The organism is Lentilactobacillus parakefiri, assembly GCF_002157585.1.
GTDB lineage: Bacteria > Bacillota > Bacilli > Lactobacillales > Lactobacillaceae > Lentilactobacillus > Lentilactobacillus parakefiri.
In genome coordinates this window covers 1-57164 of sequence record NZ_BDGB01000079.1, presented here as the reverse complement: position 1 = coordinate 57164, position 57164 = coordinate 1, and the positions used below count along the sequence as shown (strand labels likewise).

Sequence of the window (57164 nt, the reverse complement as noted above, 5' to 3'; positions counted from 1 at the left end):
GTCCTTCATCTTTGGGTTCCAACGACGAGTTTGGTGACCGAAATGTACTCCGGCTTCCAGTAATTGTTTCATAGAAATAACAGCCATGATGTAGCCTCCATATTGTTTTTGTCCTCCCCAACGATCACTTGAATTAAGAACCATCCCTGGCAACTCTCAACCCATTACGTCAGGTGTGTATTTAAAACACCTTTAAAAGTATATAAGAAATGCCGCGGAAGCGCAAGCACAAATGCTTGAAACAAATTAATTTTTTGTCAAAATTGTTAAATTTCGATGAATCATGTTAGAATGATATTTCGTGGCGAGGAGGAATTTATACATGATTAAGGCCATCGTTTTCGATATTGATGATACTTTGTATGATACAAGGCCGTCATTTGTACAGGCTTTCGATGAAACATTCAACTTAAATTTACCAGAAAATCAGATGACTCAGATTTTTGCCAACTACACCCAACAGGAACAGCTGGCGATTGCAGAATCCAACTCAGACTCCGATCTGAAATTGTCTGATGAAGAAATCAATTTTCATTCATTACACCATACGTTTAAGAATTTTGATCTGCCAGGACTGACACAGGAGTCAGCAAAGGCCTTTGCTGATGCCTTTGAATACGCCAGCAATTCCATTCACCTTTTTGACGGACTGACAACTGTTTTTAATACTTTAACCACTAAATTCAAATTAGGCATCATCACTAACGGAACCAACGACGTTCAGCTAGCCAAAATTATGAAGTTAAAACTTCACCATTGGTTTAGCCGTGAGCAGATCATTACTTCAGAGGATGCCAAGGCAAAAAAACCGGATCCGCTCATTTTCACTTTGATGAACCGAAAATTCAACCTTCGGGGCAATGAAATGATGTATATTGGCAGCTCATATTTTGAGGACATCGTCCCTGCAAAAAAGGCCGGTTGGGAAACTGTTTGGTACAACAGCCATCAAAGCCCCATCGCTGATCCTCAAATCATTCCAGACCAGACAGTGAAAACCCCGGAAGAATTAAAGGATTTACTCATGGATTTAGCTGCTCAAATTGACTAATCGAAGGCAATAAAGAGGCTCCAACCAGAAATAATCTGATTGAAGCCTCTTTTGTTATATCAAGCCGGCTATATTAAAGTTCAACCAACTTGTCTGATTTACCAGTGTTAATTAATGATTTGTTTGCGTCCATGGCGAAGTATACCATATTACGAGCAGCACGTTTCGTGTAGAAGGAAATGTGTGGGCTTACCAAAACGTTTTCACGTTTCATTAAGTTCTTGAGTCTTTCATCGGGGATCTTGTCGAAACTGCCAAAATCAGTATTGAAAATACCAACTTCATTTTCATAAGTATCCAAGGCAGCACCGCCAACCTTACCTGAATCAAGGCCACGAACTAAAGCATCGGTGTCAATAAGGGCACCACGAGCTGGATTAAGGATGAAGACGCTATCTTTCATTTGGGCGATTGTCTTATCGTTAATCATATGTTCGTTTTCTTTAGTTGCAGGCGCATGTAATGAAATGACATCTGATTGCGCATAAAGTTCTTCAGGGGTATCAACATAAACCCCTTCTTTTTCAAGTTCTGGGTTATGATAAATATCATAAGCAATCACTTTAGCACCAAAGCCCTTGTAAATGCGCATTGCGGCACGGCCAATCCGGCCAGTTGCAAAGACACCAACGGTCATTTGGTTCAATTCGTCAGCAATATCTGGGGCCCAACGAAGGTCACCATTTGCTTGTTTACGGTCGAATGTGTTGGTCCGACGAAGTAATCTCATTAACTGAGTTACAGTAAATTCGGCAATTGCTTCTGGAGAATATGCAGGAACATTGGTAACTTGAATGCCATTACGCTTTGCGGCGTCGGCATCAATGTTATCGACACCAACGTTACGAAGTGATAGGTACTTAATACCAAAGCTGCCTAACTTATCTAAAACAGATGCAGTGTAAGGTTTTTGTTGGTATGTCACCACACCATCAGCACCTTTTGCTTGGTCAACAGTTGAGTCGTCAAGTAATTCACCGGTTGAAGCAACTTCAACGTCGGGATTTTCTTCACTCCACTTGTCTAAATAAGGTTTCTCATCGTCACGAATGCCATATGCAATAATTTTCACGAATATTACCTCCTAACAGAATACTTATCGTATAACACTTCTTGATAATAATTTTCACTGCTTTTCGTGGCTTGTTCAATAATTCACTGCAAATGAATACCAACTTTGGCTAAATACTGAATTTTTTTTGCGCGACTCAGCTGCTTAAAAGCGTACTCAGCGCTCAGAGCATCGTGTTTGCTATCAAACTGCTCCTTCCATAAAATCTTAACCGGCCGATGTGAACGGGTATACTTTGCGCCCACCCCTTTCACATGCTGTTGAAATCTTCTTTCAACGTCCGTGGAAAATCCGGTGTAAAGCGTATCATCAGCACACAGTAAAACATACATATAATAATTATCTATTTGTTCCATAAAGCATCTTCTTCACTTCGTCAGTGTAATCATCGCCGTCATAAGTGATGATGTCGCGATTGACATTTAAACCATTTGGCTTGCCATCCTTAATCGCCTCAACCAAAACCATGTTTGCATCTTCAGTTATTCGCGGCCTCACAAACTGAAGGCGCTTTGGTTCAAGTCGGTGATTTCTCAAAGCAGTCATCAAATCAGTCAGCCGATCTGGTCGATACACCATGAAAAGCTTGGCGTTCATTTTAAGTAAGCCCGCACTGGAACTGACAATCTCATTCAAGTTGGTGGCAATTTCATGTCTGGCAATGGCCAAATATTGATTAGGGTTCTTTTCGCTGGTTTGGTAATTGACAAAATATGGCGGGTTGCAGGCAACGATGTCGACAGAATCTTTTGAAATGTATTGACTCGCATTTTTTAAATCATCATTGACGACTGAAATTTGCTGAGTCAGGTCATTAAGCTCAATACTCCGACGCGCCATATCTGCCAGCCGAGTCTGAATTTCAACCATCGTGATGTGGGCGCCTGTTTTCTCACTTAAAAACAGCCCCACTGCACCGTTGCCAGCACACATATCCACAATTTGTTTGGTTTTGTGCTGGGTTGTCCGAACAAAGTCGGCTAAAAAAACGGCATCCAATGAAAATGAAAAAACAGTCTTACTTTGGATAATTTGAATCCCTTTGCTGTATAATTGATCAATTCGTTCGTCTTCATTTAAGTGTACTTGCATATCATCGAGTTCCTTCACAATTAAGTTTGCCAAATGCTTCTCTTTTAAGTTAATATTATTCTATCAGATATGAAAGAAGGAAATGAATTGTTTTATTCATTCATGAGAGTCCTTGTCCGAATCCTAGTGTTCATTATTAATGGCAATGCGCACTATGAACACAAAGACCGACTGCCAAAGGGGAACTACATCCTGGTTGGCCCCCATCGCACCTGGTTTGACCCGATCTATTTTGCGCTGGCTGGCAGTCCCAAGAAATTCAGTTTCATGGCTAAAAAAGAATTATTCAAAAATCCAGTCCTACGATGGATCTTGGTACATGCCAATGCCTTCTCGGTTGACCGTGATAATCCGGGGCCTTCTGCAATTAAGAAGCCAGTCCGAATTCTCAGGAAATCAGAGTTGTCCCTAATTCTATTTCCCTCAGGTACCCGACACTCGAACCAATTAAAAAGCGGAGCGGCTTTTATCGCCCAACTGTCAGGGGTTCCCTTGGTTCCAGCGGTCTATCAAGGCCCACTGACCTTTAAACAGCTGTTTACACGTAAACGGGTCACTATTTCGTTCGGGGAACCCATCACCATTGACCGTAAGCAAAAATTGACTGACGACTTTCAAAAACAAATTGAGATAGAAATGCAAAGTGCTTTCGATGCGTTAGATTATGCAGTCAATCCCGATTTTAAGTACGTTGATGTCTCCAAAAAATAAATGAATCGATAAAAAGTCCTCACCTTGAATTGGTGAGGACTTTTTATCCACTGAAACATTCTAATTTTTACCAGTTTGGTTTTGCATTGAATGCATCATTTGATTTAATTTCTTTTGGGAAGGTTTCTGACCCATTTGTATCATCAGTTGACGCAATTGATCTTCGCTGAATGGTGGGTTTTCCTTGAGATACTTTTCCATGTATCTGCGTGCCCCATAAAAACCACCAACCAAGCCCAAGATCAAGGCCAACACAACAATTAATATCCAAATCCAAGTTGCCAAGACAAGGCCTCCTTTATCATATCATTAAGTAATTCTACACAATTATGCAATGAAATTAAAGGGTTAATCGGAGAATTCCGATTTCATAGAAGAAAAAACGCCGTTAATCATCGCGAAGACCTTTATGACGTTGCACTTCCCTGACCTTTCCCGGCGTGACTTCTTTGCCATCTTTATCGTAAACTTTCATCATTTCAATTTGCTTCTTAAAGTTTTCACGGAAGTGAGCAACGTACTTTTTTCGCAAGTCTGCCTGTTCCAATTTTTCAACTTCAGACAAGCCTTCTTTTTTGGCTTTATGAGCCAATTCGTTAATTCTGGGGATAAGTTCTTTGAAAACATCATCGCCAATTTTTGACTGTAGTTCCTTTTTTTCTTGTTCGTTCATTAAAATTCCTCCATTTTTTCCATAATAACACAATTATTTCAATATATGCGAACGTGTGTTTTGAAAAGTTGACTGGGTTATGATATGATTTAGGTATTAAACAAAGACCTATGAGGTGTCAAAAATGTCAAAAACGACCAATGATCCCCAAAGTAAACAGTATCAAATCCTTCATTACATCTGGGAACGGGTGAATGATCAAGGTTACCCGCCAACGGTTCGAGAGATTGGCGAGGCAGTTCATCTATCATCAACATCAACTGTTCACGGCCACATCTCTCGGCTGGAGCGGAAAGGTTACATCGTCAAAGATCCTGCAAAGCCGCGGGCACTGGAAGTCACCAGCAGCGGTCTGGATGTTTTAGGGATGCAGCCACAGCAAAAGCAGATCCCAGTCCTTGGAACTGTCACTGCCGGCGAACCGATCCTGGCAGTTCAAGAGGCTACCGACTATTTTCCATTGCCGCCAGCACTATCACACAGTGACCAACCGCTGTTCATGCTGCAAATTCGTGGTGAAAGTATGATTAACGCTGGAATTCTCGATGGTGACTATGTGGTGGTTCGCAAACAGGAAACAGCTGACAATGGCGACATTGTCATTGCCATGACCGACGAAAATGAAGCGACCTGCAAACGGTTCTTCAAGGAAAGCGATCATTACCGGCTCCAACCAGAAAACGACACGATGGCGCCCATCATTTTGACAAAAGTTAGTATCTTGGGTAAAGTCGTCAGTTTGTATCGCAGCGATATTTCATAAATGATTGACGTTAAGGACTGTTTTGTAAACAGTCCTTTTAGTTTGCAATTGACGGTGTGCGTCCAGTGATTTGTCTCTGTGATGCTCTCACAACACCCGTGGCTTCTCTTAACCGCTAAGCCAGTTGATCCTGGTAAATTAACTGGTCATCCTTTCGGCCAACCAAAATGAATCGATTGTGGTCATCGGCAGAATCAAATGTAACATCTCCACCAACGTTTGGCAATCCATTTGCATACATCGCTTCATACTCAGGGACAGACAGCTTCGTTCGGTTGGCGAGGAGCTGATCAACCTGGTGGCCAAGTCTTTGTCGCTGCATGGCTTTCACAACTGTCCCGCTGTAAAATTCTCCCTGAGCACCGGAGCCGTAGCTAAACAACCCAATTCGATCGCCGGCATGAAGCATTGTTGAATTTGCTAACAATGAAAGGAGGCTGAGATAAAGCGATCCGGTGTAAAGATTACCTACGAGTGAATTGTATTTTTTGGAATAATCAAATTCCTTCAGCAGCTGTTGCGAGTGTTCATCAGTATCAATCACTGTTCGAAGCGCTTTTAGGCCCATTTTGGTAAACGGCAAGTGAAAAGCCATTGCGGAAAAATCAGTCAGTGTTCGCTGGTATTTGGCGCAGTAATCGTTGAATGTTTGATTAAAAAAATCAATATAGATATCAGTTGAGTAATGGCCGTCAACAATCGCGTCGCGTCTATAAAACGGCCGCCAGAAATCCATTATATTTTCTGAGTGAAAGGCACTCTGGTTGTCCAAAGCGAGAATTTGTGGGTCCTGACTCATCAGCATGGCAATTGCCCCGTCGCCCTGCGTGACCTCACCGGCAGTACCAATGCCATATCGAGCAATGTCTGCTGCTAGGACGAGAACTTTGCTTTCAGGATGTACTGAAATGTGATCAAAAGCCATCTGAACACCAGCTGTTCCACCATAGCAGGCTTGTTTGATTTCAAATGATCGGGCAGTATTAGAAATACCAAGTAATGATTGGACATAAATGGCGGCTGATTTTGAATTATCGACCCCCGTTTCGGTCCCAAAAATCACCATATCAATCGCTTGTTTGTCGTCGTCGGACAAAATTTTGACCGCAGCATTAGCCGCCATTGTGACAACGTCTTGGGTTGGTGGAATGACTGCCTGCTGTTCCTGACCGATCCCAATTAAATATTTATTAGGGTCTTCCCCTCGTGCCGCTGCCAAATCTACCATATCCAAATAGTAATCAGAAGTAAAGAAGCCGATTTTGTCGATTCCAATTGTCATAATAATCTCCTTTAAGAAAGAATGAGACTGAATATTTTAAGTACAATATCCAGTCTCATTATGTATGGCGCTGATTGTTAATGATTATTTATTCGTAAAATGAATTTGGTAAGTGTCATTGCCGTTCATCGACTGAATCACTAAGCCTTCCAGCAACGGGCCGGCATAGACAAATCCCTCATGTTGGTGGCCGGTTGAGATAAAGGTCCACTGAACAACTTGATTTCCGCTCAAAGCTGAGCCGAATACTCTGGCACCAGTTAACGTTCCAACTGAATTGTCTGAAAGAACAACCTGTTGGTTTCCTAGATTTCCATTGACATTAATAGTTAACATTAAAATTCTCCTAGTTATTTCCTTTGTACAACATAATAATATAGCATAATTGCAATGCAAATGCGAATTGGTTATAGTGAGTTTATACTTAAATTAAAATATGGAGATGATGATGATGAAAATTAATATCCATCGTTCCGCAACAAATAAAGTCTTTGCTGGTGTCATCGGCGGGTTGGCCGAGCACTTTCAATGGAATCCTACTTTGTCCAGGTTGGTGTTTGTCATTTTAGCATTCACCCCGTTCTTCCCCGGAATCATCGCATACCTGTTACTTTGGATTTTGATGAAGGACCCCGAATAATTAATGCCTTTTTAACGATTTTCGGCCTAGCCGGTAGATGACTGCCAGCCCACCAAAAAACAAGATGAAGAACAGTAAAAAGCATTCCAAAAAGAAGGTATCCGGCAGCATGTTAATCACCGGATCAGTATTCGGGTCAAATATCCAATCTTGATTGCGAAATAACACTTCGTGAAACGCGACGAACACTTGTTCAAAATTAACTAACATCAACGCAATAATCACTAACGACACTGTTGTGACCACCTTAATTGGCGTCATCAACAGCCAAGTTAGTGATTTTTTGTTGAGCCGGTGAAGTAAGTAAGCGCCAACGGGAACCAAAACCAGCCCGACAAAATTGTTAAACAGAATTAATCCCTTAACATCCCGAAAATGCTGGAGCCCTTTGGCAGAACTGAAGAAATAGTGCAGCTTTAAGGAAGAAATCCAGGGAAGCTGCAGATATTCGATAATTCTAACGTAGTCATGATGCATCTGGCTTGCAGTCAACCCAGTAGCCGCAGTTAATTTTAAGGGCTGAATATTAATCTCAAATAACCAAACGCTATTGACGGTTAAAAAAATGGCTAAGGCCAGACACGCCAATATCATCAGAGCACCGTACCCGATTTGCTTTCCAAGAATTTTTACCACTAAAACCGCCAATCATCAAGCGAGTCAATCTGATAAGTAGGCTGCACGCTTTCTTTTGCGACCTGCTGTTTCGTTGACAGTCCAGTATAAACCAACAGCGTATCCACGCCGGCATTAATACCGGCTTTAATATCAGTGTTGTAATTATCCCCGACCATCACCACCTCAGATGAATTGAGGCCAATTTTTTTAACGGCGCTCTCAATAATTCGCGCTTTGGGTTTACCAATCATGATCGGTTCCACCTGGGTCGCATATTCAACGAACTTCACAACAGAACCCGCTCCAGGCATCATCCCACGCTCCTTAGGAATGTTTGTATCAGGATTCGTACCAATAAATGTCGAGCCGCTTCTGATGGCTAAGACAGCCTCTGAAAGCTTTTCGTAGGTCAGGTCTGAATCCAGTCCGACAACAACATAATCAGGGCGATCGGATTCCAGTCGATAATCATTTGCTAAAATAACCTGCTTCAGGCCCATTTCCCCAACGATGTAAACGGATGGCGAATCGCCAGTCTGATGTTCATTCATGTAGTCAACCGTCGCCATTCCCGATGTATACACATTTTCCGGTTTGACATGAATATCATGGTTGTCCACAAGGTTTTTGACCACATCTCTTGGGAGTTGAGTAGAATTATTCGTCACAAACAAGAATGGGATTCCAGCCTCCTGGAGGCGCTCAATAAATCGTTTGGCTGCCGGGATCCGTTTTTTGCCGGCATAAACGGTCCCATCAAGATCAATAAAATAGCCTTTATACTTTGTCATTAAGTCAATCCTTTTAATTAGTTTTTACTCTCACGAATAATAAAGTGATGTTTTTTTGATTTCTCTTCAGCCTTAACAACCATATTGTGACGCTTTTCAATCGGTGGTTTGTGGGCAGTCACCTTTTTTCCTTCAAAGGCATGATTCCGGTGATTACGATGAGCACTCCGATTGCGGGAATTATGCGAACGGTTTGAGCGGTGGTTGCTCCGAGTATTTCGCGATTTTTTGATTACTGGTCGGGCCTCGAGATTATGAACGACAAAATAAGCAGCACCGAAGTTAACATCTTCTAAAATATAATCGTTGAGCGCCGAAATGAATGGGCCGGACGTTTCAGTTCGATCATCATTGAAGAATCCTCGTAACCGTAATTTTCCATATCCCCAGTCACCAACAATGTAATCATACTGACTAAAGGCGGGATTGTAGCGACGAACAAATTCATCAAAATCAAAACCGTCCGTGTGATTCGTATCTAATTCATATTGATGATCGTTAATTAAAAAGGCAGTTTCACTGACCCGGTTGATTCGGGCCAACGGTTTTCGATTCTCGTCTTGTTGTGCGACCAACTCATCTAAAGTTTTTCGATCCAAAGTATCCCTCCTCTCACTGAGTAAGCGGGTAGTGCTTGGCAAGATAATCGCCAAACACATCCCTCAAGTTTTCATCGTATAAAATTTCGTTGTGGCCGATAATTTCCAAAGTTGGGAAAAATGGGATAAATAAATAGTGATCAGGCATGGCAACTTGATAAGTTTTAGCTGGGGAAACCAACTCCTCGTGGAAAAACAACTGGCCGGCATCTTGATCATACCGTAGTCCGCCGTAATGTAACTGGCCGAAATATTTGCCACGAAACCCCATCCCCTTCTGCGGGAACTTAGTCAAAAAGTTTTTATTTTTTTCCATTTCCTTAATCAACCGCCAAAGGTTATAACCATCCAGAGTCACCCGCATGACGTGCATTGCATGAGGTAACATCTGATGCAGTTGATTCCGATCAACGATTCCTTTTGGAAGGTCACTCAGAAACAGACCTGAACTTAAAATGGCCGCTCTGGTATCCGCTTTTTCCATTATCGCATGCAAACCTTCATTTACCAACCGCGAATGGCCGATTAAATGAGTTGTCATCGGTGTCTTGATTCTGGCGAGCTTATTTCGGGCCAATAGCTTTTCGCCGTGTTCCTGGTATTCTTGAATTTCCGCGAGGTCTTCTGGGGTACCAGGTAAGTCGGCTGTTTTAATGACCTTGGCTTGACTAGCTATAATTTGATGAAAATCATCGATTGTTAGCGTGATCTCACCAATGTAGTGACCCCATTTTTCAGCCGCTGCCAGCAGAGAGTGATTCACCTTTTCACCGTGAAGCAGTAAATGGTGCGTATGAGAACCAATAATCACATCCAACTGTGGAAACTGGCGTGCCAACAAACGATCAGTTGGCAGCCCCAAATGCGATAACAGCACGCAGATATCGTATTTGCCGGCATTATCCGCAAGAATTTTGGGGAGCACCTTTTCCGGTTTGAGGGGCTCCCACCCCAATATCGGATAGGTGAGCAAATAGGGAGCTGTCAGCCCAATTAAAAGAACGCGTGTATGTTGCGGCGTGACCACAATTTTGCTTGGCCGTGCCCATTTAGGAATTGATTTGGTTTGATTATCCAAAATATTACCCAAAACGACATCAAAGTTCGCATCATTATACAGCTCATCCAATTGTTCATGACTATTGGTCAACCCTTCATTATTACCAATTGTGACGGCATCATAATGAATTTGGTTCAGTAACTCCACGTTAGCCTTACCGTTGGTTACCTCGGTTAATGGATGAACACGATCAACCGCGTCGCCCAAGTCGACAGTGATAACTGAAGAATGGGTTTGTTGCAACTCTTTTCGCCGAGTATTGATGAACTTTCGAATACGTGGCCAATTTTCAAAGTGGGAATGCAAATCATTTGTGTGTAAAATTGTTAGCTTCTCAGTCATCAAACCATCCAATCTTTTTTTAAATTAATGTCGTTTGGCAAAATCTTCAGCCTTTCCGGCGACCATTTCTTCAATTTCAGCTTGAGAAAATGGCGTTCCAAACGGTGGCTTTTTCTTCAAATAGTCAGTTTCGGGGGTATCCACACCAACGTTGATATTTTCTTTAATTGGGACCGCATAGTGATGAATGTGTCCATGTAAATTGATAATTTGTTTAACGATCCCCATCATCATGGGATAGTGGGTCATATAATACTGGCGATGATTCATTTTGATGAGAACACCAACATCATGGAACTCAAATTTTTGGTGGTTGCCAACGGGATGGTTATGCTGCTCCAGATATTTGAATAATGCTCGGGAATCATGGTTCCCTTTGATTAAAACAAGGCGACCATTCAATCGATCCAGCACCTCAAAAATCTTTTCCAGCGCAATCTTTTCCGGCCGCGTATGCAAAATAGCAATATCACCAAGATGATAAACAACATCGTTCTCGCCAACCCGACGATTCCAATTATTGATAATTGTTTCGTTCATGTCCTCAACAGTCAAAAACGGTCGAGGCGCAAACTCACTCACGCCCAGCAGACGTTCATGAAAGAAATGGGTATCGGCAGTAAAATATTGCATGAATAGGTCCTCTTTCGTCCATTAATTATACCTTTAATGATACCACCCAACCGTTGATTCGTAATAAAAAAGTATTCTAGAAGTCATGACCGCACCAATGAAAAAGGCCAAGGCGTCAATGCCCTGACCAATCATTAACCCTCAACTTCTTTAACCTTATCGGACAAGCTCTTGAAAATAAACAAACCAACTAACCAAACCACCGACCCAATTAAAGCAATCAGGGTGTCTGTCTTCAAGGTCAAAACAACGGCAACGAAGGCCATGAAAATTAACACGAAGTAGTCGCTGATTGGAAAAAGCGCCATCTTAAATTTGAGTGCCTTTTGTTTGCCATCTTTTCGCACCTGATTTCGATACTTGATATGGGCCAACACAATCATGCTCCAGACAAACAAAAAACAAGTTGTGGCAACACTGGAAATGAAAGAGAACACATTTCCAGGCATCATAATACTTAAGAGGACAATGATCGCAATGACCAAGGTCGAAAACAGAATCGCATTAAACGGAATTTGGCGAGTCGAAAGACGGCCGACTTTTCGGCTGAAGTTCGATTTACCATTGTAGGTTAATGAAAATAACATTCGACCGGTTGTAAATAACGAACTGTTACAGGCAGAAATTGCGGCCGTTAACACCACAAAATTGACAATTAAAGCCGCCGATTGAATGCCGACACCAGCAAAAACCTGCACGAAGGGACTAGAAGTCGGTGAAACATGCTGCCATGGGAAAATACTCATTAAGGCCAACAGCGAACCGATATAGAACAAAAGAACCCGGGTCGGCACTTCATTGATACTCTTGGGGATTGTCACCAATGGATCTTGAGTCTCAGAGGCCGTCATCCCAATCATTTCAATCCCAGCAAAGCTGAAGAGTACCATTTGAAAAGATAGAACAAACCCTTTCGCTCCGGTAGCAAAGAATCCCCCATTGACCACATTCATCAGCGAAGCGTGCCCGTAAGGTGTTTTAAACCGGATGACCACCAGAACGATTCCAATGACGATCAGCGCAATAATCGCAACGATCTTAACAATTGCCAGCCAGAACTCTGTTTCACCAAAAGCTGACACGGCAACAATATTGATGATGAACAAAATGAGTAACAATACAAGCCCTGTCAACCAAATCGGGATATTTGGAAACCAGAACTGAACATACAACCCTGAAGCAGTGACTTCTGCCATCGCGATAGCAATCCAACACATCCAATAGGTCCAACCGATGACAAAGCCCATTTTTTCGCCAAGGTATTTTTTGATGAAGAAAACAAACGAATTGCTTTCAACATCCGATACCAATAGTTCACCTAATGCCCGCATCAATAAGAAACAAGCCAGACCAGCGATTCCATAAGCCAAGATGATTGACGGACCTGCTAAATGGATCGACTGGCCGGCACCAAGGAACAACCCGGTCCCAATCGTTCCACCAAGGGCAATTAATTGAACATGCCGATTTTTGAGGCCCCGGGATAGTTGGTTGTCGTCTTCTTGATTTTCCACAATGTGCCTCCGTTTCTAAAAGATAAAGATTGACTTTTTTAAACAACAAGGCTGGGACAAAAGTACCAAAAACTTTTTGTCTCAGCCTCAATTACAACCCGCATTGCCAAAATCTCCAATGGGCTAATCCGCGAATTTTACGTTTAAGCAATTAATTGTGTTCGCCCAAAATCATTGGGTAATGACGAACCATTCAAGAATTACTTTTGTGTTTGACGTAACCTTTCAATGTCACGAACAATCATTAATTCTTCATCGGTTGGGATCAACCAAGTCTTAACTGTTGAACCGGCTGCTGATAAGTCACGTTCTTCGCCACGAATATTATTCTTTTCTGGGTCAACTTTGATACCGAAGTAACCCAACTTGTCAGTGACTTCTTGACGAATCATAATGTCATTTTCACCAATTCCAGCGGTGAAGATCAGCGCATCAATCCCACCCATTTCGGCAATATAACTACCAATGTAGCGGATAATTCGGTTCTTAAAGATCTCACGGGCTAACATTGCTCGATGATTGGTCTTCATAACACCCTCTATTTCACGCATATCGGCTGAAACGCCCGATACACCCACCAGGCCTGACTTGTGGTTCAAAATATCAACCATGTCGTCCATGTTCTTAATACCGGCTTTTTGCATAACATATTGTAATGCGGAAGGATCAACGTCTCCAGAACGAGTAGCCATGGTAATTCCAGCAACTGGTGAAAAGCCCATTGAAGTATCAAAAGATTTACCGTCTTTAATGGCATCAATTGAGGCACCGGCACCTAAGTGAAGGACGATCAATTTCAAATCTTTCAAAGGTTTGCCTAAAAGTTCGGCTGCTCTGGCTGAGACATAACGGTAACTGGTTCCATGAGCACCATACTTACGCACTTGATACTTTTGGTAATATTCGTAAGGCAAGCTGTACATATAGTTAACTTCTGGGAGGGTCGTGTGGAAAGAAGTATCAAATACGGCAACACTAATCGTATTGGGGAGGATCTTCTTAAATGCTTTAATACCAAGCAAAGCGGCGGGCTCATGAAGAGGGGCAAATTCAGTTAACGATTCAATTTTTTTGATCACCTCGTCATCGATCACAACGGAATCAGGGAAGAGTTCCCCGCCCGCAACGATCCGATGACCAACGCCGGTAATTTCACTATAGTCTTTGATGATGTTCAGGCTTAGTAATTTATCAAGGACCAATTGGATAGCTTGCTCATGATTATCGATATCTTGCGTATCTTTAAATTTCTTGCCATCACCATACTTAATTGAAACATCCGATGCGCCCAATCCAATTCGGTCAATAGCCCCACTTGAAAGAACGGTTTCCTCAGGCATTTGGAATAATTTATATTTTAAGGTCGAACTACCAGCGTTAATTGCAATTGATTTTTCCATAATAAATAATGCTCCTCTGTATTTTTTTAAAAGCTTGAAAAACGGTTTTATAATAAATCATGTTGTTCCCAGTCATCGATCTCGGTCAAGAATTTGGTAAAGGCCTGCTGGTCTTTAAATGACGGGAATTCTCCCAGCATGACTGGATCCACTTGATTAGCACCGCTGCCGGCATTTTGAAGAATTAAAATGGCCTTTTGCGCAGCAGCATTTGAAAAAAGTTCTTTGGGCAGATTAAGTAACCCCTGCAGGTAAACTTTACCCTGCATCCACTTGAGAAGCTGTTTGGCTTCATTAGTCTGGAAAAGTTGACTTGGAACTAGGAAGAAGCCAAAGCCACCTGGTTTAACGTGCTTCATGCTGAATTCAATGAGCAAGTGATGCACGTAAGAATGACCGGTCTTTGAATGAGTGGCAAATCCCTTGGCATTGTCATCAATCGGATAGTAACCAATTGGGAGATCACTGACGACTACATCCACCACCGGTGCCAAGACATTTTGGATCGTGTCTTCATGAAAGAGCTCAGCGTGAATCTTTTGCAGCTCAACCGAGTCGGCCGCCAATTCAAACATTGCGTCGTCATTTTCGATTCCCGAAATGGTCGGTGTAACCCCGATGCTGGTCTGAAGCTGGTGGTAAATCGCTGTCAACAGGTTAGCAGTTCCCATGGCTGGATCAAGAATGCTTAATTCTTTTTTCCCGTGGAAAATCCCCGAGATAATATAGCCAATGACGTTGGCAATCGTATCAGGTGTTAGTTGGTAATTTGCCTGAATCGTGTCAACTCGAATGGCCTTGAGGACAGCCATTTGAATCGCCTTCCGGAAGGTTTCGGCAGTGTAGTCATCTGCATCAAAATCTGCATAAATATTAGTCAGCTTTTTGGCATCAGCTGGAGCCATTTCGTCATCTTCATCATCGTCACTCTGGATAAAACCCAGCGTTTCAATTAATGAGTCAAGATATGATTGATCTTTAGCTTTTTGAATCAATTCAGTTGAACGATTCAAGCGATCAAAAAGCTGCTCGATTTTCCCTTGAGCCAGAACACTCAACCCCTTTATTCAATAGTTGAACACTTTTAAATAGTACCAGATAAGCTGTCAATAATTCAAGTTAGATTGTTATTTCACAACCACAAAAAGGCCACTATTCGTGACCACTTGTGCGTTTTGGGTGAACAACTTTTTTGTCTGGTTTTTCATGCACCCGTCGTCTCATTTGCCGTTCATACTCAGTAATGCGATAGATCGAACCCAACTCCTGCTTATAGGCAGCCAATTGAAACATCAAGCACGACATCAAAATGCCCACAAAGATAACGGCGACCACCGTTAAAGATCCACGCTTATATTTATCAATCTTTGAAGGCCAATTTTGAATAAGCTGAACACTTTTGGCCATTATCGAAAGTAACCTCAGTTCGAAGACACCCCCTACTCTTTGTCCAGTATACGTGTTGAACATTAATCAACGACGGAACGTGGCCCTGATACGCCCCCGTTAGTCGAATCATATCTTGATACTGTTCAATCCGATAAGTTTTTGAGGTGACCGGACTGTACAGCACGCACTTAAAGGATTGACACCGCCTCACTTCAAATCGATAGCGGTCCGATTCAAGTAAATTGAGATACGAATGGAAATTGATTACATTTTGATTCTGTCTGTTTCCGGCGTAGGCAATCATCGTCATGATCGTCCAAATGGCAAATACGCCGATCACCAGACTAACCAAGCCTTCGATCAATAAATATCCCGGTCGACCGTGCGTATTACTCACTGACAATTTCTGCTTCATATTTTTGCCTCTCGGTTATCATCACTTTTTCTGCAGATGTGATTTGTTCATTCATTTGATGACTTGTCTGAATGTAGAACAAACTAAAAGTGCAGATAATTGTCAGTCCGATTAATGAATCGATTGCCGTAAAAGCCGCTTTATTCTTTTCTTTCCACACGATAACCACTCCATCCCATCTGAACTTTTTGATAGTATTTTATTTTGCCATCCGAATCAAGCCAAATAATCTCAGTTGGTGATGCGAACCCATCGTCATAAGCAATCATATTTCGTTGTGATCTCACGTGAATCGAATCAGGTAGTGAAATTCGTTCTACGTTGACCTCATCAAAGTGCATTCTTTTCACATTCATCGGTGAGAAAATGACATCTTTATCCCGAATAGAAATCCGATAGGAAATGTTATTGGCCTTTGCATTTAACGTCATCCGGGTCCAAGCACTTTGAAAGGACCGCCAAAACATTGCCTCACTTGGATTTCCAGCTTGAACCATCTTAATGAACATCAAATTGATCATGATAACGCCCATCACCACTCCTAAATACACAATCAGCTCAACGACGGTAAACCCACGCCTATTTTTGGACTTCATTGTGTGCAATCTTCAAACCTTCATCTTTGGCTTGTTTGACTTGTTTGGCAGTTAAATAGCCACCCTTCGTCAAGTCTGGAAAACTGACTGATTTAGCATTCGGATGTTGACTAAAATAAGCATCAATTTGTGCTTGGACAACCTCGGTCATTGCTGATGAATGAACAGACTGGGCATGTTTTCTTTGATTGGATAAATTTGGAATAATGATTAGGATTAGCAGTGAAATAATGAAGAGAACTATGGTCATTTCAATTAAAGTAAATCCCTCTCTCATCTTTTTAACGCGCTTTTTCATTTTAATACATTCCTTTCACTGAATTATAAATGGGAATCAACAGTTGAAAATACGTTGAGACAATGGTGATCCCAATCACCACAAACATGGCTGGTTGGATAAACCCGATCAGTTTGTCAGTTGTCAAAATCATCTCATCAAACATCAACCGCGAATAAGCGGTCATCGAATTGGCCATTTCTGGTATGGTGTTACCGGAGCTCATAAACTTCACAATCTCGTTGGGAATAAAATTATGCCGGTCAACCAGTTTCTTTATGGATCCGCCAGCTAGCAAAGTCTCATGAAGCTTTTCCCCAAGTAGATGAATCAGTGAGCCTTCCTTAAATTCCGATAAGGTCGCATAAATTTCTTTAACACTCAACCCATTTTTTAAGAGGGTCGCCAAATTGCTTGCCAAATAGTAGGCAATGTATTTTCGAAACAACTTACCAACAAACGGCACTTTCACAATCATCTGGGCCCGAATAATCGCGTCCTGTCGACGCCAGTAAACCATGCAACCGATCGCCGCGACGACAATTGGAATTGGCATTAGTCGAATCACATACTGCCAATAAGAAAGCGGTTGTTGAGGTGTAGACGTCGGCATTAAATCCTGAATCTGCGGCAGGACATAGAGTTGAATCATCAAAATGAGCGTTCCCAGGATCAGACACAAAAACAATGGATAAACCAACATCGCTTTAATCTTTTTGAGTTGCTTAAGTCGCAAGCGATCAAAGTTGGCCAATTCATTTAAGATTTCGCTGAGCTGGCCGTGTTTTTCGGCAATTAACAATTGATGGTACGCTTGGGTTTCAATTAATAAGCGAACACTTTCCGAAAATTCCTGGCCAGACTCTAACGCGCCAATGATTGAATTGACGCCCCGAGCTAATTGCTTGTCAGTGTCAGCGATAAATTTCAAAGCTTCAGTCAGTGAAAAACCAATCGACAATAGATTTGCCAAAGAATCAAAGAAATCAGCCTGAATCACCACCGGCCATTTCTTAACCAAACTCGTATTGTTGAGCAGATTCCGGCGTAACGGATTTTGCTTTAACGGCTGTTTTGAGCCCATCCTGCCATTCACTCCAATCATATGCAGTCATACCTGCTAATTCTGAATAAGCATGCCCAATCAGCATTGCCCGCTGCTTGCCATCGACTGTCGGAATCAACCGCTGGTAAGCAACACCTGTCAACGCCTGCGCAATAAACTCATCGCTGATCCCCAGTTGTTTCAGCCGATCGATAACCCCTACTGGATCTTGAGCATGAACGGTTGTATATACCAAATGGCCACTCAGAGCCGCTTTAATTGCCGCTTCTGCCGTCATGGCGTCACGGATCTCACCCACAATAAAGACGTCCGGTCGATGACGTAAGCCGACTTTAATCAAATCTGAGTAATCCATCCCGGCATCATGATTGACCTGTAATTGTAAGAAGTGGGGTTCTCTGATTTCAATCGGGTCTTCTATCGTCATCACAAACTGGTCGGATACCGTCTGATTGACCAGGTTATAAATCGTTGTTGTCTTGCCGGAACCGGTCGGACCTGAAAAGACAATCAAGCCCCGCTTACGGCTGATCTCAGAAATGAATTGAACTTGCCTTTCGTCAAAGAAGGTGGTCGAAACATCATTAAGCTGGTAAATAATTCGAATAACCAGTGATTCCAACCCTGTAAAATTTCCAACCGATGATAATCTCAAAAAATACTGATTATCCCCAAGATGCCAATCCATTGAGCCAATTTGTGGCCGTCGCTGCTCGCTTAGTGCCATATCGGCGATGTACTTACAATAATTCATCATCCGCCTTGCCTGCATATAGCCAACGTCTCCCCAAACAATGACCTCTTTGGAATTTCGAATTTTAATTAAATAGTTGTCACCTTCAGGAAGAAAATAGATATCGCTAGCTTGGGTCTTAATTGCCTCAGTCAAAAGGCCGTTGATTTGCTGACTTATTTCCATTGTTTTCACCTCACAACTAATAGATACGGATTGAGAGGCAACTTTTATTTGTTAAAACAAAAAAATGACCGATCAAATGATCGGCCATCGAGACAAAAAATGATATTAAATTATTCTTGTGGTAAAGTAGCAGCTTCATAGACGTCTTGAACATCGTCGTTTTCTTCAAGTTCGTCAATTAACCCGGTATACTGAGAAATCTTGTCTTCTGGTACTTCAGTCGTGTTCTCAGGGAACAGTCGAACTTCGGCGGTGTCCAAGTCATAGCCCTTTTCCTGCAAGGCGTCACGAACATCATCCATTGCTTTGGGGTCAGTGAAAATTTCGTATTCGTCATCACTGGTCTTCATATCGTCGGCACCAGCGTCAAGGGCGTCCATCAACATGGTGTCTTCGTCGGTGTCAAGACCATCGCGCAATACCACAATGTAGCCTTTACGATCAAACATGTATGAAACTGATCCACTTGTTCCAAGGGTTCCGCCATGATGAGTGAATGCAGAACGAATTGCGGCGGCAGTTCGGTTCTTATTATCAGTCAAAGCTGAAACCATGATGGCTGTACCACCCGGACCATAACCCTCGTAAGTAATTTCTTCGAACTTAGCTCCGCCAATACCCGAAGCCTTATCGATAGCACGTTGAACGTTATCCTTTGGCATATTGGCAGCCCGTGCTTTTTCCATCACTAGACGTAATTGAGGATTGTTTTCTGGATCAGGATCACCTTTTTTAGCGGCTTGATACAAGTCACGTGATATTTTTTGGAAAATTTTTCCACGTTTAGCATCCTGAGCGTTTTTACGCCCTTGAATGTTATGCCATTTTGAATGTCCTGACATAATAACTCCTCTTTTCTAAAATTTATTAGCTAGTTACAAACATACGACAATATTTTACCAGATACGCCCCGCTCTTTCAAGAAAGCGCGGTCAAATAAGTGGTGTCTTTCCAATAACTTTGCAGACCAAAATGAGCGATCCATTGGGTCTACTCATCTTGGTTTGATATGACTGTTATTTGGTTGATTCACGCTTCATTAAGCCATAAGGAAGCAGCACATTTTTTTCGTCAACCGGTTCATTGTGCATCAACTTGGTCAATAGACGCATCGCAACAGCCCCAATGTCATATAATGGCTGAGTAATTGAGGACATCTTCGGCCGAACCATTTCAGTTAACTTGGTGTCATTGCTGGTGATAATTTCAAAATCATCGGGAACTTTGACGTCGGCATCAGACATCCCGTTCATAATTCCGGCAGCCAACTCATCGTCGGTCACCATAGCAGCGGTTGCGTTAACAGCCATCAGTGCAGGTTGAAGCAAGGTTCCGGTCTTGTATGTATCATCTGTTTCGAAGACCAGTTTCTCGTCATAAGGAATGCCCGCGCTCTTGAGTGCCTGTTTGTAACCTTTCAGACGGAATTTACCGTTAATTGCCTGCTCCAATGGCCCGCAAACAAAAGCAACTCGGCGATTACCACGGTCAATCAAATTTTTAACTTCTACTTGAACAGCCGCAACGTAATCAATATTTACCCTGGCATAGAGGTTTTCCTCATCGACAGATCCGGCAAACACAATTGGCGTTTTGGTCCGTTTGAATTCTTCGCGGAGTTTATCGTCAATTTCGTTACCCATGAAAATAATGCCGTCAACCTGTTTGGAAAGCAGGGTATTTAATACTTTCACTTCTTTTTCGTTATTGGAATCTGAGTTTGTCAGGATGATGTTGTACTTGTACATCGTCGCAACGTCATCAATTCCACGAGCCAATGAAGCAAAGTACATGTTGGTCACATCTGGCACAATCACACCAACGGTCGTTGTCTTCTTACTTGCTAATCCTCTGGCAACGGCATTGGGCCGGTAATCCAATTTTTCGATTACGTCCAACACTTTCTTGCGGGTTGCCGGCTTTACATTGGCATTTCCATTCACTACCCGAGAAACGGTTGCCATCGACACGCTTGCTTCTCTGGCAACGTCATAAATTGTAATTGTTTGTTTATCCATAAAGATAGCCCTTTCTTTCTCGTTAGAATATGTTTTCATCGATTTTCAAAACATCATCTAATATACCAAATAAAAAGGTTTTCAGCAAATTGAAAACGTTTTCAATTAAATCATAAACTAAGCTCGTTGAAAATTCAAGTGAAAACGGAACAATCCGGCAATAATTGAAAGAATTTCTGTATGCTATACTGTGGATAAATAACTAAGGAGTGATCACATGAACAAGATAGAACAAATTCAGCGCTGGCTGACTGATAACGGCCAAGACATCGGACTCATTACCGACCCCAAAACCATTCAATACCTAACTGGGTTTTATAGTGATCCGGTTGAAAGAGTCTTATTGATGGCAGTGTTTAAGGATCAAGAACCGTTCATCTTTGGCCCAGCACTAGAATCTGAAGCTATTAAGGACACCGGTTTTTCATCGCCGGTCTACGGCTACCTTGACCACGAAGATCCTTGGGTGATGATTGCCGATCAGGTTCATGCCAGAAACGTCGACGACCGTCATTTCGCTGTTGAAAAGTCCCAACTACAGGTACAACGACTGGAAGCACTGCAGCAAGTCTTTCCTAATGCTGATTTCTCAGCCAATCTGACCCCATTGATCGAACAAATGCGTCTAATTAAATCTACGGACGAAATTGAAAAGCTAAAGATTGCCGGTAAATGGGACGACTTTGCATTGCAAACCGGCTTTGAGGCCGTCCAAGTTGGTAAGACGGAAGACCAAATTGCGGCCGATCTCCAATATGCGCTAATGAAGAACGGCATCATGGAACTCAGTTTCCCTTCCCTTGTTCAGGCTGGCGCCCACGCCGCCGAACCGCACGGTGCAACCAGCGAAAACCAGGTCCAAAATAACCAGCTGGTTCTATTTGACCTTGGAACCGTCTGGGATGGCTACATCAGTGACGCCTCGAGAACAATCGCCGTTGGCAAACCGGACGAAAAATCAATGGATATCTATCAAGTTTGTCTAGAAGCCCAGCTGACCGCTCAAGAAGCTGCCAAACCTGGCGTAACGGCAGAAGAACTTGATAAAATTGCTCGAGATGTCATCACTAAAGCAGGTTATGGGGAATATTTCATTCATCGTTTAGGTCACGGCATGGGAATGAGCGAGCACGAATTCCCATCAATTATGGCTGGCAACAAAATGGAACTTCAACCAGGGATGTGCTTCTCCATTGAACCCGGCATCTACATTCCAAACGTTGCTGGTGTCAGAATTGAAGATTGTGTCCACATTACAGAAGATGGTTGTGAACCATTCACGCACACAACCAAAGAATTAAGGTATATTGAACAATAATTAACAGCAAAAAACAACCTCAATTAGCACTATCTCAATAGCTAACAGTTCGCTTAGCAATTTTGATAACCCGCTTTGAGGTTGTTTTTTATTGGTTATTATTGTGATCGCTGTCATCAGTAATTGGAATCTCACCATTGTCTTTTTCGGGTTGTGAATCCAAATCATCGGCAGCTTTGGGAATTCCAGTATCTTGGAAGGCGTCTTTGGCGTCAACAACAATGTCATCTTGGTTGTCATCAGCATCATCTGGGTCGGCCGTTTGGTCGGTACCAAATGATTTTGCTTTGTCGGCAAATTGGGACTTGGCATCGTTGATGGTGCCTTTCGTGTTTTGCATTTCATCATGAATCACATCTTTTAAATCGCTGACGGCATCATGGGCGTAAAATGCGTAATCAACCGCCCGATCTCTCAACTCATCAGCCTTTTGACGAGCGTTCCGTTTAAGTTGCGTCTTTTTTGCCTCATCCAATTTTTGGTAGGCTGCATACAGGCCAGCGCCTAACGCACCAGCAAATAATCCGAATGCTAATTTTTTCCCCATGATAATCATCCCTTCATGTGTCTACTTAGTTGTCTCTTTTGAACTGTGTCGATTGCGGTACATATTCCAGGCGCTCTTGCCAAATTTACCGGCAAGTCCGGCTGAAACACCCTTTTTACCAGTGTCTTTGACCCGTTTGGTGAGATTTTGAGTTGCGGTGTTCAAACTTGAGACGCTCTCACCCAAATCAGCGGCGGCTTGAAAGACCGGTGTGACAATGTTCAATTTGTCATCAACATCCTTCAGCAAATCGTTGGATGTTGCCATAATATTATCCGTTTGTTTGGCAATGACGTCCACATTACTGGTCATTGTCTTAATTGTCTGGTTCACTTCAGAAATGGTTCTGCTTACCTTCATTAAGAACAAGCCAATGAAGATGACTAAAAGCAAAAATGCAATTGCGGCGATAAGGCCAGCTATTTGTCCAGCAGTCATGAATCTTCCTCCTTGTGCAACATTTACTTAAGAATAGCATTCCAGCAATGGTTTGACAATGAAAATGAACGAAGAATGGTTTCTTTTACAGAACCAATTTGCTAAGATGATAATATAAACAAAGTGAGGAATCCCAATGATAACTACCTTAAAATTCACAGCATTAGCGCTTAATTGGCAAAAATATTTCAACATGGTGAACTGGGATCAGTTAGCCATGACGATCCTGGAAAAAATCGGACTGCTAATTTTATTCAGTCTGCTGTTTCTAATCTTTAGAAGGATTGGTAAAGGCCTCATTAATCATTTTTTCAAGCGCTATCGCCGGAAATACCAAAATACCGTGGCAGAAAAACGTATCAAGACCTTTCACACCTTGACATTGAACATTCTGAACTACTGTCTGTGGTTCTTTTGGATTTATTCGATTCTCTCAACGGTTGGGGTACCGGTGGGCACGTTGGTTGCCTCGGCCGGAATCTTCAGTTTGGCAATTGGCCTTGGTGCCCAAGGATTTGTGACTGACATTGTCAGCGGCTTTTTCATCCTTTTGGAAAAAGAAATCGAAGTTGGCGAATACGTCCAGATCGGCACGATTAGAGGGACTGTCACAGCAGTCGGCCTGCGTACCACACAGGTTGTCGGCGATGACGGCACGTTGAACTTCATCCCCAATCGAACCATTACCACCATCGCCAACATGTCTCGAAACAATATGACGGCAATGATTCAAGTCGGTATTTTCCCGCAGACGCCGGTTGATAAAGTCACTGAAATCATCCGTCAGGTCAATGAAGAACAAATCCCTCACTATCCAGATATTATCGGTCAACCGAAAATTTTGGGAACTATCAGCCTCCCTAACGGAAAATTAGTTGTTCAGGTTAATATCACCACGAAAAATGGGAGCCAGTACGAGGTTGCCCATAACTTCCTCGCATTTTATCTAGCCGCCATTAACGAGGCCGGTATTGAGCTGCCAGCCAGTCCGACAATGATTAATGGGCAAGTCAATTGATGATTAAATGAAATTACCAAATTATCAGATAAAAAACGAGATTACTGGCAAACGTTCAATTTTGTCAGTAATCTCGTTTTTATCACTTAAATGAAGTCTATCACCATCAACCATGGACACCAAATGGATTATCGATTAATCATGCCCTTGGATCCTTGAACCTTGGCATGCTTAGTTTCACTTTTGGATTTGTGATTGTATACCGGCAAAGCAATGTAGTGTTGATTAAAATTATGGGCCAAATAATTGATTTCTTTAAAGAGCTCTCGACGAGTAATGATTCCTTTAAAGTGATTTTCAGAATAAACGTACACCAGAAAGTTCTCATCAACTAAGTACCGCAAAATGGCTTCCAAATTATCCCGTTCATAAATCGTTGGAACATCTTTTTGCATAATTTGCTTCACTTTGATTGCGTCAAGCGGCCGACTATTGATTCCGGTATCTTGCATCATAAGTTCAGTAATCATTGGCAGAGAAACCAGCCCCATAAAATGGTTATCGTTATCTAACACGGGAATTTTTGCATATTTAACTTTCGTCAAAACCATGAACACGTGCTGGAGATCGTTATCTTGATTGACCGTTGCGACCACATCAGCTGGAATTAAGATATCCCGGTGACTCTCACGCATCACGGTCTCAATTGGTTTATCGATCATATCATCATAAACTCCTTTTTGCTAGAACGGAAAACGAAGTTCCAAATTCGCCACCGGTTCAAATTGACGGTTGCAATATTGAACGGTGTAATATTTTTGATCCATACTGATAATGGCATAGGTACCACCAAGGCTGGCGTACTGACCACGAGGATCCGCAATGCTTCCAGGGTTGACAAACAGCATCTGATCGTCAAAAGTAGCCCCTAATTGATGGGTATGCCCAAAGAGGACAATATCTGCTGACAAGCTTCTGGCATATAGCTCCAAATTGAGCAATCCGCCATTGACATTTTGATGATGCCCATGCGTTAAGAGAATCCGTTTGCCGTTAACTTCTTGAACCACCTGTTCAGGAAATTCCGCGAAATCCATGTTTCCTCGGACAATCTGCAGCTGAGAGACTAATGGATCATCCAATGGCAATTCCGAATCACCACAGTGGAAAATACCGGCCACTTTACCGGCATATTTGCTGACCAATTCTTGGATAATCCCTCGATCTCCATGACTATCACTGACGACGACAATTTTCATGAATCCCACAACTCCAATAATTGACTTAACAGATTACGAATGGCATTGCCTCGATGACTGATCAGATTTTTATCATGAGGCGTCATCTCGGCCAGGGTTCGTTGCTGACTAGGGACATAGAACAGTGGGTCATAGCCAAAATCATTATCGCCCTGACGCTCACGTAAAATCTCACCGTTAATTCGACCGTTGGCAACCACCCTGTCGCCTTCCGGGGTTAAATAAACCAGCACGGATTCAAAATAAGCCGTCCGATCACGTTTGTTTTGCATTTCTTTCAAGAGTTTATCATTGTTGGCATCATCGTCGTGATCTCCGGCGTATCGTGCCGAGTGAACACCCGGTTGACCATTAAGTGGCTTGACCACCAAACCTGAATCATCTGCAATCACAGCTTGATGGGTAAAGTTCATGATGCCAGTGGCCTTTAAGGTGGCATTTTCTTCAAAGGTCGTGCCAGTCTCGGCAATCGTCGGGACATTTTCAAAATGCTTCAGTGATTTAATAGTGATGCCTGTCTGTTTGAAAGCATCTTCAAACTCAATAATTTTATGGGCATTTTGAGAGGCAATCACGATTGAGTTGGGTCTTTTCACGTTATCAAACTCCTTTAAATATCTAACTTCACGGCAGTAATCGGTGTCCCAAGCAGCTTGTCAGCAACTTTAGCAAAATCATCAGGGTTGCCAGTTGTGTAAAACTGCCTACTCCCTGTTTGATGATCAACAGCAAAGGTGTCGTGGACTGATAAATTGTCCCTAACCTGCCGCGCAGTCGCCACGCCTGGATCAATTAAAGTGACTGAGTCACCCATCACGTTCTGAATTTCTTTTTCCAAAATTGGAAAATGTGTGCAGCCCATTACCAAAGTGTCAATCGGTTTATCCATAAACCAGGCTAATCGGTTGTTAACTGCGACCTGAGCTTCAACAGTTCCGGCAAGCCCCTCTTCAACCATGGTAACAAACTCCGGACATCCCAATGAGGAGACAACCACGGCTTGGTTTGCTCGCTTAATCAATCGCTCATAATCCCCAGAGCGAACAGTGCCATTAGTCGCAATTACGCCAATCTGGCCGGATTTGGAAGCCTTGGCAGCCATTTGGGATCCCGGTTCGATCACGCCGATAACCGGAATTGGTAATATTGCTTTTAAATACTCGTATGCCGCCGCCGTTGCCGTGTTACAGGCAATGACAAACATTTTAACATTTTGTTCGACCATATAGTCTGCAATTCTCTTAGTTAATTTTCTAACGGTTTCAGAACGCTTTTGCCCGTACGGTAAATTGGCCTGATCGCCAATAAAGATGTACGATTCATTCGGGAGGATTTTAGTGATTTCCTTTAAGACGGTAAGCCCGCCGACCCCCGAGTCCATGACGCCAATCGGCCGATTATCCAACAGAATTCCTTCTTCCTTTGTCTCAATAATATTATTATCTTGCAAAAGAATCTTTACTTCAACTTACAAAACAAGATTAATGATTTTATTGTATAATTTATTTATTACATTTTGCATTGGTGGAGATTAAAAAATGGATAACGAAGTATACAAGCATTTTATGACTGACGATACAATGAGAAGCTTACTGGGACAGGAATTAATTCGCGATTCACTGATCCCTGAAATTCTAGGCAAAGATGCCCATGAAATTTCCTATTGGGCGGGCAAACATTTGGCGAGAAACCATCGTCTGGCAACCTATGAAGATTTGGAAACCTTTTTCAAACAGTTCAAATTTGGTGATCTGAAACTGCTCAAACGGTCTGGCAACCAAATCAGCTGGCAGCTCAGTGGCAAAATTGTTGCCCAGCGCCTCGACGCCTTCGACGATCCAGACTTCTATCTTGAATCTGGATTCATCGCTCAAAGCTGTCAATATATTCTTAATCAGCAGGCAGAAGCTGAGCTGGAAAAGACGAATACCAATAAAGGATTTGTACTCCTGAGCACTTATCTGAGCCCCGACAAGCCGACTGATGGCCAGGAAGCTTCAGCCATATTTGAAATGATTCAGCCAGACTCCGAGGATAACACCAAGCCTCAGGAATAACTGACAATAATCAAAAAGCCCACGCAAAACCAACCAGGTTTTGTCGCGGGCTTTCTTACTGTCGGGACGCTCTAGGAGCCAGATAGCTCTTAAAACTAGCCGGCATATTGATCGAGCACTTTTTTGACTTGGGCTTTTGGATGATATCCAACGATGGTATCAACTACTTTACCGTCTTTTTTAACCAGTAAAGTCGGGATACTCATAATGCCGAATTTTGATAAAGTCTCCGGATTCTTGTCAGCATCCATTTTGGTGAACTTTACATTATTCATTTCTTCTGCCAGCTCTTCGATGACAGGCGTCTGCATCCGGCAAGGGCCGCACCAAGTTGCCCAAACGTCGGTTAAGGTAACCCCTTGTGCAGTGTCTTTTTCAAAAGTTTGATCTGTGGTTTCTTTAAGCATATCAAAACACTCCAATCCTTTTATAGTTTAATACTAACAATTTTTTAGCAAAAAGCAAACAGATTGCACACAATCAATTTTATTTTAATTTTACAACCGTTGACCCGTCACCACCAGCATTGGGCGCCGAGTAGCCAAAACTTTTAACCCGGGGATTACGTTTCAAATATTCGGTAACTCCCTTTCTAAGGGCTCCCGTTCCCTTTCCATGAATAATCGTCACTGAAGGGTATCCCGCAAGTAATGCCGAATCAATATATCGATCAACTTCGGTCATCGCCTCTTCATAGCGGTGACCACGAAGATCCAAGGTTGGTGACATTCCAGTCGACCTGGTTCGGGAAACATGCGTTTGATACTGATTCTTGTCTTGTTTGACTGGGGTGGCCTTCTCCAAATCAGCTTCTTCAATCTGCATCTTTAAAATGCCAATTTGGACGTCCCAAGTGTGGTTTTTATCCTTCCTAAACAACGTGCCTTGTTGCCCGTAAGACTTTACCAAGACATCGTCGCCGGCACGAAAATCGTGCTTGGCCTTTTCTTTTCTTAGAACCTTATTCTTTGTCAGACTAGGAGCGGATTCCAATTTATTAAGCGCCCCTTTGGCATCAATCAGTTCATTTTCTTTCACAGCAACTTGACCGACTTGGGCCTGCTTTTTGTGCAGCTCATCAATGATCTGATCGGCCTTCTTCTTGGCCTCTTCGACCACTTGATTAGCCTGCTCCTTGGCCTGCTCGACAAGTCGTTCCTTCTGATTTTCATACTTGGTGAACTTATCTTGAAGGTCATGCTGAAGACGGGTTGATTCGGTCAGCTGTGCATCCAAATCATCAGCCTCGTCGTGAGCCCGCTTAGTTTGCGCTGTCAGCTCTTCAATCATGTTATTAATATCCTGGTTCTCTGAGTCGGTAAACGAGCGTGCTTGGTCAATAATGGCCTTTGGCATCCCAAGTTTGCTGGCGATATTCAACGCATTACTTTGACCGGGAATTCCCAGTAAGAATCGATAAGTCGGCTGGAGTGTATCAACGTCAAATTCCATCGATGCGTTGATGATCCCAGGCCGATTGTAAGCAAACGCCTTTAATTCAGGATAATGGGTGGTGGCAATCAACTCACCGCCAATTCGATGAAACGCATCAATAATTGCCATTGCCAGTGCCGCCCCTTCTTTGGGATCGGTTCCGGCACCAAGTTCATCCAACAGGACCAAACTGTGTTGACTTGTTTGCTTCAAGATACTGATAATATTGTCCATATGTGACGAAAAAGTACTCAGATTAGCTTCAATCGACTGCTCATCACCGATATCAGCAAAGACGTTGTCAAACACGCCTATTTGAGAATCTTCGTTTGCGGTGATAAATAAGCCGGACTGCCCCATTAATTGTAGAAGACCGACCGTCTTAATGGTAATTGTTTTACCACCGGTATTCGGTCCAGTGACAATGATTGTGTTGTACTGATCGCCAATCTCAATATCGTTTTCGACAACTTGATCTCTGGGGATCAGTGGGTGGCGGGCTTTTCTGAGATTGATCACATTTTTAGGTGACACTTTTGGCATCACACTACCGGTCGCATGGGCCAACTTTGCTTTGGCATTGACAAAGTCCAGTTGCCCGACCAAATCCATGTTAGCCAGCAATTCATCTCGATGTGGCCGAATCAGATCAGTTAACTCGGCCAAAATTCGCCGGACCTCTGCTCGTTCAGAGAGCTGATCCCGACGTAATTGATTATTCATTTCAACCACGTTATTGGGTTCAACGTATAGTGTTTGACCAGAAGCACTTTGGTCGTGAATAATGCCACCAAATCGTTGCTTATACTCCGCCTTGATTGGAAGGACAAAGCGACCGTCGCGGACTGTAATAATTGGCTCTGAGAGATACTTGGCATCCGACCCCTTGATAAATTTGCCCATTTTCGAACGGATGTTGCTTTGAGTGGCAACGATTGTCCGACGAATCGACCGCAGTTCAGAAGAGGCACCATCCAGGATCCGGCCATCTTCATCAACTGAGGTAACCATCCGCTTGGTCACCTCAGGCATTAATGTGAGCCGATCAACAATTGCGGGAACCGATTTTAGAGCCACTTCTTCAGCTGCCAGGTCCCGGAAAAAATCAGTAACCACCTGCACAGCCCGCAATAACTTGGTGATATGGGACAGCTCGGTCCCACTTAGCGATGCGTTTTGAATCCGTAAACGTTTCATATAAGCTGAAATGTCTGCAAGTTTGGGAATTGGAATTTCTCCCTTTAAGCGGACAATATCTGCCCCATCAGCTGTTTGGGCCAGTCGTTGGCTGACTGTTTCAAATGAAGGGCTTGGGGTCAATAAATCGACAATTTGTCGACCACGGTCAGTGGTTAAATATTTAGCCACCTGTTCTTTGATTTTTCCATACTCTAATGTTTCTAAAACTTTTTCGTTCATAGATTAACCTCACTAGAATGTTGATTCCAAATCTGAATCATTTTATCTGAGAGAATCGGTGTTTTTTTCACAATCCACTGGGAAATAACAGATTGCTGATACTGCTCTTGAATGCTCTGGTCAGGAAACATCACTAAAAAGTTCAGCAAAATAAAGATAAATAAATACTTGATGAGCAGATCAGAAGCACCGCCTAATAAAGCATTTAATTGATGCAGTAAAGGCAGTCGAGTGATTGGCGACAGCAGATCGCCTAACAAATGAACCATTCGCCAAACAAATCCAAACAGCATCGCAAAGATGAACCATTTGATAATCATTTGAGCACTTTGATTGCCACCGTTTTGAAAAATGGCATGATTAATAAAGTCAGCAATTGGGCTGGTGAAAGCAATACTGACGATCGTTGCTGCCAAAAAACCAATTAGACTTAAAATCTCATTCACGAACCCTCGATGAAGGCCGCGGAAAAAGCCAAATATCAAAATCACAATGATTCCAATCGTCAAAACCATTTAATGAACCTCTTTATTGTGAGCACTTTCTTCAACATCAAATTGTTTGGAGATCGCATTAAAGGCAATTAAAATTGCCCGCTGCTCGTCGGATGCATTTGGCATCGCTTCATGAAGCTGCTTGAGTTGCTCATTTAATAAATCAGACACTGCCTGCATATGATCCACTGATCCTTTGCCAACAAGCACGTAATCTTTGCCGTCAATGGTCGCTTTAAAACGACGTTTTTCGTTGGTAGACATTACATCACATCCTAAATTCTTTCAATTAAAAAGGACTGAGACTCAACAATGCTCCGCCTCAATCCTTTCGCAATAATGACGATTTTCAATTATTGATTGTCGTCGCTGTCATCATCCTGATCATCGCCATCTTTACCCAAGAACGTGTTCAAAACTGATTCGATCATATCCCATTCTTTATCCGTTTCAATTGCTTGAAGTTCGCCACCCTGTGGGTCACTTGGATCGTCACCCTTTGGCAGTGCATAGGCTTGGATTTCAACTTCTTCATCTTCACCCTTACTATCTGGATAAATGAGAATATATGAACGATCAAAGTCCTCGGACTTGAAGGTGAATAACACGTCGTATAAAGTTTCATCGCCGTTTTCGTCGACTAATGTAATCTGTTGTTGTACTGGTTCTTGGTCTGCCATAATTGTTTACCTCGCTATATTTTAGTTAATTTACCATTGCGGTCCAAATAATTCTGAAGTATCAAGCCAGCGGCTAATTTATCGATAACTTTTTTTCGCTTAGCCCTGGATACATCTGCTTCTTCAGTTAACATCCGCTGAGCTTCAACAGTCGTTAATCGCTCATCTTCAAAATCAACTGGAAAGTTGAACTTTTCCTCAAGTCGTTTGCCATACTGTTGTGAGGCTTCCGCCCGCGGGCCTAAAGAATTGTTCATGTTTTTGGGGAGGCCAACGACAAACCCATCAACTTGGTACTTTTCAACTAATTCAGAAACCCGATCCAAACCGAATTCTTTGTTTTCCTCATCAATTCGAATTATTTCAACCCCTTGTGAGGTCCATCCCAACTGGTCACTAACAGCAACCCCGACGGTCTTTGAACCAACATCTAAGCCCATTAATCTCATTTTTCACCTTTTTTCGTCTCAGTTGGATGATTATCCAAATAGAAACGAACTAATTCTTCGATTATTTCATCACGTTCATGCCGGCGGATAAGATTTCGCGCATCAAGGTTACGTGGAATGTATGCTGGATCGCCAGAAATCAAGTAGCCAACAATCTGATTATACGGATTATAACCCTTTTCTTCCAGTGCTGCATACACAGTCAACAGTGTTTCACGGACGTCTTTTGGCTGGTCTTCATTAAAATTAAAAAACATGGTTTTATCTAACGAACTCATACGATTCACCTCTATGACTTAAGGTCATTTGTATTAATTTTAACTGATTATAAGTGAAACTACAATCAAGTAAGCCAATGTAACCGACATGTAACCGTGACGTAATAATTATTTATTTGATAACCACTCGACCGCCGCATTCATCGCTTTATCCAGGCCTGCGGGGTCTTTTCCACCGGCCTGAGCCATATTTGGCCGGCCGCCACCGCCACCTTTAATATTGCCGGCGATCGATTTGATGAGATCCCCAGCCTTGATTCCAGCTTTAATCTGTTCATCGCTCACTGCGACAATCAAATTCGCTTTGTCGCCGCTACCAGTCCCAAGAACCAAAACATCTGACAATTGCTTAGAGCGCCATGTATCAGCCAATTGACGAAGTTGATCCATCCCGGCATCTTTGATGATACCAGTAATAATGGAATATTTGCCAGCAGCTTTCTTGTCGGCAAAAACATTTTGAGCTTGTTGACCAGCTAGTTTGGCTTCAAGTGATTGCTGTTTTTGGGTCAGATCCTTAATTTCACTTAAAAGTTGCCCAACTCGTTTGGGCGTATCTTTAATTTGAGTTACTTTCAAGTCGCTGGCAATTTGTTTGAGTTCTTTTTCATGGTCGTTCAACAATTTGAACGCATCCTTGGCCGTCACCGCTTCGATTCGACGAACACCAGCACCGACGCCGGATTCCGAGACAATCTTAAATAGCCCAATGTCACGCGTATTTGTCACGTGAGTTCCGCCACAAAATTCAACTGAGAAATCACCAATGCTGACAACTCGAACTTTATCACCGTATTTTTCACTAAATAAGGCGATGGCACCCATCTTCTTACCAGTCTTAGGATCGGTCACAACGGTGTTCACGTCGATTTCATTGAAGATTTGGCGGTTAACCATATCTTCAACCTTCTGTAGATCTTCATCAGTTACCTGACCAAAGTGGTTGAAGTCAAATCGCAGATAGTTTGGTTCAACTAGTGACCCTGCCTGTTGCGTGTGACCACCTAAAACGTTTCGCAGAGATTGGTCAAGTAAATGAGTCGCAGTGTGGTTCTTCTCAACGCGGCTGTGGAACAATTTGTCCACAATCAGATGATAAGTTTTGCCTTTCTCAAGTGGCTCTTGGGTTTTCAGCGTGTGAAGATTCTGGCCGTTCGGTGCGTGATGGACATCGACGACATCCGCAACTTTGTCCCCCTCTTCATCAAGGACAACCCCCCGATCAGCAACCTGGCCGCCCATTTCGGCATAGAACGGTGTCTTGTCAAAAATAACTTCAACGGATCCACCCTTAGAATTATCAACCAATTTTTCATTTTCAACGATTTCCAAAAGCTTCGCATGATCCACATCCAAGGTGTCATAGCCAACGTATTCACTTGGGTCCTTGATTTCAATTAAAAGGTCTCGTTGAACGCCCATTGATTTGGCTCCGCTGCGGGCTTTTCGAGCACGATCCTTTTGTTTTTCCATCTCTGCTTCAAAGCCTGGTTTGTCAACTGATAAACCGGCATCATTGGCTTCTTCTTCGGTTAGTTCAACAGGGAAACCGTAAGTATCGTAAAGTTTAAAAGCAGTTGGACCATCAATAATCGTCTGATTATTTTCCTTGGCGTCTTTCACAACTTGATTGAACAGTTTCAAACCATCAGCCAAGGTTTCATTAAACCGGTCTTCCTCAGAGCGGACAACCTTAGCAATATAATCTTTTTGCTTAAGAACGTCCGGATAATAAGATTCCAGAGTTTCGCCGACGACTGGGACTAACTTGTACAGGAATGCTTCGTTAATTCCAAGCCGCTGACCATTAACAATTGCGCGTCTAATTAATCGGCGAATCACATAACCACGGCCAACGTTTGAAGGGAGTGCCCCGTCACCAATCGCAACCGTAATTGCCCGGGCGTGATCAGCAATAATTCTGAAGGCTTCATTGTCCTTCTTGTTGGTGTCATATTTTTTATTGTCACTTAGCTCCTCAGTTTTGTGAATCATTGGTAAAAAGAGGTCGGTCTCAAAGTTGGTTCGAGCATGTTGGAAAATTGAAACAACCCGTTCGAGCCCCATTCCAGTATCAATGTTTTTTCGTGGCAGTGGTTCGTAAGTATCTTGTGGCGTGTGGTTAAACTGTGAGAACACGATGTTCCATACTTCAAGCCAACGGTCGTTTTCACCGCCTGGGTAGTTTTCCGGGTCGTCGGGGGCTAAATTGTCAAAGTCCTTTCCGCGATCATAGAAGATCTCTGAGTCAGGGCCGGATGGTCCCTGGCCGATATCCCAAAAGTTATCTTCGATTTCAATGATATGATCGGGTGCGACACCTACTTTTTCCCAATACATCTTGGCATCTTTATCCTTTGGATAGACCGTCATATAGAGCTTTTCAGGATCCCAGCCAAACCACTTGGGTGAGGTTAACAGTTCATAGGCCCAGGTAATGGCTTCCTTTTTGAAATAGTCACCAACCGAAAAGTTTCCCAACATTTCAAATAAGGTGTGATGGCGCGGGGTTTTGCCGACGTTTTCAATATCGTTGGTTCGAATACTCTTTTGAGAACTGGTCATCCGTGGGTTTTTTGGGACTACCGACCCGTCAAAATACTTTTTCATGGTGGCAACACCGGAATTGATCCACAGCAAGGTTGGATCGTCCACTGGAATCAATGAGGCGCTTGGTTCAATGGTATGGCCCTTTTCCTGGAAGAAATCGAGGTACATTTGTCTAATCTGACCACTACTTAACTGTTTCATGTTTTTTCTCCTTCGACAAAATTAAAACACCGTTGCTCGCAGAGACGCCCATTGACGCGGTACCACTCTGATTGCAACGATGTTTATCGTTAACCACTTAATCTCTATAACGTAGAGTTGCGTTTGATCATTTAACTTTTAAGAGAGCACCGCGTAATTTCCGTCGTTTTTCCCACCAGCCAAAACGTCTCTGAAACAGATCCTTATGCGGCATATTCTTAACACATCTCAAAGTATACTTTTTTGTGAATATGGTGTCAATACAGACCTATTGATACCTTGAAGAACTATTCTTACGTTGTTTACGCTTAGCTCGGGCTTCTTCACGTTTAGCGACTCGACGATCCATCTCGTCTTTTCTCGCAATCGTGTTTTTAATTCGCCGTTTGTAACCAGGCTTGATCTTTTTCTTTTTCTTCTTGATCATTCCGATCATCGTTGGATCCAGCTTGTCATGCTTCTTTCGGTGGGTCTTTCGCCGATTACGGTCATAGGAATCAACAATTTCACCATTTTTCAGTGCCTTGGGTTTGAAATGAATTCCCATGTTCTCAAGCTCTTCGACTGCTTTTTCTTCATCAGGTGAATATAACGTGATTGAAGTTCCTGACATGCCGTTTCGACCAGTTCGGCCAACGCGGTGAATGAAAAACTCGAGATCTTCGGTGGGAATATCATCGTTGATGACATCCGATACCCCCTCGATATCAATGCCCCGTGCAGCTAAATCAGTTGCGACAACGAATTGAAATTCAAGGTTCTTAACCCGTTTCATCACTTGTTTACGCTCACGAGGCTTAAGACCACCGTGAATCATTGCAACTTTGAGCCCCTGGCCCTTCAAATAGTCGGTCAATTCTTCCACTCGTTTGCGGGTGTTGGCAAAAATCAAAACCAAATAAGGTTCCCCAATCGTCAACAATTTATAAATAAGTTGATTTTTATCCTGGCCTTTAGTTGAAATCAGCCAATTATCGATTGTTGGGCTGATGATGGTTGACACTGGGATCTCTTCGATGAAGGGATTCACCATGTATTTTTTTAAAAAGATGTTAATCTTTTGGGGGATGGTTGCAGAGAAGACCATCATTTGAACGTGTTTCCCAAAACTGGCGGCGATATTGTCAACGACGTCCAAGAATCCCATATCCAGGGTCATATCCGCCTCGTCAATCACTAATTGGGCAGTATGAACATCCAAGCCACCGTTTGAAATGAGGTCCCAAATTCGACCAGGGGTGCCGACAACCAGTTGCGGTTGTTCATGCTGAATCTTCTTTTCTTGACGAGCCTTATCCGTTCCACCAATGTAGGCACCAATTGAAATCGGTTCGCCCGCGTGCTTAGCCAACTGCTTGGCAGCATCGATGATCTGATAGGCTAACTCTCGGCTGGGTGTCGTAATCACCGCTTGGACCTCGTCTTTACTGGGATCAAGCTGGTTAAAAATCGGTAACAGAAAAGCATGGGTCTTCCCGCTACCAGTAGCGGATTGCCCCACAACATCTCTTCCCTGCATGATAACAGGCATGACCTTTTCCTGGACGGGTGTGGGGTGACTAAAGTTCAGCTCCTTAACGGCATCCAACAAAAATGGCTTTAAATTAAATTCTGAAAAATTACTCATATAATCTCCTACTTGTTTTTGGCGACCCAATGATTCAGATCGCTCACAAATTCTTTGATATGGGCTTCGTCTTCGACAACGGCCCCGCTAGCAAGTGGATGACCGCCACCGCCGTATTGCTTGGCAAGTTCATTAATTTCCGGCCCCTTGGATCGTAGACGAATTCGGAACGTCCCATCTTTTTGTTCGACAAAAATTGCCCAGGCAACCACTTGCTTAATCTTGCCGGGTAACGGCACGACCGCAGAGGTGCTTTCATCTCCCAGCTTAAATGGTTCTAGCACTTTGTTGGATAAAACCAAGTAGGCAGCTCCGCTATCAAGAATATTCAGATTCTCATAGACATAAGCAGATAGCCGAGCAAGTGGGATGTCAATCTCGTCTTCTATTTTGTTGACTTCACTAGTTGAAAAATCGTATTCCGCTAATTTCGATGCGACGGCCAAAGTACGTGGTGAGGTAGATGGATACATAAATCTTCCGGTATCACCAACGATTCCAGCGTACAACAGCCTGGCACCTTCGTCAGGCAGGGTTAACTGTTCCCGATTGGCATCATAAAAATCATAAATGAGCTCAGACGTGCTTGAAGATTCTGGCTCAACCCACAACAGGTCGCCAAACTGATCGTCGTTTGGGTGATGATCGATCTTGATTAGTTCTTTACCTGTGGTATAACGTTCGTCATCGACCCGTGGCTGGTTGGCGGTATCAACAACGATGACCAAAGCGTCTTTATATTGTTCATCGGAAATTTCATCGGCTGTTCCTAACCAGGCAAAACTATCATATTGCTTACCGGCACACAGAACTGTTTTATCGGGAAACGATCCTTTAATGAGTTGAGCCAGGCCCATTTGTGATCCAATGGCATCAGGGTCTGGACGTTTGTGACGATGAATAATAATGGTTTTAAATTTTTTAATTTCGCGCAATATTTGATCTTGTATTGACATTTTATTTGCTCCATAACTTTATTGTTGAACACTTCAGTATACATTACTTTGTGCATAATATAAACCGCCGGATATAATGAATCAATCAAACAAATGAAGAACAATATTCTCATAGGTTAAATCATCCAAGTTAGTAATGGTGATCCCCAACAGGCGAACCCCCTTTGCAATGTCCGGCATATCGACCAATAAATCGTTGGCCAGCGCAAAGTATTCTTCAGAACTGTTCTTCAGATAATTATCCATGGTCACTCGCTTGGTAAACGTTGAGAAGTCAGCGTAACGAATCTTAAGAACCAACGTTTTGCCATGCTTCTTTTTGTCATCCATTGCCTTAACCACCATGCCGGCAATTCGCTGAAGTTCATCATCGACTTCACTTTGGGTGTCAATCGCCGGTCCAAACGTCCGCTCCTTGCCAATCGATTTACGAACCCGTTGATATTCCACTGGCCGCTCGTCAATCGCTCGGGCGCGCTGGTACAACACATAACCGAATTTACCAAAGTGTTTGATCAAATCCATTTGTGACCACGAAATGAGATCCTGGCCATTATTGATGGCTAACTCACGCATCTTGGGAACAGTCTTTTTACCGACACCGCGAAATTTTTCAATCGGTAGTCGGCCCAAAAATTCCAGAGCATCCCGCTGCGCAATAACGGTAATCCCAACTGGTTTGGCGTAATCAGACGCTTCTTTGGCAAGAAACTTATTGTACGACACCCCCACTGAACAGGTTAAGTGAGTGGTATCCCAAATTTCATTTTGAATCATCCGGGCAATTTGAATCGGATCAGACAAGTGCTTTTTGTTATGAGTAACATCCAGGTATGCTTCATCCAAAGCAACGTATTCAATCACTTCCGTGTACTCATGAAAGATATCATGAATTTGATTGGAAACTGAACGGTAGAGATCAAAGCCAGAAAATCGAAAAACAGCCTGCGGACAAAGTTCAAACGCCTTCATAGCACTCATTGCCGAATGCACACCAAACTTGCGGGCTTTGTAGTTGGCCGTCGAAACCACACCTCTGCCGCCGGTTTGGCGTGGATCCCTTGCGACAATCAACGGCTTTTTCTTCAGACTAGGGTCCTTACGTTCTTCAATCGACGCATAAAAAGCGTCCATATCCACATGAATGATGCTTCTAATTGATGATTTCATCAAGATCGCCCTTAATCAAACGTATGTTCTTTACCAGGTAAAAAAATGGTCGGGATTCATGATAGTCAACTTCCCAACCGATTTGATCAAACTATTTGTCTTCTGACTTTGTTTCCTCTTTCGCATCAGAATCCGCAGTGGCATCCTGGTCGCTCTTTGAAACAGCGTCATCTTTGTGATCATCATTTGCAGTTGCATTTGCATCGTTGTTTGCTGCAGGTGCAGCAACAGCAGGCTGTTTAACTGAGGCAATTGCACTCAAGTCAAATACCAAGTAAATGCCGTCACAATCCAAAGTCACGGTCTTTTCAGCTTCGTTGATTTCGTCAACGACACCATGTAGCCGACCAATTGTAATGACTTGGTCGCCAACCTTGATCTTTGAAAGTTGTTCCCGACGCTTTTGTTGTTGCTTTTTTTGGGGACGGATCATCAAGAAGTACATCACCGCAAACAAAACAACAATCATTAAAATTGAGTAATAAGATTGATTCAAATTTTTTCACCCACACTTTCCATAGTAATACTTTACCAAATAAGCCTCTAATAGTCTATACCTAAAAGTTTTTGGGGTTGGGTTTATTATAGCCGTACTGTTCAAACACCTCTGCCCGCAGATCCAATAAATTGTCGTCGATGATTGCCTGCTGAACTCGTTTCATTAAGTGAATTAAATAATACAGATTGTGGTAACTGCACAAGCGCATCCCGAAAGATTCGTCAGTCTTCATCAAATGACGAATGTAGGCTCGGGTATAGTTTCGACAAGTGTAACAACCACACTGATCATCCAGTGGCGTAAAATCGCGCGCATACTTAGCGTTCTTAACAACCAATCTGCCATGCGAAGTCATGACCGTTCCGTTACGAGCAATTCGCGTTGGCAAAACACAATCAAACATATCAATCCCGCGAATCACGCCATCAATCAGTGAATCAGTCGCCCCGACACCCATCAAATAGCGCGGCTTATTCTCTGGCAGAAGTGGACTAGTGGCTTCCAAAATCCGGTTCATTTCTTGCTTCGATTCACCCACTGACAGCCCGCCGATCGAGTATCCAGGAAAGTCTAGGCTGACCAAATCTTTTGCGGATTGCTTTCTAAGGTCTTCAAACCCGGCCCCTTGGACAATCCCAAACAGTCCCTGCCAGTCGGCATTTCGGTGAGCTTTCAAGCCACGTTCTGCCCAGCGGCTGGTCCGCTCAACAGATTTTTTGACATAGTCATAAGACTCAAAAAATGGTGGACATTCATCAAGACTCATCATAATATCCGGTCCCAAATCATTTTCAATCTGAATCGCCTTTTCAGGGGACAAGAACATCTTTGAACCGTTAATTTCATTTTTGAAGGTCACACCTTCTTCAGTAATATCACGGTTCTTAGCCAGCGAAAACACTTGAAAGCCACCGGAATCGGTCAAAATTCCCTTGTGCCAGTTCATAAACTTGTGGAGTCCGCCCGCTTCTTCAACAATGTCTTCACCAGGCCTTAACCACAGGTGATAGGTGTTCGCTAGGATTATTGTCGAGCCCATTTGGTCCAATTCTTCCGGGGCAAGGGTTTTAACGGTTGCTTGAGTTCCGACAGGCATAAACATCGGTGTCTTGAAAGTACCGTGAGGCGTGGTGATTTCACCCAAACGCGCACCGGTGTGCTTCTCCTTTTTAATCAAGCGATAAGTTATCGCTGGTTGCATATAATAGTCCTCCTAGTGAATGTACATTGCGTCGCCGAAGCTAAAGAAGCGATATTTTTCTTCAATCGCATGCTGGTAAGCGTTCAAGATATTATCACGTCCGGTAAATGATGCCACCAACATGACCAAAGTAGATTTGGGTAAATGGAAATTGGTGATAAACGAATCGACTACTTGCCATTGGTAACCCGGTTTGATAAAAATATCCGTCCATCCAGAATCGGGGCGAATATCGCCGCCAAACTTGGTTCCAACCGTTTCCAATGTTCGAATTGAAGTCGTTCCGGTGGCTACAATTTTGCCGCCATTATCCCGAACAGCGTTCAGCGTGTCGGCTGCTTCATCTGACAAACGTAAAATTCGCTATGCATTTTGTGATCTTCAATATTTTCTTCATCAACCGGTCGGAAGGTTCCAAGACCGACGTGTAGCGTTAAATAAACTAAGTGAACGCCCTTATCTTCGACTTTTTTGAGCAAATCTTTCGTCCAGTGCAAACCAGCCGTTGGTGCAGCCGCCGAGCCCATTTCTCTGGCATAGACGGTCTGATAGCGATTGGGATCATCTAACTTTTCTTTAATATACGGCGGCAATGGCGTTTCACCAAGCCGTTCCAGGATTTCAATGAAAATCCCGTCGTATTTAAATTCAATTTCCCGACCACCATGATCCAATTCCTTGGTCACGACCGCTTTGAGCTGGCCGTCACCAAAATTAATCACCGTTCCAACCTTGGCTTTCTTAGCGGGCTTCATTAAAGTTTCCCAACGGTCGCCCTCAATGTTATGCAACAGCAATACTTCCATGTGGCCGCCGGTGTCTTCTTTGACACCGTAGATTCGAGCAGGCATGACCTTTGAATCGTTCATCACCAGAGCATCCCCGGGATTGAGATAATCAATGATGTTGTAAAAGTGGCGGTCCTGCATTTCACCTGTCTTTTTATCCAGCACTAACAATCGTGATTCATCACGATCTTTAATGGGTGTTTGGGCAATGAGTTCATGTGGCAGATCATAGTCAAAATCTTCAAGGGTATAATTTGTTTTCAAGATTTTAATTCCTTTCGTCCTGATGTGGCATTGGGTAACTCAAATGCGCGTATCCTTTGGGGGTTACGATTCTTCCCCTGGCTGTCCGCTTGATTAAGCCGATCTGAAGCAAATAGGGCTCATACATTTCAGCAATCGTATCGGTTTCTTCACCGATATTGGCGGCTAGGGTATTTAAGCCAACCGGGCCGCCATCGTAGTATTTGATCATCGTCGTCAAGAGTTTGAGATCAGTGGCATCCAACCCTAAATCATCGACTTTTAACTTGGCCAGGGCATACCTGACAATTGCCAAATCAACTTGGTCTTTATCAGATACCTGAGCGAAATCCCGTACCCGTTTTAATAATCGATTGGCCACTCGGGGTGTTCCACGTGACCGTAACGCAATCTCATGAGCACCATCGTTTTCAATGTCAATTTGAAAGATATCCGCGGTTCGGCGGACAATATCTTCCAAATCCGAAGTCTTGTAATAATTCATGTGCTCAACAATCCCAAACCGATCACGCAACGGTGCCGACAGCATCCCTGCTTGGGTCGTTGCCCCAATCAAGGTGAATGGCGGCAATGGAAAATGAATTGGGTGGGCACCTGAACCCTGCCCGACAATAATATCGACAAAAAAGTCTTCCATGGCCGAATAAAGCATTTCTTCAACCACTTTGGGCAGTCGGTGAATTTCATCGATGAACAGCACATCACCGGGCTGAAGTTCGTTGAGGAGGGACAATAGATCCCCTGGCTTATCAATCGCGGGACCACTGGTTGTCCGAATGTTGACTCCCATCTCGTTGGCAATCACCATCGCTAAAGTCGTTTTTCCAAGTCCAGGAGGCCCATAAAGCAACACATGATCTAATGACTCCTCACGCTGCTTAGCGGCCTTGATATAGACCCTTAACTCGTTTTTAACGTCATCTTGTCCAATATACTCATTTAAAACTCGGGGACGAAGCGATTTTTCAATGCTGTTCTCATCGGTATCAACACTTTCTGGTGAAACCAGTCGATCATCTTTTTCATTGGCCAATGGATCATCTCCTCATTTCTAATGCATTAATAATTTTAATCCTAAACTTAAGTATTCGTCGGTTGACAAATCTGTCTGCTTGGTTAAGTCCGGTTCGATTGCCGCAATTTGTTTGGTACCATATCCCAGTGCCTCCAGTGCAGATAAAGCATCGGTTAGTTCTGAGGACTTTTTAGCCCCCCCAAGCGTTTGTGCAGGCAAACCACCATCAGTTGCAATGTCGTCTAACTTTCCCTGCATATCCAAAATAATCTGGCGGGCGGTTTTCTTGCCAACGCCAGGAAACTTCGTTAAAAAATTGACGTCTTCGTTATTAATGGCAGCAATCAGCCCATCTCGGTCGTTGCCAGCCAAGATCGCCAAGGCACTTTTGGGACCAATACCAGAAACTGAAATCAATTTTTCAAAAATCTGCTTATCCTCAATGGTCGCAAAGCCGAATAGGACAATTGCCGTCTCACTAACTGACTGATAAATATAGACTCTGATGACCTTTTTCTCATCAACGTTAAACCGATACGGGTCTGCAGTATTGATCAAATAACCAACCCCGCCCACTAACAAGACAATGTGAGTTGGGGCGATATCAACGACCGTGCCTTCCAAAAATTCAAACATCAACTTCTCCTCTTCACTAAAACGTATGTTTGCCAGTAAATTGTACCATAATCTCGGTCGTTACTGGGCAACAATCTAAATGATTTCTTCGTCCGTATGATGAGGGTCTTGAATTCGTTTGAACATTTTTTCAATGTCCGCATTGCTGAACTTCACGAGAACCGGCCGGCCATGTGGGCAGTTATACGGATTTTCACACTCAGGCAGGCGCTTTAATAATGCCTTTGCCTGAAGCTCATCGAGATGATGATTGGCCTTAATTGCCCGCTTACAGCTCATCATAATAGCCGTTTTTTCGCGGAAAGCAGCCACTGAAATCTTATGATCGGATAAAATCCAATCAATCATTTCTTTAATGGTATCTTCTTCCTGCCCGGCTTTGAACCACATTGGGTGCTCATGAACGATGAAACTATTTTGTCCAAATGGCTCTAGATGGATTCCCAGTTTGTCCAGTAAATCCAAACGATCACTAATCATCAAAAAATCCGATGTCGAATAGTCGAGCACGAGGGGTACCAAGAACTTCTGCTGATCATCAGAAACCTCACCAATTTGTTGACGATAAAACTCATAATTAATCCGTTCCTGGGCCGCGTGCTGATCCACCAGATACATATTATCCGCAGTTTCAGCGATCAGATAGGTTCCATGGATTTGTCCAATGTAATCAAGGTGCGGAAACCCAGTTTCAATCACCAATTCAGACTGCTCAGGTTTTGCGCTCGGCTGTGAAGGATCTGCCGTTTCTGGCCGGGTCCCCTCAAATGCCGGCAAGCCGCTGGGCTCACTTTTGAGAAAGTCATCAAATTGGGCAACTTGTGGGCTGGCAAGGTCATCTCTGGTTTTAACCACCACCGGGGTCACTTCGGATTGAGAAGCTGAGGGAACCGTTGGTGTGTCAACTGCAAACAATGGCGGGTTAGTTCGAACCTGATCAGCAGTCGAAACGTTAAACCGTTTGGGGTTTGCATCAACGGGCTGTTTGAAATCCCTTGTTGCATCAGGAATTAGCTGCTTGTCTCTTAACATATCGTAAATCGCATTGGCAATCAATTTCCCAATCATCGGTTCATCACTAATCCGAACTTCCTGTTTGGTTGGGTGAACATTCACATCAATCAATGCCGGATCAGCGTCGATTTTGACCACCGCAATCGGAAAACGACCGATCATCAATTTGGAACCATAACCGGCAATGACCGCTTTAGTTAATGGAAAGTTACGGATAAATCGCCCATTCAAAATCAGTGAAATATAGTTTCGGCTTGAACGGGTCAACTCCGGCAGACTGACATACCCGCTGACTTTGATGTCCAAATCGGTTCCTTTGATCGCAACCATCTTGGAAACTGTCTTAACACCATAGATTGCTCCTAGGACTTGACGTAAATCGCCACGGCCGGAAGTTCGGAGCAGTTCACGGCCATTACTGATAAATGAAAAAGCAATCTCTGGGTGACTCAATGCCAATCGGTTGACAATATCAGAAATTTTAGAAAGCTCCGTATTCGGTGAACTCAAGTATTTCAAGCGCGCCGGCGTGTTATAAAACAGGGATGCTACTTCAACAGTCGTCCCTTTCCGCGATTCGGCGGCTTTTTGGGTCACGAGTTTGCCGCCCTTGTATGCCACTTCGGTTCCGGTTGAACCGGTTGACGTTTTCATCCGGACATTGGCAACTGAGCTAATGCTGGGAAGTGCTTCGCCGCGGAACCCGAGTGTCCGAACCCGGAACAAATCCCGCTGCTCGGAAATTTTACTGGTTGCATGGCGCAAAAAGGCTGTCTGTACCTGGGAACGGTCAATGCCATTTCCGTCGTCAACAACTTTAATCAGTTTCAAGCCCGAATTTTCAACGGTGACATCAATTTCCGTGCTATGGGCATCTATTGAGTTTTCAACTAATTCTTTAACGACTGATGCCGGTCGTTCAACGACTTCACCAGCAGCAATCTGGTTAGAAAGGATTGTTGGTAGCTTATGAATTTCGTTCAAATCAATCACCTTAATCTCCGTTTATCTTCTGCTGCCATTTGTAAACTTGATTCATGACTTGCATAGGCGTTTTCCCCATCAAGTCTAATTTCTTTAATTGTGACACAACTTCAGCTTGTTTATCACCAATTTGCTCAAGTGGAAATAAGGAGGTCTGCTGCTCAGCTGCCGTCTGAGGGGTTGGCTTTGCCGCTGAGGACGTTTGATGCTGTTCATCAGCCTGCTGCTCGAGGTTGACTAAAATATCATTAGCGCGGTGTAATAAGCCTTCTGGTAAGCCCGCCAACTTGGCAACATGGATGCCGTACGATTTATCAGCCGGTCCGGGCTGGATCTTATGCAAAAAGACCAGCTCGCCATTGGATTCCGTCGCGCCGACATGAACATTCTGAAGTCGTTTGAGTGACTCGTCCAAGACCGTTAGTTCATGGTAATGAGTTGAGAACAAAGTTTTAGCACCAATATTGTTATGAACATATTCAATAATTGCCTGGGCCAACGCCATCCCATCGTAGGTGGCGGTCCCCCGCCCAATTTCATCGAACAGGATCAGACTGTTAGGCGTGGCATTCTCGATGGCATCATTTGCCTCTTTCATTTCGACCATGAACGTACTTTGGCCGGAAATCAAATCATCAGCCGCACCGATTCTGGTGAAGATTTTATCAAAGACCGGCAGTTTGGCTTGCTTAGCGGGAACAAAACACCCCATTTGGTTCATGATGACACACAATGCCATTTGACGCATGTAGGTACTCTTACCGGACATGTTGGGACCTGTAATCAGTAAAATACTGGTATCTTCGCCCAAATTAACGTCATTCGGGACGTATTGCTGGTGGCCTAAAACTTTCTCGACAACTGGATGGCGGCCGTCTTTAACTTCAACGACGTGTTGAGTTGTGAGGGTTGGCCGGACAAATCGGTATTCCTCACTAACGGCCGCAAAGCTTTGTAAAACATCGATTGAGGCCACGGCATCGGCTAAATCCTGAATGTGCTTGATAGATTTTTTGATGTCGTCACGAATCTTAACAAATAATTTGTATTCCAAGGTCTTGCTTTGTTCTTGAGCCTCTAAAATCAAAGCTTCCTTTTCTTTCAACTCAGGCGTCGAGAACCGTTCGGCATTGGCCAGGGTTTGCTTTCTTTGATAGCGGTTGGCGGGAATCTTGTCCAAATTAACCTTGGTGACTTCAATGTAGTAGCCAAAAACATGGTTAAAGCCAACTTTCAAGTTATTAATCCCAGTAATTTTGCGTTCCTTGGCCTCCAATTCAGCCAACCATTTTTGCCCATTATTAGTTGCATCCCGATAAGTATCAAGCTGCTGATCGTAACCATCTTTGATCACACCACCATCCGTGATGGAAATCGGTGGTTCTTCGATAATCGCCGAATCGATTTCGTTAACAACATCATCAAGCGGAACTAGGCTTTTGAGCATGTTCTCAAAGCTTTTATCGGCAATTTGTTCCAAAATATATTTAATCTTTGGTACCTGCATCAGAGAAGCCTTGAGCTGAATCAAATCGCGGCCATTAACGCTGCCAAAAGAAATTCGACCGGCCAATCGTTCCAAGTCATAAACCTTGATAAGCTCATCTTGAAGTTGATTTCTCTCAAAGTAGTGATCTAGCAAAATTGCGACCGCGTCGTGACGCTGGTTAATCAACTTACGGTTTACCAACGGCCGTTCAATCCATTGTTTAAGTTTCCGGCCGCCCATCGCGGTTTTGGTTTGGTCAAGCAGCCACAATAGCGTACCGGCTTTTTTACCGGTACGGATATTGCGGATTAATTCCAAATTATACTGAGAATTGTGGTCGAGTTCTAAAAAGTCCGAAGGCTCATAAATCACAGCCCGTTTCAAATGCTGCAGACTTCTTTTTTGAGTAGCCTGAATATAGTCCAATAACAGTTTAACAACGCGTTTCATCAAGTCGTCATCAACGTCTTGGCTTAAGTAACTGACTGAAGAATTGACCGGCAGAACCGATTGATGAGAAATCAAAATTCCCAATTTCTGAATTGTATCCTGAATTGACTCAGGCAAATCGGCTTCAACCACGATTTCCTTAGTCTGCAAAGAAACCAGTTCATTGACAAATTCAGCCTGAGTTGTTAATTTGGCAACCTTAAGCTCACCAGTTGAAAGGTCAGCGTATGAGAAAGCAAATTCATGGTTTTGTTGATCGTCCACAACGGCCGTTAAGTAGTTATTGGACTTCGCATTTTCACTGCCGACATCCACCTGGGTTCCAGGTGTCACCAATTGAATCACTTCTCGTTTGACCATTCCTTTAGCCAATCGTGGGTCCTCCATTTGTTCACAAATGGCTACTTTGTATCCCTGATCAACTAAAATATCAATATAATTTTGAACCGCTTTGTGGGGCACACCACACATTGGAACCGGATTAGCCGCGTTTCGGCTCCGGTTCGTCAAAGTTAATTCCAATAACTGTGAACCCTTGATGGCGTCCTCGTTGAACATCTCGTAAAAATCACCAAGACGGTAGAACAAAAAAGCATCCGGATACTGATCCTTGATTTTTTGATACTGCACCATCATTGGAGTTAATTCTTTTTTTGCCAACTGAAAGTCCCCTTAAATTCTCACTGAATTCGATTTCAGTATCGTCTACATTTCAAAACACACTTAAATTTGATCGTCAGTCATCGACACCGTTTCAATATGGGTGGCGTGACCGGTTTTATCGTCAATGTCAATGAAACAGCCGGAAATAACGCCCCGACCGGTTTCCATGACTTTAAACCGGGCCGGCCGCTGATTTAAGAAGCGCTGAATCACACTATCCGGCTGCATGCCCAACATACCATCAAAAGGTCCGGTCATCCCAGCATCGGTTAAAAAGGCGGTTTTGCCTTGAAGAATTCGAGCATCATTCGTTTGGACGTGAGTATGTGTCCCGACAACCGCCGAAATGCGGCCGTCCAAATACCGGGCAATCGCTAATTTTTCACTGGTCGCTTCGGCATGAAAATCCATGAAAATGCAATTGGTTGTCTGGCGAATCTCTTCAACAAGTTCATCGGCCAGCGCAAATGGATCATCAAGATTATCCATGAAGACCCGCCCTTGAAAATTCAGGACTGCCAGCTGCTTGCCGTTAACGTTGACCATGGTGTACCCTTTTCCGGGTGTGGTTCGTTTGGGAAAATTGTATGGTCGAATCAGCCGCTTGGTATCATCGATGAAGTCTAAAATTTCATTATTGCTCCAAGCATGATTTCCAAGGGTGACTACATCCACACCGTCACTCATTAATTGCTTATAAATATTGAGTGTAATTCCGCGGCCCATCGAAGTCGCATTCTCGCCGTTCACAATGGTTACTTGCGGTTTAAGATCCTGCTTAAGCCTTGGCAGATAATTGCCGATCATTGAAACACCCTTGTCGCCAACCACATCACCGATAAAAAGAATTCGCATATATTTTTCCTCGACACTTTCTGAATAATATAAAATAATTCTAACATTTATAAAAGAAAAAAGACCAGAGACTCTGATCTTTTATCTTGCGTATTCGACTGAACGAACTTCCCTGATCACCGTTACTTTGATGTGTCCAGGATACTTCATCTCAGTTTCAATCTTTTGTTTGATCTGACGGGCAAGCACAATTGCCTGTGTGTCCGTTATATCTTCGGGCTTTGCAATCACGCGAATCTCTCGACCTGCCTGAATTGCGTAACTCTTTTGTACTTCGTTAAAGCTGTCGGTGATCTTCTCAAGACTATCAAGTCGATGAACAAAGCTTTCAAGTGATTCACTGTGTGCGCCTGGACGCGAAATCGCGATCTTTTCCGCAACAGCAACCAACTCAGAAATGATTGTTTCTGGATTGTGGCCTTCTTCATAACCTTTGACAGCATCAATGACAACTGGACTCTCATGGTATTTCTTGGCGAAATCAACACCAACTTGTACATGCGACCCCTCAACACCATTATTGGCAGCTTTACCGATATCGTGTAATAATCCTGCGCGTTTAGCTAAAGTAACATCCTCACCTAATTCTGCTGCAAAAGCACCTGCCAACTTAGCGACCTCAATTGAATGACTCAACAAGTTCTGTCCGTGATCAATCTTAAAGTTGAGCTGTCCAACCAGCTTGATCATATCAGGACTCATCGAATGAATCCCAAGGTCAAATAACGTTTCTTCACCAATTTCTTGGATCCGTTCGTCGAGCTCTTTGCGGCTCTTTTCGACCATTTCTTCAATTCGTGCCGGATGGATCCGACCATCCTTGATTAACTTTTCAAGTGTCATTTTGGCAACCTCTCTCCTAATCGGATCAAAGCCGCTCAGTACAACTGCTTGTGGGGTATCATCAATGATTAAGTCAATGCCAGTCAGCGTTTCAAAAGTTCGAATATTACGGCCTTCACGACCAATAATCCGACCTTTCATGTCTTCGTTAGGCAGACTAACGACGGAAACGGTTGTCTCCGAAACAACGTCTGCGGAACTTTGTTGAATGGCCTCTATGATTAGATTCTTGGCATTTTCATCAGCTTCTGTCTGGGCTTGATAGTAACTTTCTTTTACCATCCGAGCCTTTTCGTCAGCCAATTTTGCGCTAGTTTCTTTTAAAATCAGGTCCCGGGCTTCTTCTTGAGTTAAAGCGGCAACTTTCTCAACTTCGGCCTGGCGTTTTGCAATAAGTGAGTTTGCTTCTTCTTGTTGTGTAACTAAATTCTGTTGTTCACGATTAATCTTTTGCTCTTTTCGATTCAACGAACTTTCTCTACGTTCGAAAGCCGTATCTTTACGGTCAAGAGCCTCTTCTCGCTGCAGCAAACGATCCTCTTGCTTTTGAATCTCCGCCCGCCGATTCTTCAATTCTTTTTCAACTGATGAACGGTAACGGTGGTTCTTCTCCTGGGCCGATAAGGTTGCTTCTTTAACAACCGTCTCAGCCTTTTTCTTAGCTTCGGCCAAAATGTTCTTGGCCGACCCATTAGCGGAGTCAAGATCTTTCTCTTGGATCTTCTTTTGTGCAGACTTGCCGATTACAAAGCTTAAAATACCAACAAAACCAACAACAATTATAGCGATGATTGCGAGGATTATCCCAGCCATGGTCATGGCTTTTCACCTCCAAATCATCAAAAAATGATTATTTGTAAACCAATTAGATGTTATTTGATTATTGACACAATTCTTATTTTAATGTTTGTTAACACGAGTGTCAATCATCTTTACGTTGCGGGTTTTAATATTTGTATATGCCAAGATTTTTAATGATCGTTATTTTGTTTCAGAATGTTTCACAAAAGCCCAGTACACCGTGTTTGAATCGCAAAAAATGGGCACTCAGCCGAGTGTCCATTCAAGAAATCTATTTTCATTTGGTGTAACCAATTATTTACCAATATCCAGATCGATACTGTCAACTTTAGTGTCTTTTGAAGAAGTCGCAGTAGATTCCTTCTTGGCGTCTTTTTTATCGCTCTTCTTATCAGCCTTTTTATCAGTAGATTTTTTCGAGCTATCAGACTTATCAGTATCGGTTTCGTCAGGAATATCATAAGCAGCCCGAACTTTCTTCATCACTTCATCATACATTTCCTGGTGTTCCTCAAGATAGGTCTTGGCGTTTTCACGCCCTTGGCCGATTCGTTCCTCACCATATGAGTACCATGAACCTGATTTATCGATGATGTCCTTGTCAACGGCCATATCAACCAATTCTCCAGATTGGGAAATACCCTTCCCATACATGATATCCACTTCAGCACGTTTAAATGGCGGCGCAACCTTATTCTTAACAACTTTGATCCGAACACGGTTACCAATGATGTTGGTACCGTCCTTGATCTGTTCAGCACGACGAATTTCGAGTCGAATGGTCGCATAAAATTTCAAGGCACGACCACCAGGCGTGGTTTCCGGATTACCAAACATGACCCCCACTTTCTCACGGATCTGGTTGATAAAGATGGCAATGGTCTTCGTCTTGCTAATGGTTCCAGAGAGTTTCCGGAGCGCTTGAGACATTAGTCGAGCTTGTAGGCCAACGTGGGCATCTCCCATTTCACCTTCGATTTCAGCACGGGGAACCAGTGCAGCAACCGAATCGATGACAACAATATCAATTGCACCACTGGTGACTAAAGCATCAGTAATCTGAAGCCCTTGTTCTCCGGTATCTGGTTGTGAAAGCAATAAATCGTCAATGTTTACACCAAGATGAGTCGCATAAACCGGATCCAGGGCATTTTCAGCATCAATGTACGCGGCCGTCCCACCGCGTTTTTGAACTTCAGCAACCGCGTGAAGAGCCACCGTGGTCTTACCTGAACTTTCGGGGCCATAAACTTCAACAATTCTACCTCGTGGATACCCACCAACTCCCAACGCATCATCAAGGGCTAACGACCCAGATGGAATTGTGGAAATTTGGGTATCGGCCTTATCACCCATTCTCATGATGGATCCCTTACCAAATTCTTTTTCAATATTCTTTAAGGCTTTATCTAAAGCTACTTTTCTTTGGTCAGCCATTAAATTCCTCCCACTATCCTTAACGGAAAAGTTTACTTACTAACTATACTAATGATTATCTAAAAAAGCAATTAAAATGCGAACAAAAGTTCGATTCATTTAATGCCGATGGATCATGTCCAAGACCATCTCCAAACCAGCCTTGACTGCAGCTGCGCGAACCTCATTTCTTGACCCTTTAAAATGAAATTGCTTGGCATAGGTGTGCTGGGTGCTATAGGCGATTCCAATCCACACCGTGCCCGCAGGATCTCCCTCAAGCCTGTCTGGTCCGGCAACTCCCGTAAAAGACACACCCAGGTCTTTGTTCATAATACTTCTGGCTTGATTTGCCATCCAAATGGCAGTCGGTTCGCTCACCACGCCAAACTCATCGATGACTTGGCTTGGGATATGCAATAATTGTTCTTTAACCTGATTTGAGTATGTGACAAATCCCCCCTCAAAAACTTCGGAGACGCCGGGCACATTACCGAGAGTACTTTGAAATTCACCGGCAGTTAAACTTTCTGCTGCAGTAATCGTAATGTGTCTTGATAATAGCTCATTGACTAATGTCTCTTCTAATGCCATTTTAGTTGCTCCCTCTGATTTATAAATACGGCAAACAGTCGCTTTTTATCTAACAAAACACAAATACCGGAAGACTCATTTTCATGAACCTTCCGGCAGTTATGATTAAAATGAATCTGAAAATACTGAGCGATTTTTAACAAAGTAATCGATCCCTGAATAGATCGTGAAGAACAGGCAAGTGTACAGCAAAATCAAGCCCATTGGGAAATTGACTGCATCAAATAAAACGTTGTTCAAAAACAGTAAAATAATCGCCAACATCTGAGTGGTTGTTTTGATCTTGCCAGGCCACGCTGCAGCAATAACTTGACCTTCATTTTCAACGATGATCAGCCGCAGCCCGGTTACTGCCAACTCACGACAGACAATAATGGCCGCCACCCAAGCTGGGACATCCCCCAAGCCAACTAGAAATAAAAACGCGGTCATCACCAACATCTTATCCGCCAAGGGATCGGCAAATTTGCCAAAGTTAGTGACCAAATGGTTGCGTCTGGCAATTTGGCCGTCTAAGAAATCAGTTAAAGAGGCAACCACAAAAATAATGGTCGCAACTAACCTAGTCATGCTGATCGAGGTTCTCGCCCAATCCACGCTACCGGAAAAGATTGGTACCGCAAGGATTAAAATGAAAAACGGAATCAGAATAATTCGAAATAGTGTTAATTTATTGGGTAAATTCATGTTAAACCTCCAGCTGACTAATAACCATTAGTGGTACCAGTATTGTTATTATCAGTACCAGTGCTGCCTGTCGTTGCGTTCGTATTGCCGGTCTGGTTGGTGCCAGTGGTCGATGAGGTACCTGTCGTACCGGTTGATCCAGTGGTCCCGCCGGTAGTTGACGTGCCGTCAGTTGTAGTACTTGAGGTTGAACTAGAACTGGTTGAAGCAGATGAACTCGCCTTACCAAACTGCAATGTCACAACTCTAACCTGAGTTGAACCGCCATTTAACGGTGCGGCCAACGTCAACTTCTTTCCGCCAACGGTAATCCGGGTAGCTTCAGCGTTACCAGTGTTGATCGTGACGGTATTAGTCGAGCTTGGGAGTGAAATCGTATGTGAATTGCCACTGGTCAATGAGGCCTGCCATAAGGAAGTTCCATCGGCAGAAACGGATGTCCAGGCGCTCCCTGAACCGGTCACTGAAATTTTTAATGGCGTCGTTCCGGAAGCTCCGGTTACCCGATAGGTCAAATTACTGCCGGAAGCTGTGACCTTTTTAAAGGCAATTTCCTTTGCTTTTTTCGTCGTCTTGGCTTTCTTAGAACTGGAAGCCTTTGAACCAGAAGATTTATCACCGGAAACGGAAACGCTGCTAGTCTCAATCTGAGTTTTGGCAGTGTTTCGGGTGCTTCTGGCAGCAGCCACCCAAATGGCAATTAAAATGATTAAAACAACGACAGAAACCGAAATAATCGGAATGTAGCGACGCAATTTGTCATTTCGTTCTTCAACTTTCCGTTGAGCAGATCTCGTCTCCGGGTTATCGTCATTCACACGATCCACGTATTCCGGGTCTTCGGTGTCCGGTAATTTCGTGTCAAACTGGCTTAATAGTTCGGTGCCGTCCAGGCCAACCGAATCAGCATATTGTTTAACGAATGCCCGAACATAAAAATCACCCGGCAAGGCATCAAAGTCATTGTCTTCAATTGCAATCAAATACCGTTTTTGGATTTTGGTATTTTTTTGTAAATCATCCAAGGTGTAACCTTTTGCCACTCGTGCATCATGTAGCTTTTTTCCAATTGTTAAATTATCTTTTTCGTCGCTCATACTCATTCTCCATTGAATTTTTTGTATTCTTTATTAAGTATATCATAAGGTAAACCTTGATTATTTTAAGTAATTCATAAAGTACGCATTATCAACCAAACCTTTACCTGTTCGGATTTTGAATCATCACTTCTTGAATGGTTGCCTGGCTCAAAAAGCGCTTAGCAACGTCTAAAACATCGGCCAAAGTTAGTGACTTGAGTATCTCAACCTCATCATATATTGTAACAGGTTCACCGATAAATCCGTCAAACTGACCACTGATTGCTTCCTCCGAATCCATCATTTCAATGTAGTTGCCAAATAACTCATTTTTCTGTAACTGAAATTCGGTTTGTAGATCCCCAATCTTGGCAGGGATAGCTGCAATGATTTCTTTAAGTCGTTTAACAAGTTCCAGCGGCTTGTCGGTATCGCCATTAATTACGGCAAAATGAAAGCCTCGCTCATTTTCAAACTCCCATGAAAACGAATCGTCAATGATTTCATCATGATACAGTTTATCATATTCAACCGAGTTTTCACTCAAAAACAGGTCAAACATGACAGAGATGGCGATTTCGTACTTTAGCCCGGCACGTCCGGTTAAAACCGGATCACGTCCCCTTAAGCCCAGTGTTATTTTAGGCCTAGAAACATCCATTTCCGTGTGCAGTATGGTTTCCTTTGACGCCACCGGTAGTGTCAGCAGGCGTTGAAGCCTAATCGGATCTTGAGTAGATTTTTGCCGTTGATTCTCCTCAATCCAGCCCATAACTTCGTTGGGGTCTAATTTGCCGGTGATAAATAAGCTCATGTTTTCTGGCCGGTAAAAGGTTCGATAGGCCAACTCGACATCTTCAAGCGTAATTTGAGCAACCGTCTGGATATCTCCGGCAATATCGTTTGCTAAAACTGACTCTGGATACAAACTGGCAATCATTTTAAAGTATGCCTGATTATCTGGATCGTTTTGGTACATGTTGATTTCTTGATCAATAATCCCTTTTTCACGTTCCACTTTGGCTTGTGTAAAGTAAGGGATCTGCACAAAATCCAATAAAATGTCTAAATTGGCTTTGACCGATTCTGCCGTTGAGAACAGGTAATTGGTCTTAGTAAAACTGGTAAAGGCGTTCGATCGGGCACCGGTTTTATTAAAAAGTTCAAAAACATCATAATCTTTTTTATCAAACATCTTGTGTTCCAAGAAATGGGCAATTCCTGCGGGCTGAATGACCTTTTCACCGTTAAGCATAAATTCGCTGTCAATTGACCCATAATTAACGCCAAGCACCGCGGTTGTCTTATTAAACCCGGGCTTAGGCTGGAGGTAAACGGTCAACCCATTTGAGAGGGTTTGAACAAATAGTTTTTCATTGTATTTTGGATAGTCAATCAATTCCATCATTTATCCCCCCTACTATTCAACTGATAAATAACCCTTAAAGTCAACTGTTTGGCAACTTTGGTGATCTGCGAACGGGTCACACCGGATACTTGCTGTTCCCACTTTGAATCATCCAAACTAAACCCCATCATCTGCTGTAAGTATTGTTTCTCGATTAAGGATCCAAGATGATCGGCTTCTGAGCGATGTTGATTAATCAGTGCTTGTTTAACGCCCTCGAGCAATTCATCGGCGTACTGTCCGTCAGTGGTCTGTTGCAATTGATCCGCAACCATCTGGGTGACGCGAGCTTCATCTTTAAAATCAATTCCGGCCTGAACGGACACCATCCCGACTAGTGAATTGTAGCTACTGTGAATGTCGTAGGCCAAGCTATTCTTTTCACGGACATTTGTAAATAGCAATGATCTACTTGAACCGCCAAACAATTGATTAAAAATCACGGCAGCAAAGTAGTCGTCGTCCCCAAAATAGATCGGCAGTTCGTAAGCCATGCTGAGAACCGACTGTGATCCTGCAATCACTTTGGTTGCTCGCTGAACCTTGGAGACGGGCGCTGGGACAACTCTTAATTGATAGGGCTTTAAATTCCGATCAGTGAAAGAAGAAAAACGCTTAAATCCGGCAATCCATCGGTCGCTGGCTAAATCCCCGCCGGCGAGGATGGTAATCTTTGCAGATTTTAAAACCCATCGATAAAACGCGTAGAGATCCTGTGCTGAAATTTGACTCATTTCTTGGTGGCTGCCCATCAGAAAGTTACCGTGGTCCGGATCATTTGGGTAGTACAAACGTTGAAGCGCCAATGTTGAGAAAAATGCTTTGTTATCTTGAATCGAGTCCAGGTAATGAATCATATTCCCCTGATGAATGCGAAAGTAGGCTGCATTAAACTGATCACCATCGACAAATGGATGCTCAATCATTTCTTTAAGAAAGGCCAGAATTGCAGTACTTAATTCACTTTTTGGCGGTAAATACCGGTCATTTGGAAACGTAATCGATACCTGAAGCGTGTGTTGGTTGCCATACCGCAACACAGTCACGCCAAAACTGGCACCGTACATTTTTGAAAGTTGACGGGAAACCAGCAACTCGCTGTTATATTGCGCAGAGCAATTTTCCAGCAACTCTGCCAGCAGTGCCAATTTGGCGTAGTTTTGGTGTTTTGCTGGGAATGTAAAGTTAATCACCAATTTACTGTTTTTGAATTTTGTGGTCGGAATCGTGATCAGACGAATTCCTTTTGCAATCTCGTATTTCACTGAGTTTCCTCCTCAATTAGTCACAAATTGTATCATAAAATAAAATCATTAAAATCTCAATATAATCTGCCAATAATAAGGAAAAAGAGAGAATTGATTGGCAGCGTCATTCAATCTAAAATCGAGACTGGAACATAACCCTTTTGCGTTTGTAATGGCAACTTTGATCACCACTTCTATCTTGCCAAAAGCTGCGACAAACGGCAGATCCCTGCCATTTAACGAGAAGGGGCTGGGACATAAGTCCCGCCGATAAATAAACTGAGCCGCATTTCCCACTTTCTCTGGAAGATGCGGCTCAGTTTTTCCATCCAACCAAAAATATGAGTTAAATTAGCTATCATTTTGGCCAATTTATTCATATTTGCTGCCATCAAGATAATTCCTAATTCATTATTGACTTGTCTTAATCCACGTACCGATAATCTACGGAAACGCAAATTAGCCTTCAGGTTAC

The 57164-nt window shown here is 43.2% G+C and carries 63 protein-coding genes and 2 pseudogenes (1 of these 65 running past the window's edge); 7 read left to right on the top strand and 58 right to left on the bottom strand.

Annotated features, from left to right (window positions below; translation table 11 throughout):
- Nucleotides 1–87, bottom strand: the beginning of a protein-coding gene (rpsB, locus tag LPKJCM_RS08775; protein WP_013727785.1) for a 30S ribosomal protein S2. Its footprint begins 714 nt before the window's first position; 87 of the gene's 801 nt are visible here — the first part of the coding sequence; the start codon lies at nt 85–87; its stop codon lies beyond the left edge, outside the window.
- Nucleotides 88–322: 235 nt separating this feature from the next.
- On the opposite strand from rpsB, the gene LPKJCM_RS08770 reads away from it, so the two are divergent.
- The gene (locus tag LPKJCM_RS08770; RefSeq protein WP_057962016.1) at nt 323–1051 is read left to right on the top strand and encodes an HAD family hydrolase; all 729 of its coding nucleotides are present in this window, start codon (nt 323–325) and stop codon (nt 1049–1051) included.
- A 73-nt stretch (nt 1052–1124) separates the two neighbouring features.
- On the opposite strand, the gene LPKJCM_RS08765 is transcribed toward LPKJCM_RS08770, so the two are convergent.
- From LPKJCM_RS08765 to LPKJCM_RS08755, 3 genes are all read right to left on the bottom strand, one after another.
- Nucleotides 1125–2123, bottom strand: a complete 999-nt coding sequence (locus LPKJCM_RS08765; RefSeq protein WP_087069607.1) for a D-2-hydroxyacid dehydrogenase — start codon at nt 2121–2123, stop codon at nt 1125–1127.
- 83 nt (nt 2124–2206) lie between these two features.
- Nucleotides 2207–2479, bottom strand: a complete 273-nt coding sequence (locus LPKJCM_RS08760) for a GIY-YIG nuclease family protein (RefSeq protein WP_057962015.1) — start codon at nt 2477–2479, stop codon at nt 2207–2209.
- Nucleotides 2463–3215, bottom strand: a complete 753-nt coding sequence (locus LPKJCM_RS08755; RefSeq protein WP_057962086.1) for a tRNA1(Val) (adenine(37)-N6)-methyltransferase — start codon at nt 3213–3215, stop codon at nt 2463–2465. The genes LPKJCM_RS08760 and LPKJCM_RS08755 overlap by 17 nt, the downstream gene beginning before the upstream one ends.
- Nucleotides 3216–3302: 87 nt before the next feature.
- Here LPKJCM_RS08755 and LPKJCM_RS08750 point away from each other — a divergent pair, with 87 nt between their 5' ends.
- On the top strand, nt 3303–3926 hold the full coding sequence (locus LPKJCM_RS08750; RefSeq protein ID WP_057962014.1) for a lysophospholipid acyltransferase family protein: 624 nt from the start codon (nt 3303–3305) through the stop codon (nt 3924–3926).
- Nucleotides 3927–3986: 60 nt separating this feature from the next.
- Here LPKJCM_RS08750 and LPKJCM_RS08745 read toward each other — a convergent pair whose 3' ends face one another.
- A complete protein-coding gene (locus LPKJCM_RS08745; protein WP_020280380.1) occupies nt 3987–4211 on the bottom strand; it encodes a YneF family protein in 225 nt (74 codons plus the stop codon).
- 103 nt (nt 4212–4314) lie between these two features.
- A complete protein-coding gene (locus tag LPKJCM_RS08740) occupies nt 4315–4599 on the bottom strand; it encodes a DUF896 domain-containing protein (protein ID WP_057962013.1) in 285 nt (94 codons plus the stop codon).
- Nucleotides 4600–4723: 124 nt separating this feature from the next.
- Between LPKJCM_RS08740 and lexA the strand changes: the two genes are divergently transcribed.
- Entirely contained in the window at nt 4724–5362 is a 639-nt protein-coding gene (lexA, locus tag LPKJCM_RS08735) for a transcriptional repressor LexA (protein ID WP_057962012.1), read from the top strand.
- A gap of 115 nt (nt 5363–5477) precedes the next feature.
- Here the strand turns inward: lexA and LPKJCM_RS08730 are convergent, their stop codons facing one another.
- Nucleotides 5478–6644: a hydroxymethylglutaryl-CoA synthase gene (locus LPKJCM_RS08730; RefSeq protein ID WP_057962011.1), complete on the bottom strand. Its 1167-nt coding sequence runs from the start codon at nt 6642–6644 to the stop codon at nt 5478–5480.
- 84 nt (nt 6645–6728) lie between these two features.
- On the bottom strand, nt 6729–6980 hold the full coding sequence (locus tag LPKJCM_RS08725; protein ID WP_013727775.1) for a hypothetical protein: 252 nt from the start codon (nt 6978–6980) through the stop codon (nt 6729–6731).
- A 115-nt stretch (nt 6981–7095) separates the two neighbouring features.
- Here LPKJCM_RS08725 and LPKJCM_RS08720 point away from each other — a divergent pair, with 115 nt between their 5' ends.
- Nucleotides 7096–7284 (top strand): PspC domain-containing protein, encoded by a 189-nt coding sequence (locus LPKJCM_RS08720; protein ID WP_057962010.1) that lies wholly within the window; start codon nt 7096–7098, stop codon nt 7282–7284.
- Here LPKJCM_RS08720 and LPKJCM_RS08715 read toward each other — a convergent pair whose 3' ends face one another.
- The 17 genes from LPKJCM_RS08715 to ccpA form a co-directional block, all read right to left on the bottom strand.
- Entirely contained in the window at nt 7285–7920 is a 636-nt protein-coding gene (locus LPKJCM_RS08715) for a TIGR01906 family membrane protein (protein WP_225364165.1), read from the bottom strand. It lies immediately after the preceding gene.
- A complete protein-coding gene (locus tag LPKJCM_RS08710) occupies nt 7920–8693 on the bottom strand; it encodes a TIGR01457 family HAD-type hydrolase (RefSeq protein ID WP_057962009.1) in 774 nt (257 codons plus the stop codon). The genes LPKJCM_RS08715 and LPKJCM_RS08710 overlap by 1 nt, the downstream gene beginning before the upstream one ends.
- A gap of 17 nt (nt 8694–8710) precedes the next feature.
- Nucleotides 8711–9292 carry a YutD family protein gene (locus tag LPKJCM_RS08705; protein WP_057962008.1) on the bottom strand — a complete coding sequence of 194 codons (582 nt, stop codon included), beginning with the start codon at nt 9290–9292 and terminating at the stop codon, nt 8711–8713.
- Between the two features lie 13 nt (nt 9293–9305).
- A complete protein-coding gene (locus LPKJCM_RS08700) occupies nt 9306–10694 on the bottom strand; it encodes a bifunctional metallophosphatase/5'-nucleotidase (RefSeq protein ID WP_057962007.1) in 1389 nt (462 codons plus the stop codon).
- Nucleotides 10695–10718: 24 nt separating this feature from the next.
- Nucleotides 10719–11327 carry a metallophosphoesterase family protein gene (locus LPKJCM_RS08695; RefSeq protein WP_057962006.1) on the bottom strand — a complete coding sequence of 203 codons (609 nt, stop codon included), beginning with the start codon at nt 11325–11327 and terminating at the stop codon, nt 10719–10721.
- Nucleotides 11328–11461: 134 nt separating this feature from the next.
- Nucleotides 11462–12841 carry an amino acid permease gene (locus LPKJCM_RS08690; protein ID WP_057962005.1) on the bottom strand — a complete coding sequence of 460 codons (1380 nt, stop codon included), beginning with the start codon at nt 12839–12841 and terminating at the stop codon, nt 11462–11464.
- Nucleotides 12842–13041: 200 nt separating this feature from the next.
- Nucleotides 13042–14241, bottom strand: a complete 1200-nt coding sequence (locus LPKJCM_RS08685) for an acetate/propionate family kinase (protein ID WP_057962004.1) — start codon at nt 14239–14241, stop codon at nt 13042–13044.
- A 47-nt stretch (nt 14242–14288) separates the two neighbouring features.
- A complete protein-coding gene (locus tag LPKJCM_RS08680; protein ID WP_057962003.1) occupies nt 14289–15299 on the bottom strand; it encodes a class I SAM-dependent methyltransferase in 1011 nt (336 codons plus the stop codon).
- 94 nt (nt 15300–15393) lie between these two features.
- On the bottom strand, nt 15394–15648 hold the full coding sequence (locus tag LPKJCM_RS08675) for a hypothetical protein (protein ID WP_057962002.1): 255 nt from the start codon (nt 15646–15648) through the stop codon (nt 15394–15396).
- A complete protein-coding gene (locus tag LPKJCM_RS08670; protein ID WP_225364167.1) occupies nt 15602–15934 on the bottom strand; it encodes a ComGF family competence protein in 333 nt (110 codons plus the stop codon). Before LPKJCM_RS08670 ends, LPKJCM_RS08675 begins: the two co-directional genes overlap by 47 nt.
- 85 nt (nt 15935–16019) lie before the next feature.
- Nucleotides 16020–16205: a hypothetical protein gene (locus tag LPKJCM_RS08665; protein WP_057962001.1), complete on the bottom strand. Its 186-nt coding sequence runs from the start codon at nt 16203–16205 to the stop codon at nt 16020–16022.
- Nucleotides 16186–16641: a hypothetical protein gene (locus LPKJCM_RS08660; RefSeq protein WP_057962000.1), complete on the bottom strand. Its 456-nt coding sequence runs from the start codon at nt 16639–16641 to the stop codon at nt 16186–16188. The genes LPKJCM_RS08665 and LPKJCM_RS08660 overlap by 20 nt, the downstream gene beginning before the upstream one ends.
- A complete protein-coding gene (comGC, locus tag LPKJCM_RS08655; RefSeq protein ID WP_057961999.1) occupies nt 16625–16939 on the bottom strand; it encodes a competence type IV pilus major pilin ComGC in 315 nt (104 codons plus the stop codon). The genes LPKJCM_RS08660 and comGC overlap by 17 nt, the downstream gene beginning before the upstream one ends.
- Before the next feature lies 1 nt (nt 16940).
- Nucleotides 16941–18002 carry a type II secretion system F family protein gene (locus LPKJCM_RS08650; RefSeq protein WP_057961998.1) on the bottom strand — a complete coding sequence of 354 codons (1062 nt, stop codon included), beginning with the start codon at nt 18000–18002 and terminating at the stop codon, nt 16941–16943.
- Nucleotides 17932–18903 carry a competence type IV pilus ATPase ComGA gene (comGA, locus tag LPKJCM_RS08645; RefSeq protein WP_057961997.1) on the bottom strand — a complete coding sequence of 324 codons (972 nt, stop codon included), beginning with the start codon at nt 18901–18903 and terminating at the stop codon, nt 17932–17934. The genes LPKJCM_RS08650 and comGA overlap by 71 nt, the downstream gene beginning before the upstream one ends.
- A gap of 110 nt (nt 18904–19013) precedes the next feature.
- Entirely contained in the window at nt 19014–19745 is a 732-nt protein-coding gene (locus tag LPKJCM_RS08640) for a YebC/PmpR family DNA-binding transcriptional regulator (RefSeq protein WP_057961996.1), read from the bottom strand.
- A gap of 174 nt (nt 19746–19919) precedes the next feature.
- The gene (ccpA, locus tag LPKJCM_RS08635; protein ID WP_057961995.1) at nt 19920–20921 is read right to left on the bottom strand and encodes a catabolite control protein A; all 1002 of its coding nucleotides are present in this window, start codon (nt 20919–20921) and stop codon (nt 19920–19922) included.
- 217 nt (nt 20922–21138) lie between these two features.
- Here ccpA and LPKJCM_RS08630 point away from each other — a divergent pair, with 217 nt between their 5' ends.
- Entirely contained in the window at nt 21139–22239 is a 1101-nt protein-coding gene (locus tag LPKJCM_RS08630; RefSeq protein WP_057961994.1) for a M24 family metallopeptidase, read from the top strand.
- An 88-nt stretch (nt 22240–22327) separates the two neighbouring features.
- Here the strand turns inward: LPKJCM_RS08630 and LPKJCM_RS08625 are convergent, their stop codons facing one another.
- Nucleotides 22328–22786, bottom strand: a complete 459-nt coding sequence (locus tag LPKJCM_RS08625; protein WP_087069605.1) for a hypothetical protein — start codon at nt 22784–22786, stop codon at nt 22328–22330.
- A gap of 21 nt (nt 22787–22807) precedes the next feature.
- Nucleotides 22808–23224 (bottom strand): DUF948 domain-containing protein, encoded by a 417-nt coding sequence (locus tag LPKJCM_RS08620; protein ID WP_057961992.1) that lies wholly within the window; start codon nt 23222–23224, stop codon nt 22808–22810.
- 136 nt (nt 23225–23360) lie between these two features.
- Here LPKJCM_RS08620 and LPKJCM_RS08615 point away from each other — a divergent pair, with 136 nt between their 5' ends.
- Complete coding sequence (locus tag LPKJCM_RS08615; protein ID WP_057961991.1) at nt 23361–24242, top strand: mechanosensitive ion channel family protein; 882 nt, start codon at nt 23361–23363, stop codon at nt 24240–24242.
- 128 nt (nt 24243–24370) lie between these two features.
- Here LPKJCM_RS08615 and cbpB read toward each other — a convergent pair whose 3' ends face one another.
- The 4 genes from cbpB to murI are packed head-to-tail and all read right to left on the bottom strand — an operon-like array spanning nt 24371 to nt 26891.
- The gene (cbpB, locus tag LPKJCM_RS08610; RefSeq protein ID WP_057961990.1) at nt 24371–24904 is read right to left on the bottom strand and encodes a cyclic-di-AMP-binding protein CbpB; all 534 of its coding nucleotides are present in this window, start codon (nt 24902–24904) and stop codon (nt 24371–24373) included.
- A 21-nt stretch (nt 24905–24925) separates the two neighbouring features.
- Nucleotides 24926–25441: a metallophosphoesterase gene (locus LPKJCM_RS08605; RefSeq protein ID WP_057961989.1), complete on the bottom strand. Its 516-nt coding sequence runs from the start codon at nt 25439–25441 to the stop codon at nt 24926–24928.
- Entirely contained in the window at nt 25438–26037 is a 600-nt protein-coding gene (locus LPKJCM_RS08600) for an XTP/dITP diphosphatase (RefSeq protein ID WP_057961988.1), read from the bottom strand. Before LPKJCM_RS08600 ends, LPKJCM_RS08605 begins: the two co-directional genes overlap by 4 nt.
- A 14-nt stretch (nt 26038–26051) precedes the next feature.
- On the bottom strand, nt 26052–26891 hold the full coding sequence (gene murI / locus LPKJCM_RS08595; protein ID WP_225364164.1) for a glutamate racemase: 840 nt from the start codon (nt 26889–26891) through the stop codon (nt 26052–26054).
- Between the two features lie 88 nt (nt 26892–26979).
- Here murI and LPKJCM_RS08590 point away from each other — a divergent pair, with 88 nt between their 5' ends.
- Complete coding sequence (locus tag LPKJCM_RS08590) at nt 26980–27498, top strand: DUF2507 domain-containing protein (RefSeq protein ID WP_057961987.1); 519 nt, start codon at nt 26980–26982, stop codon at nt 27496–27498.
- Nucleotides 27499–27593: 95 nt separating this feature from the next.
- On the opposite strand, the gene trxA is transcribed toward LPKJCM_RS08590, so the two are convergent.
- The 27 genes and pseudogenes from trxA to LPKJCM_RS13215 all read right to left on the bottom strand — a co-directional run.
- Nucleotides 27594–27905 (bottom strand): thioredoxin, encoded by a 312-nt coding sequence (trxA, locus tag LPKJCM_RS08585; RefSeq protein ID WP_057961986.1) that lies wholly within the window; start codon nt 27903–27905, stop codon nt 27594–27596.
- A gap of 79 nt (nt 27906–27984) precedes the next feature.
- A complete protein-coding gene (locus tag LPKJCM_RS08580; RefSeq protein WP_057961985.1) occupies nt 27985–30351 on the bottom strand; it encodes an endonuclease MutS2 in 2367 nt (788 codons plus the stop codon).
- Entirely contained in the window at nt 30348–30866 is a 519-nt protein-coding gene (locus LPKJCM_RS08575) for a CvpA family protein (RefSeq protein ID WP_057961984.1), read from the bottom strand. Before LPKJCM_RS08575 ends, LPKJCM_RS08580 begins: the two co-directional genes overlap by 4 nt.
- A complete protein-coding gene (locus LPKJCM_RS08570; protein ID WP_057961983.1) occupies nt 30867–31109 on the bottom strand; it encodes a cell division protein ZapA in 243 nt (80 codons plus the stop codon).
- A gap of 89 nt (nt 31110–31198) precedes the next feature.
- Nucleotides 31199–31525 (bottom strand): DUF1292 domain-containing protein, encoded by a 327-nt coding sequence (locus LPKJCM_RS08565; RefSeq protein ID WP_057961982.1) that lies wholly within the window; start codon nt 31523–31525, stop codon nt 31199–31201.
- A 14-nt stretch (nt 31526–31539) separates the two neighbouring features.
- A complete protein-coding gene (ruvX, locus tag LPKJCM_RS08560) occupies nt 31540–31974 on the bottom strand; it encodes a Holliday junction resolvase RuvX (protein WP_057961981.1) in 435 nt (144 codons plus the stop codon).
- Nucleotides 31971–32252 (bottom strand): IreB family regulatory phosphoprotein, encoded by a 282-nt coding sequence (locus LPKJCM_RS08555; RefSeq protein WP_020280419.1) that lies wholly within the window; start codon nt 32250–32252, stop codon nt 31971–31973. The genes ruvX and LPKJCM_RS08555 overlap by 4 nt, the downstream gene beginning before the upstream one ends.
- 108 nt (nt 32253–32360) lie before the next feature.
- Entirely contained in the window at nt 32361–35003 is a 2643-nt protein-coding gene (alaS, locus tag LPKJCM_RS08550) for an alanine--tRNA ligase (protein WP_057961980.1), read from the bottom strand.
- Nucleotides 35004–35271: 268 nt separating this feature from the next.
- The gene (locus LPKJCM_RS08545) at nt 35272–36630 is read right to left on the bottom strand and encodes a DEAD/DEAH box helicase (protein ID WP_057961979.1); all 1359 of its coding nucleotides are present in this window, start codon (nt 36628–36630) and stop codon (nt 35272–35274) included.
- 8 nt (nt 36631–36638) lie between these two features.
- A complete protein-coding gene (locus tag LPKJCM_RS08540; protein WP_057961978.1) occupies nt 36639–37586 on the bottom strand; it encodes a DHH family phosphoesterase in 948 nt (315 codons plus the stop codon).
- 81 nt (nt 37587–37667) lie between these two features.
- Nucleotides 37668–38756: a DNA polymerase IV gene (gene dinB, locus LPKJCM_RS08535; protein ID WP_057961977.1), complete on the bottom strand. Its 1089-nt coding sequence runs from the start codon at nt 38754–38756 to the stop codon at nt 37668–37670.
- Between the two features lie 91 nt (nt 38757–38847).
- On the bottom strand, nt 38848–39225 hold the full coding sequence (gene yajC / locus LPKJCM_RS08530) for a preprotein translocase subunit YajC (protein WP_057962083.1): 378 nt from the start codon (nt 39223–39225) through the stop codon (nt 38848–38850).
- An 88-nt stretch (nt 39226–39313) separates the two neighbouring features.
- Nucleotides 39314–40456 carry a tRNA guanosine(34) transglycosylase Tgt gene (tgt, locus tag LPKJCM_RS08525; RefSeq protein ID WP_057961976.1) on the bottom strand — a complete coding sequence of 381 codons (1143 nt, stop codon included), beginning with the start codon at nt 40454–40456 and terminating at the stop codon, nt 39314–39316.
- Between the two features lie 12 nt (nt 40457–40468).
- Nucleotides 40469–41508, bottom strand: a pseudogene (gene queA, locus LPKJCM_RS08520) (tRNA preQ1(34) S-adenosylmethionine ribosyltransferase-isomerase QueA).
- A gap of 4 nt (nt 41509–41512) precedes the next feature.
- Nucleotides 41513–42541 (bottom strand): Holliday junction branch migration DNA helicase RuvB, encoded by a 1029-nt coding sequence (gene ruvB / locus LPKJCM_RS08515; protein WP_057961975.1) that lies wholly within the window; start codon nt 42539–42541, stop codon nt 41513–41515.
- An 18-nt stretch (nt 42542–42559) separates the two neighbouring features.
- A complete protein-coding gene (ruvA, locus tag LPKJCM_RS08510; protein ID WP_057961974.1) occupies nt 42560–43159 on the bottom strand; it encodes a Holliday junction branch migration protein RuvA in 600 nt (199 codons plus the stop codon).
- 75 nt (nt 43160–43234) lie between these two features.
- On the bottom strand, nt 43235–45166 hold the full coding sequence (gene mutL, locus LPKJCM_RS08505; RefSeq protein ID WP_057961973.1) for a DNA mismatch repair endonuclease MutL: 1932 nt from the start codon (nt 45164–45166) through the stop codon (nt 43235–43237).
- A gap of 1 nt (nt 45167) precedes the next feature.
- Entirely contained in the window at nt 45168–47756 is a 2589-nt protein-coding gene (mutS, locus tag LPKJCM_RS08500; RefSeq protein ID WP_057961972.1) for a DNA mismatch repair protein MutS, read from the bottom strand.
- Nucleotides 47757–47819: 63 nt separating this feature from the next.
- Nucleotides 47820–48614, bottom strand: a complete 795-nt coding sequence (locus tag LPKJCM_RS08495) for a TIGR00282 family metallophosphoesterase (RefSeq protein ID WP_057961971.1) — start codon at nt 48612–48614, stop codon at nt 47820–47822.
- Between the two features lie 81 nt (nt 48615–48695).
- Entirely contained in the window at nt 48696–50276 is a 1581-nt protein-coding gene (gene rny, locus LPKJCM_RS08490) for a ribonuclease Y (protein ID WP_057961970.1), read from the bottom strand.
- Nucleotides 50277–50552: 276 nt separating this feature from the next.
- Nucleotides 50553–51695 carry a recombinase RecA gene (gene recA / locus LPKJCM_RS08485; protein WP_057961969.1) on the bottom strand — a complete coding sequence of 381 codons (1143 nt, stop codon included), beginning with the start codon at nt 51693–51695 and terminating at the stop codon, nt 50553–50555.
- Between the two features lie 99 nt (nt 51696–51794).
- The gene (locus LPKJCM_RS08480; RefSeq protein WP_057961968.1) at nt 51795–52268 is read right to left on the bottom strand and encodes a nicotinamide-nucleotide amidohydrolase family protein; all 474 of its coding nucleotides are present in this window, start codon (nt 52266–52268) and stop codon (nt 51795–51797) included.
- Between the two features lie 105 nt (nt 52269–52373).
- Entirely contained in the window at nt 52374–52955 is a 582-nt protein-coding gene (gene pgsA, locus LPKJCM_RS08475; protein WP_057961967.1) for a CDP-diacylglycerol--glycerol-3-phosphate 3-phosphatidyltransferase, read from the bottom strand.
- Between the two features lie 17 nt (nt 52956–52972).
- Nucleotides 52973–54052 (bottom strand): helix-turn-helix domain-containing protein, encoded by a 1080-nt coding sequence (locus LPKJCM_RS08470; protein ID WP_057961966.1) that lies wholly within the window; start codon nt 54050–54052, stop codon nt 52973–52975.
- Nucleotides 54053–54155: 103 nt separating this feature from the next.
- Nucleotides 54156–55439 carry an EF-P 5-aminopentanol modification-associated protein YfmH gene (yfmH, locus tag LPKJCM_RS08465; RefSeq protein ID WP_087069604.1) on the bottom strand — a complete coding sequence of 428 codons (1284 nt, stop codon included), beginning with the start codon at nt 55437–55439 and terminating at the stop codon, nt 54156–54158.
- The gene (gene yfmF, locus LPKJCM_RS08460) at nt 55439–56707 is read right to left on the bottom strand and encodes an EF-P 5-aminopentanol modification-associated protein YfmF (protein ID WP_057961964.1); all 1269 of its coding nucleotides are present in this window, start codon (nt 56705–56707) and stop codon (nt 55439–55441) included. Before yfmF ends, yfmH begins: the two co-directional genes overlap by 1 nt.
- A gap of 218 nt (nt 56708–56925) precedes the next feature.
- Nucleotides 56926–57164, bottom strand: a pseudogene (locus LPKJCM_RS13215) (hypothetical protein); the annotation flags it as partial.

Bases quoted from the DNA above. Each gene is read 5' to 3' on its own strand.
- LPKJCM_RS08770 (WP_057962016.1), top strand. From the start codon at position 323: ATGATTAAGGCCATCGTTTTCGATATTGATGATACTTTGTATGATACA.
- LPKJCM_RS08760 (WP_057962015.1), bottom strand. From the start codon at position 2,479: ATGGAACAAATAGATAATTATTATATGTATGTTTTACTGTGTGCTGAT.
- LPKJCM_RS08755 (WP_057962086.1), bottom strand. From the start codon at position 3,215: ATGCAAGTACACTTAAATGAAGACGAACGAATTGATCAATTATACAGC.
- LPKJCM_RS08740 (WP_057962013.1), bottom strand. From the start codon at position 4,599: ATGAACGAACAAGAAAAAAAGGAACTACAGTCAAAAATTGGCGATGAT.
- lexA (WP_057962012.1), top strand. From the start codon at position 4,724: ATGTCAAAAACGACCAATGATCCCCAAAGTAAACAGTATCAAATCCTT.
- LPKJCM_RS08730 (WP_057962011.1), bottom strand. From the start codon at position 6,644: ATGACAATTGGAATCGACAAAATCGGCTTCTTTACTTCTGATTACTAT.
- LPKJCM_RS08725 (WP_013727775.1), bottom strand. From the start codon at position 6,980: ATGTTAACTATTAATGTCAATGGAAATCTAGGAAACCAACAGGTTGTT.
- LPKJCM_RS08720 (WP_057962010.1), top strand. From the start codon at position 7,096: ATGAAAATTAATATCCATCGTTCCGCAACAAATAAAGTCTTTGCTGGT.
- LPKJCM_RS08710 (WP_057962009.1), bottom strand. From the start codon at position 8,693: ATGACAAAGTATAAAGGCTATTTTATTGATCTTGATGGGACCGTTTAT.
- LPKJCM_RS08700 (WP_057962007.1), bottom strand. From the start codon at position 10,694: ATGACTGAGAAGCTAACAATTTTACACACAAATGATTTGCATTCCCAC.
- LPKJCM_RS08695 (WP_057962006.1), bottom strand. From the start codon at position 11,327: ATGCAATATTTTACTGCCGATACCCATTTCTTTCATGAACGTCTGCTG.
- LPKJCM_RS08685 (WP_057962004.1), bottom strand. From the start codon at position 14,241: ATGGAAAAATCAATTGCAATTAACGCTGGTAGTTCGACCTTAAAATAT.
- LPKJCM_RS08675 (WP_057962002.1), bottom strand. From the start codon at position 15,648: ATGGCCAAAAGTGTTCAGCTTATTCAAAATTGGCCTTCAAAGATTGAT.
- LPKJCM_RS08670 (WP_225364167.1), bottom strand. From the start codon at position 15,934: ATGATTGCCTACGCCGGAAACAGACAGAATCAAAATGTAATCAATTTC.
- LPKJCM_RS08660 (WP_057962000.1), bottom strand. From the start codon at position 16,641: ATGAAGTCCAAAAATAGGCGTGGGTTTACCGTCGTTGAGCTGATTGTG.
- comGC (WP_057961999.1), bottom strand. From the start codon at position 16,939: ATGAAAAAGCGCGTTAAAAAGATGAGAGAGGGATTTACTTTAATTGAA.
- LPKJCM_RS08650 (WP_057961998.1), bottom strand. From the start codon at position 18,002: ATGGGCTCAAAACAGCCGTTAAAGCAAAATCCGTTACGCCGGAATCTG.
- comGA (WP_057961997.1), bottom strand. From the start codon at position 18,903: ATGGAAATAAGTCAGCAAATCAACGGCCTTTTGACTGAGGCAATTAAG.
- LPKJCM_RS08640 (WP_057961996.1), bottom strand. From the start codon at position 19,745: ATGTCAGGACATTCAAAATGGCATAACATTCAAGGGCGTAAAAACGCT.
- ccpA (WP_057961995.1), bottom strand. From the start codon at position 20,921: ATGGATAAACAAACAATTACAATTTATGACGTTGCCAGAGAAGCAAGC.
- LPKJCM_RS08630 (WP_057961994.1), top strand. From the start codon at position 21,139: ATGAACAAGATAGAACAAATTCAGCGCTGGCTGACTGATAACGGCCAA.
- LPKJCM_RS08625 (WP_087069605.1), bottom strand. From the start codon at position 22,786: ATGGGGAAAAAATTAGCATTCGGATTATTTGCTGGTGCGTTAGGCGCT.
- LPKJCM_RS08620 (WP_057961992.1), bottom strand. From the start codon at position 23,224: ATGACTGCTGGACAAATAGCTGGCCTTATCGCCGCAATTGCATTTTTG.
- LPKJCM_RS08615 (WP_057961991.1), top strand. From the start codon at position 23,361: ATGATAACTACCTTAAAATTCACAGCATTAGCGCTTAATTGGCAAAAA.
- cbpB (WP_057961990.1), bottom strand. From the start codon at position 24,904: ATGATCGATAAACCAATTGAGACCGTGATGCGTGAGAGTCACCGGGAT.
- LPKJCM_RS08605 (WP_057961989.1), bottom strand. From the start codon at position 25,441: ATGAAAATTGTCGTCGTCAGTGATAGTCATGGAGATCGAGGGATTATC.
- LPKJCM_RS08590 (WP_057961987.1), top strand. From the start codon at position 26,980: ATGGATAACGAAGTATACAAGCATTTTATGACTGACGATACAATGAGA.
- trxA (WP_057961986.1), bottom strand. From the start codon at position 27,905: ATGCTTAAAGAAACCACAGATCAAACTTTTGAAAAAGACACTGCACAA.
- LPKJCM_RS08580 (WP_057961985.1), bottom strand. From the start codon at position 30,351: ATGAACGAAAAAGTTTTAGAAACATTAGAGTATGGAAAAATCAAAGAA.
- LPKJCM_RS08575 (WP_057961984.1), bottom strand. From the start codon at position 30,866: ATGGTTTTGACGATTGGAATCATTGTGATTTTGATATTTGGCTTTTTC.
- LPKJCM_RS08570 (WP_057961983.1), bottom strand. From the start codon at position 31,109: ATGTCTACCAACGAAAAACGTCGTTTTAAAGCGACCATTGACGGCAAA.
- LPKJCM_RS08565 (WP_057961982.1), bottom strand. From the start codon at position 31,525: ATGGCAGACCAAGAACCAGTACAACAACAGATTACATTAGTCGACGAA.
- ruvX (WP_057961981.1), bottom strand. From the start codon at position 31,974: ATGAGATTAATGGGCTTAGATGTTGGTTCAAAGACCGTCGGGGTTGCT.
- LPKJCM_RS08555 (WP_020280419.1), bottom strand. From the start codon at position 32,252: ATGAGTTCGTTAGATAAAACCATGTTTTTTAATTTTAATGAAGACCAG.
- alaS (WP_057961980.1), bottom strand. From the start codon at position 35,003: ATGAAACAGTTAAGTAGTGGTCAGATTAGACAAATGTACCTCGATTTC.
- LPKJCM_RS08545 (WP_057961979.1), bottom strand. From the start codon at position 36,630: ATGAGTAATTTTTCAGAATTTAATTTAAAGCCATTTTTGTTGGATGCC.
- LPKJCM_RS08540 (WP_057961978.1), bottom strand. From the start codon at position 37,586: ATGTCAATACAAGATCAAATATTGCGCGAAATTAAAAAATTTAAAACC.
- dinB (WP_057961977.1), bottom strand. From the start codon at position 38,756: ATGAAATCATCAATTAGAAGCATCATTCATGTGGATATGGACGCTTTT.
- yajC (WP_057962083.1), bottom strand. From the start codon at position 39,225: ATGATTGTTGTTTTGTTTGCGGTGATGTACTTCTTGATGATCCGTCCC.
- tgt (WP_057961976.1), bottom strand. From the start codon at position 40,456: ATGCAACCAGCGATAACTTATCGCTTGATTAAAAAGGAGAAGCACACC.
- ruvA (WP_057961974.1), bottom strand. From the start codon at position 43,159: ATGTTTGAATTTTTGGAAGGCACGGTCGTTGATATCGCCCCAACTCAC.
- LPKJCM_RS08495 (WP_057961971.1), bottom strand. From the start codon at position 48,614: ATGCGAATTCTTTTTATCGGTGATGTGGTTGGCGACAAGGGTGTTTCA.
- rny (WP_057961970.1), bottom strand. From the start codon at position 50,276: ATGACCATGGCTGGGATAATCCTCGCAATCATCGCTATAATTGTTGTT.
- recA (WP_057961969.1), bottom strand. From the start codon at position 51,695: ATGGCTGACCAAAGAAAAGTAGCTTTAGATAAAGCCTTAAAGAATATT.
- LPKJCM_RS08480 (WP_057961968.1), bottom strand. From the start codon at position 52,268: ATGGCATTAGAAGAGACATTAGTCAATGAGCTATTATCAAGACACATT.
- pgsA (WP_057961967.1), bottom strand. From the start codon at position 52,955: ATGAATTTACCCAATAAATTAACACTATTTCGAATTATTCTGATTCCG.
- LPKJCM_RS08470 (WP_057961966.1), bottom strand. From the start codon at position 54,052: ATGAGCGACGAAAAAGATAATTTAACAATTGGAAAAAAGCTACATGAT.
- yfmH (WP_087069604.1), bottom strand. From the start codon at position 55,439: ATGGAATTGATTGACTATCCAAAATACAATGAAAAACTATTTGTTCAA.